We start from the raw sequence: 57,208 nt of genomic DNA, 5'->3' as shown, positions 1-57,208 counted from the left end.
CTCGGCGCCGTCACCCGCCCCCGCGCCCCGGCCCAGCGCCCCCGAGCCGCCCTCCGTCTCCCTGGAGGACGACATCCCGGAGGACGACGACCCCGACCTCAACGAGTCGGCGCTGTCCGGCCGCGAGCTGATCGTGCGGGAGCTGGGCGCGACGGTGGTCGAGGAGATCACGAACGAGTAGGCGGCCGGGACAACGAGCAGGCGGCCGGGGCCGGGCCCGTCCTCGCGAGCCGCTCCGGCGCTCCCGCACCCGGCCGGTTTTGGAGGAACGCACAGGTCCCCCGCCCCCGGCCCCTCGGCATCCCGCACAAGAAGGCCGTTAGGCTGACCCCCGTGAAGGTCCTCGTCATCGGTAGCGGCGCCCGCGAACACGCCCTGTGCCGCTCCCTGTCCCTCGACCCCGATGTCACCGCGCTGCACTGCGCGCCCGGCAACGCCGGCATCGCCGAGGTCGCCGAACTGCACCAGGTCGACGCCCTCGACGGCGAGGCCGTCTCCGCGCTGGCCGAACGGCTCGGCGCCGAGCTCGTGGTCGTCGGACCGGAGGCACCCCTCGTCGCGGGGGTCGCCGACGCCGTGCGCGAGGCGGGCATCCCGGTGTTCGGCCCCTCCAAGGAGGCCGCGCAGCTCGAGGGCTCCAAGGCGTTCGCCAAGGACGTCATGGCCTCGGCCGGCGTCCCCACGGCCCGCTCCTACGTCTGCACCACCCCCGCCGAGGTCGACGAGGCCCTGGACGCCTTCGGCGCCCCCTACGTCGTCAAGGACGACGGTCTGGCGGCCGGCAAGGGCGTCGTCGTGACCGCCGACCTCGACGCGGCCCGCGCGCACGCCAACGCCTGCGAGCGCGTCGTCATCGAGGAGTTCCTGGACGGCCCGAGGTCTCCCTCTTCGCCATCACCGACGGACAGGCGGTGCTGCCGCTCCAGCCCGCGCAGGACTTCAAGCGCGCGCTCGACGGCGACGAGGGCCCGAACACCGGCGGCATGGGCGCGTACTCGCCGCTGCCGTGGGCGGACCCGAAGCTGGTCGAGGAGGTCCTGGAGACGGTCCTCCGGCCGACCGTCGACGAGATGCGCCGCCGCGGCACCCCGTTCTCCGGGCTCCTCTACGCCGGTCTCGCGATCACCTCGCGGGGCGTGCGCGTGATCGAGTTCAACGCCCGCTTCGGCGACCCGGAGACCCAGGTCGTCCTCGCCCGGCTGAAGACCCCGCTGGCCGGAGTCCTGCTGGCCGCCGCCAAGGGCCACCTCGCCGACCTGGAGCCGCTGCGCTGGAGCGACGACTCCGCGGTCACCGTGGTCGTCGCCTCGCACAACTACCCCGGCACCCCCCGCACCGGCGACCCGATCAGCGGCCTCGACGAGGTGGCCGCCCAGGACGCCCCGCACGCCTACGTGCTGCACGCCGGCACCCGCCGCAACGGCGACGCGGTCGTCAGCGCCGGTGGCCGTGTGCTGTCCGTCACCGCGACCGGCGGCGACCTCACCGAGGCCCGCGGCCGCGCCTACCGGGCCGTGGCCCGCATCGGCCTGGACGGCTCCCAGCACCGTACGGACATCGCCGCGAAGGCCGCCGCCGACGCGTAGCCGCCCCCGCCGGCCAACCCGCCGGGCCCCGGATCCGTCTCAGGATCCGGGGCCCGACGTATGCCGGGACCAGAGGTCCGACCCTCGCCGTCCGTCATCCACCTTTCCCCAAAGCCATTCCATCGAGTGACCGATGGCCCAACCGGCTGACGTGGGTCGACGCCCCAACTACTGTGCCGCGCAGGCGTTCCGGCACTTGGCCCACCGGCATTGCGATGTCGGTGGCGGGTGCCACAGTGGGGGAGTGAGCAGAGCCAGGACAGTTCCGACGACCAGGGCAGCGCGGAGGGGGTGAGGTCCGGCCGTGACCGGAATGGGGATGGAAGCGGGGGCTCAGGGCGCGCGTGCCCGGGCGCTGGCGGTGCTGCGCGTCCGCAGCCGCGCGCTCGCCGTCGCCCTGCTGCCCGCCGCCTTCGCGGTGGTGCTGCTCGCCGGACCGTCCACCGGGCATCTCACCGGCCCCGGCTGGGACGCCGTGCGCTGGGTGCTCACCCCGTTCGCCGCCCTCGTCCTCCTCGCCGCCGCGGTGGTGGCGCTGGTCGTCGCCCGGGCCCGGCCCGCCGTCACACCCACGGTGACGATCGGCGAGGAGCAGGCCCCCGACCTCTACCGGCTGGTGCGCGACCTCGCCGACCGGCTGGACGTCCCGGCCCCGTCCGCGATAGCGCTCACCCCCGACTGCGACAGCTGGCTGGAGGACCGCACCCATCGGTCCCACGGCCCGCCCCCGCCCGAGGAGCCCGCGGACGACGGGCTCAACGGCCTGCGCGGCGGCGGGCGCGGCCCCCATCGCCGTACGCCGGCCGCGCCGGTCCTCGTCATCGGCTCGCCGTTCCTGTGGTGGATGCGGGTCGGGGAGCTGCGTGCCGTCCTCGCCCCGGTCGTCGCCGGCACCGGGCCCTCCGCGCACCCCGACATAGCCCAGGCCCGGCGCTTCGTCCGGGGACTGGACGCCGCCGTGGCCGTCGCCGCCACGGGCGGCCGCTGTCCCGGGTCGCGGGCGGTGTGCGCGGGCCTCGGCCGGGTGGCGCGTCTGCTGCTGCGCGGCTGCCGGGAGCACGCCGCCGAGATGGAGCGCGGAGTGGCCGCGGCGGCCGCCGAGCGTGCACAGGCTGTGGACTACGGCCTGCGGATCGTCGCCCAGGAGCAGGTCGGTCTGGCCTACGCGGGCTGGGACCGGCTGCTGACGCGGGTCGCGCTGCCGGCCTGGCGGATGGGCCGCTGGCCGTCCCGGCTGGACGCGGGTGTGGTCGCCGCCCTCACCGAGCTGTCACGGCGGGACCGCCTGGCGGAGGGCTTCGCCTCCCGGCTCGGCGAACGCCCCGCCTGCGACCTCCTCGAGGAGCCCGGCGCGATCGACGAGGCCGCGTCCCTGCTGGCCGCCCGGCTGTTCCACGGCGGCCCGGCCGAGACCGGCCCGGACTGGTCGCCGGTGGGCTGGCAGGAGTACCCGGAGGAGGTCGTCGACCGCACCTGGCGCACGGACGCGGCCCGCCTCCACCGCGTCCTCGACGCCCTCGGCGTCCGCCGCCACCCCGGGGACGCGCCCCCCGGCTCCGACGGCCCCACCCTCTCCCGGGTCCTCGACCACCTCACGGCACCCCCGGACGAAGCCCACCTCACGGCTCCTCAGGACGAAGCCCACCTTCCGGCCCCTCTGCCCACCCCGACCCCCGAGCTCCCGGACGACCTCTCCCCCTACGAGGACCAGGAGACCGAGCGGAGTTCCGCTCTCGCCGCGGGGCTCACCGCCGAGCTGGCCCGCGAGGAGGCCGCCGCCCCCGCCGGGCCGCCGACGGCCCTCACCCCCGACACCACGCTGCTGGACATCGGGACGCTCCCGCTCTTCCCGCTCCAGCCGCCCCGCAGCTCCCGCGAGCTGCTCACCGACCATGTGACCGCGATGGTCTGCTGCGCGGCCATGGACACCGCGGGCGCCACCCCGGGCCTGGACTGGCTCGACGGACCCACGCTGCTCATCAACGGCGAACGCGCCACCGACCTGGCCCCCCGGGTCCTCCGCCTCATCGAGGACGGCGATCCGGCGCCCCTGCGGGCCTGGCTCGTGGAGTCCGGGATACGCCCCGAGAAGCCGGTACGCCTGGTCTGACAGGCGAGGACGCGACGGAGACGGCGGACAGGCCTCCCGGGGAACGCCGAATTCAGTCGGAGCCCCCGGTTCCACTTTCGGCCAATTCGCAACGAATAGTGACAGGAAGCGAGCGCAATGTGATGTGCTGGGGTCGAAGCGCATATGGCAAGGGCTTACGCCACGCCGACCGGTGAGGTCCAGCCGCACGGCAGCACCACCGGGCAAGCGCATCAGGCGTACGACAGGCACCACCGGCACCGGAAGCACGACGGGCACCACCCGGCACCGTGAGCACGACGTGCACCACCGCAGCACCGGTCGGCCCGGCGTGCCCGCCACGCCAGGGCCACGGCACGACGCTCGATGTGCGACCACCGGGGACAAGGGAGGGGTACGGCCATGGGGTCGGAGCAGATCCGCCGCTGGGAGTCGGGAGCTCTCGCGCACGCCGTGACGGACCCCTTCGGCCAGGGCCCGGTCCCCTGGCTGCGCGGCAACGTGACGTACTTCGACGACACGGGCCAGGTCGTCCCCTGGTACGTGGACGGACAGGCCCACCCGCCGACGGCCGGCACCCCCCGGGTCCCCGCGCCCCGCAGCGCCGGACCCCGCTCGGCGGACGACGTCCACCGCCAGATCAAGGGGTTCACCTCCACCGGCGCGGTCGCGCCCGGCGAGGCGGTCGACTTCCACATCACGGTCGACCCGCCCCAGGAGTTCGCCGTCGACATCTACCGCATCGGCCACTACGGCGGGGACGGCGCCGCCAAGATCACCACCAGCCCCCGGCTGTCCGGCATCGTGCAGCCCGCCCCGCTCACCGCCGACCGCACGGTCTCCTGCCACCACTGGTGGCTGTCCTGGCGCCTGCAGATCCCCAGCTACTGGAGCAACGGCGCCTATGTCGCCGTCCTCACCACCCACGACGGCTACCGCTCCCACATCCCGTTCACCGTCCGCGACAACCACCCGGCGGACCTGCTCCTGCTCCTGCCCGATGTGACCTGGCAGGCGTACAACCTCTACCCGGAGGACGGCCGCCTCGGCGCCAGCCTGTACCACGCCTGGGACGAGGACGGCCGGCTGCTCGGCGAGGACGACGCCGCCACGACGGTCTCCTTCGACCGCCCGTACGCGGGCGCCGGCCTGCCCCTGCACGTCGGCCACGCCTACGACTTCATCCGCTGGGCCGAGCGCTACGGCTACGACATCGCCTACGCCGACGCCCGCGACCTGCACGGCGGCCACGTCGACCCGACCCGGTACCGGGGCCTGGTCTTCCCCGGCCACGACGAGTACTGGTCGGTGAACATGCGCCGCACGGTCGAACTCGCCCGGGAGAACGGCACGTCCCTGGTGTTCCTCTCCGCCAACTCCATGTACTGGCAGGTCGAGTTGGGTCCCTCGCCGTCCGGTGTCCCGGACCGCCTGCTCACCTGCCGCAAGCGCAGGGGCCCCGGCCGCCCGGTGCTCTGGCGGGAGATCGACCGCCCGGAGCAGGAGCTCATCGGCATCCAGTACGCCGGGCAGGTCCCCGAGCCGCACCCACTGATCGTCCGCAACGCCGACCACTGGCTGTGGGAGGCCACCGGCGCCCATGAGGGCGACGAGATCCCGGGCCTGGTGGCGGGCGAGGCCGACCGCTACTTCCCGCGCACCCCGCTGCCCGGCCACGAGGAGCGCATCCTGCTGGCGCACTCCCCGTACGCCGACCGGCACGGGGTGCTGCGCCACCAGGAGACGTCGCTGTACCGCGCGCACTCCGGCGCCCTGGTCTTCGCCTCGGGCACCTTCGCCTGGTCCCCGGCGCTGGACCGGCCGGGCCATGTCGACCCGCGCGTCCAGCGCGCCACCGCCAACCTCCTGGACCGCATCTGCAAGCGTGACTGAGCTCACGCGGCACGGCCCCGGCCCCGCTCCGGGCCCACCCCCGGTCCGCGGTCGGCGCCCCGTACGGGACAATCGACGCATTGGACAGACTTACGGGGAGGAACCGTGTCCGGATTCGTAGAAAAGCCCGAACCGCTTCAGGTTCCGGGCCTGGTGCACCTGCACACCGGCAAGGTGCGCGAGCTGTACCAGAACGAGGCCGGTGACCTCGTGATGGTCGCCAGCGATCGCCTGTCCGCCTACGACTGGGTGCTGCCCACAGAGATCCCGGACAAGGGCCGCATCCTCACCCAGCTCTCCCTGTGGTGGTTCGACCAGCTCGCCGACCTGGTCCCCAACCATGTGCTGAGCACCGAGGTGCCCGCCGGCGCCCCCGCCGACTGGGCGGGCCGCACCCTCGTCTGCAAGTCGCTGCGGATGATCCCGGTCGAGGCCGTGGCCCGCGGCTACCTCACCGGCTCCGGCCTCACCGAGTACAACGACACCCGCACGGTCTGCGGTCTGGCCCTCCCCGAGGGTCTGGTCGACGGCTCGGAGCTGCCCGCGCCGATCTTCACCCCGGCCACCAAGGCCGCCGTCGGCGAGCACGACGAGAACGTCTCCTACGAGGAGGTCGCCCGCCAGGTCGGCGCGGACACCGCCGCCCAGCTGCGGCAGACGACGCTCGCCGTGTACGCGCGGGGCCGGGACATCGCCCGGGAGCGCGGCATCATCCTCGCGGACACCAAGTTCGAGTTCGGCTTCGACGGGGACACCCTGGTCATCGCCGACGAGGTCCTCACCCCGGACTCCTCCCGCTTCTGGCCGGCCGAGCAGTGGGAGCCGGGCCGCCCGCAGCCGTCGTACGACAAGCAGTTCGTACGGGACTGGCTGACCTCGCCGGCCTCCGGCTGGGACCGCGCGAGCGAGCAGCCCCCGCCGCCCCTGCCCCAAGACGTCGTGGACGCGACCCGCGCCAAGTACGTCGAGGCCTACGAACGCCTGACCGGCACGACCTGGAGCTGAGCGCCCCTCAGCCGCGGCCCGGCAGGGCGAGCCACTCGCGCACCCGGCGCGGGTCCGGATTGGTGTGCGGCCGCCCGGCGACGACGACCGTCGGCACGGTCTCGTCGCCGCCGTTGGCCGCCCTGACCTCCGCCGCCCCGGCCGGGTCACGCCAGATGTCCACCCAGTGCGCCCGGCGGCCCCGAAGGCCCAGCCGGAAGCGCAGCCGCAGACAGTAGGCGCAGCCCGGCCGCCAGTAGACGACGGGGCGGCCGTCGGCGTCACTGCGCCGCCGCGCCTCCTCGGCCCCCACGGACCGGGGGAAGACCAGCGGGGAGTGCACCGCCGCGATCAGCAGGGACACCGCTGCCGCGGTCAGCGCCCCGGTCCGGTCTCCGCCCAGGAGCAGCGCGGCCGTCAGGACGGCGCCGCCGAGCGCGAACCGGGCCGCCGGGGTCCACCTGCGTGTCATGGTCACGCACGCTAGCCGCTGCCCCGGCACATGCCAAAGGCCCCGGTCGATGACCGGGGCCTTTGCTGTGGAGCGAACGACGAGGTTCGAACTCGCGACCTCAACCTTGGCAAGGTTGCGCTCTACCAACTGAGCTACGTTCGCATGCGCCGTGGCGCGGGAACCACTATACCCAACCGCGGGAGCGTGCGAGGCGCACCGCCGCGTGCCGGTTCTCCGCCCCGAGTTTCGAGACGGCGGAGGACAGATAGTTCCGCACGGTCCCCTGGGACAGCGCGGCGCGCTCCGCGATCTCCGCCACGGGCGCCCCGTCGGCCGCGAGTTCCAGCACCTCGGCCTCCCGCGCGGTCAGCGGGGAGTCCCCGGCGGCGATGGCGTCGGCCGCCAACTCCGGGTCGACGTACCGGTTTCCGCGGTGCACGGTCCGGATGATCTCCGCGAGCCGCTGGGCGCTGACCGTCTTCGGGACGAATCCGCGCACACCCGCCTCAAGGGCCCGCTTCAGATGCCCGGGCCGCCCGTGACTGGTCACGATCAGCACCTGGCACCCGGGCAGTTCGGTCCGCAGCGCTGTGGCGACCTTCACACCGTCGGCCCCCGGCATCTGCAGATCCAGGACGGCGACATCGGGCCGGTGGGCCCGCGCCATGGCGAGCGCCTCTGGTCCGTCGGCCGCCTCGGCGACGATCACGAGGTCGTCCTCCAGGGACAGCAGCGTGGCGAGCGCGCCGCGGATCAGATGCTCGTCGTCGGCCAGCAGCAGCCGTACCGGCTCGCTCATACGACGGCCTCCCGGACACCCGCTCCGGCCAACGGCACCTCCGCCACCAGCCGGAACACCCCCTCCTCGACCCGGCCGGCCTCCAGCGTGCCGTCCACCGCGGCCAGCCGCTCGCGGAGCCCGGCGAGCCCGGAGCCCCCACCCCCGTCGGAGGCTCCGGCAGCCCCGTCGTTCTCCACCTTCAGCACCACGCGTCCCTCACTCACCCCTACATCCACCGTGCACCGCTCGGCGTTCCCGTGCCGCAGTACATTCGTGGTCGCCTCCCGCACCACCCAGGCCAGCGCCGACTGCACGTCGACCGGCAGCCCGGCCGCCTCCCCCGTCACCTCGCACGCGATCCCGGCCGCCGTCAACACGCCCTGCGCACCGGCGATCTCGACCTCCAGGTCGGCCTCCCGATAACCCCGTACGACGTCCCGCACCTCGCGCTGCGACTCCTGCGCGATCCGCTGCACCTCGATCATCTGCTCGACGGCCTCGGGCCGCCCGCGCCGCGCCAGCTGCACGGCGGGCTCGCTCTTCAACGCGATGACGGCGAGGTTGCGCCCCATCACGTCGTGCAGATCGCGCCCGAACCGCAGCCGCTCCTCGGCCACGGCGAGCCGCGCCCGGGTCTCGCGGGCCTCGTCGAGCTCGTAGACGGCCTTGAGCAGCCAGACGGAGAAGACGGCCGTGAAGGTGATGAAGCCGCAGCAGACCAGCACGAGCAGCGCGATGGTCAGCGCGCCGAGGACGGGCATCCCCGTCAGGACCGCGACGACGCCCGCGCCGCCCGCGAAACCGGCCAGCAGGGTGTACACGTGCCGGCGGCTGTCCAGGCCGAGCGCGATGATGCCCACGCCGAAGACGATCACGACGCCGATGACGCTGCCCGCCGCGGACCGGGCCTCCTCACCGCCCGGACCGTGCAGGGCGAGGGCGAGGGCCACGACGGAGATCAGCGCGGTGGCGGCACCGAGCGTCCACAGCGTCCGGACGGGCTGTTCCCGCCGCCCGCACACCCAGTCCACGGCCCGTGACACGGTCAGGGCGCTGATCGCCGCGTGCACGCAGACCAGGAGCAACAGCACGGCGCCCGGCCCGCCCTCGGTCCCGCGGACCACCGGCACCCCGGCCGAGAGGACCTCCATCACCGCGAAGAAGTGGAACGACCCTCGCGTGTACGCCTCCACCTTCGCCGGGGTGCTCTTGCCCCGCCACCACGTTCCCGGCCCGCGCATCCGCCGCTCTCCTAGGTCAACGCCGAGGTTCCCAGCGGAACCGTCGCCGTACAGCAAACACGGCCCCGACCGTCCAGACCAGCGCGACGAGGACCGCGCCCAGCGTCTCGGACGCCGACAGGTCACCGGTCCAGCCACCGCGTATCAGGGTGATCACCGGGGTCAGCGGCAGCAGTTCGCACGCCGACGCCACCCGGTCGGGCAGGACCTCCAGGGGCACCAGCATCCCGGAGAAGATCATGGAGAGGAACACCACGGGCAACGTCGTGACCTGCGCACTCTCCACGCTGCGGGTGAAGGAGGAGGTCACCGCGGCGAGCGTCGCGCACAGCACGAACCCCGACAGCAGGCCCAGCACGGCGAGATGGGGAGCGCGGGGCGCGCCCACATCGAGCAGGACGGTGCAGCCGATCGCCAGCACCACACTCTGCGCGAGGCCGGTGGCCACGGCCGGCAGCGCGGCCCCGGCGAGGATCTCGGTGTCGCGCGGCTCGCCGGTGCGCAGCCGCTTGAGGACGAGTTCCTCGCGCCGGGCGGTGTAGACGCTGACGAGCGTCGCGTACACCGCGTAGAGCAGTGAGAAGCCGATGGAGGCGGGCAGGATCACCGTGCCGAGGGTGAGACCCGCCTCCGCCAGGTCCATCTGCTTCGCCGCCTCGCGTGCGCTCAGCGGCAGGATCAGCGGCACGAACAGCGCCGCGAAGAGGGTGCCCCTGCTGCGTCCGAGCAGGGTCAGCTCGGCCCGGGCCAACGACGTCATACGCCCCATCGGGGTGGTGGTCGCCGTGCTCATGCCGCGTACTCCTTCGTCCCGGCGGTCCCCGCCGCCTCCCGCGCGATGCCGAGGAACGCCTCCTCCAGCGACGCCGATCGCACGTCCAGCCGCCGCAGCTCCACCCCGGCCTGCTCGGCCCACATCAGCAGCCGGGTCGCCGCCCACTGCAGCCGGTGGGTGCGCAGCCGTACGGACCGCCCCTCGACCTCGTGTCCGCTCACGCCCAGCTCGCCGAGCGGCGGCAGGTCGCCGAGGAAGTAGCCGTCGGGCAGTTCGAAGGTGATCCGTGAGGGCTGGGCCGCGGTCACCTCGGCGGGCGTCCCGGCCGCTGCGATCCGCCCCTCGTGCAGGATCGCGAGCCGGTCGGCGAGGTCCTCCGCCTCCTCCAGGTAGTGCGTGGTCAGCACCACGGTGGTGCCGTTGTCGCGCAGCGCCCGCACCAACTCCCAGGTGTCCCGGCGTCCTTCGGCGTCGAGCCCGGTCGTCGGTTCGTCGAGGAAGAGCACCTCGGGATCCCCGAGCAGGGCGAGCGCCAGGTCGAGGCGCCGCCGCTCCCCGCCGGACAGCTGCTTGACCCGTACGCGGGTCTTCCCGGCCAGCCCGACGAGGCCGAGCACCTCCAGCGGCGAGCGGGCCCCGCTCACACACCCCGCCCACATCCGCGCGGTCTCGGCGACGGTCAGCTCGGACGGGAAGCCGCCCTCCTGCAGCATCACGCCGGTGCGCGGCCGTACGGCGGCCCGCTCGGCGAAGGGGTCGTGCCCCAGCACCCGCACCCGGCCCCCGGCGGGCTCGGCCAGCCCTTCGAGGAGTTCCACGGTCGACGTCTTTCCGGCGCCGTTGGTGCCGAGCAGGGCGAAGACCTCTCCGCGCCGCACGGAGAACGAGACCCCGCGCACCGCCTCGAACCCGCCCCCGTAGACACGCCGGAGGTCGGTGACCTCGATCACGTGCTCGTGTTCTTTGATGTTCATGACATCAGCGTCTCCGCCCCGGAGACCAGGCAGCAGTGCGCGCTGTCACCGATCGGCATGACAAATGTCAGAAGGACGTGCGGAAACACGCGCATACGAAGAAACCCCGGTCCACCGGACCGGGGTCTTCATCAAGAGCGGACGACGAGGCTCGAACTCGCGACCTCAACCTTGGCAAGGTTGCGCTCTACCAACTGAGCTACGTCCGCATTGCCTCCGACCGGCTCTCACCGATCGGCGCGGGCACCAGCCTACCTGATCCACAAGGATGGTCGGTACGGCGGTGCAGAGCGGGTGACAGGAATTGCACACTGCGCCTTCCCCCTGGAAGGGGGATGTTCTACTACTGAACTACACCCGCATGCTCGGCGAGCTGGACTTTTTCGGCCCCGCCCGCTGGCGTGCTCCAGACATTAGCTGATCAGCAGGGGGGTAGCGCAAGTCGGTTGTCGCACCGGCCCGCCCGCACCGCCCCGAGGGTCCGCCGGCGGGCCCTGGGGACCCGTCCCGCGGACCGGCTCACTGCGCCGAGGCGAACGCCTCGTAGACCTTCTTGGGGATACGGCCGCGGGCCGGCACCTCCATCTTGTTGGCCTGGGCCCAGGCGCGTACGGCCGCGGGGTCGGGGGCGACCTCCGTCTGCCTGTACGCCTTGCCCGACCTCGACCGCTTGCGGCCGGCCTCCACGTAGGGCGCGAGCGCCTTGCGCAGTTTCTTGGCATTGGCTTCATTCAGGTCGATCTCGTACGACTTGCCGTCGAGTCCGAAGGCGATCGTTTCCGCCGCTTCTGAGCCGTCGATGTCGTCAAAGAGAGTGACCACGACCTTCTGCGCCACGAATATCGGTCCCTTCGTACGGCACGCTGACAATTCATTTGTACCGTGCCCGACAATGCAATGTGAAGCTCGACTAAATCCTTCCGCGTGTCCAAAAGCAAGAAGGAGCGGAGCGACTTCGAAGGAAGGGTGGTCGGGGGAGAGGGTCGGGCGCAATAGGCATCGGGTGTCGATCCGGGATCTTTTCCGGAACTTTTCACCGGCCGGCCCGGCGGGTGCCCGTCGTGACTGCGGTCACGTAGCTTCCTACAAGTCGACGCGCGTAGAAATTTTGTGCGGGTAGTCTGAAAGCACCTTGCAGGAACCTGCTCAGCACCACACCACCGGGAGTGCACGTGGCACGCGTCGTAGTCGACGTCATGCTCAAGCCGGAGATCCTCGACCCCCAGGGCCAGGCGGTGCAGCGCGCACTGCCGCGACTGGGTTTCGAAGGCATCTCCGACGTACGTCAGGGAAAGCGTTTCGAACTGGAAGTTGACGGACCGGTCGACGATGCCGCGCTCGCCCGCATCCACGATCTTGCGGAATCCTTCCTCGCCAACACCGTGATCGAGGACTTCACCGTCCGCGTCGAGGAAGTCGCGGAGGCGGCCAAGTGACCGCTCGTATTGGCGTCGTCACTTTCCCGGGTTCTCTCGACGACCGGGACACACAGCGCGCGATCCGCCTCGCGGGCGCCGAACCGGTCGCCCTGTGGCACAAGGACAAAGACCTCAAGCAGGTCGACGCCGTGGTGCTGTGCGGTGGTTTCTCCTACGGCGACTATCTGCGCGCCGGAGCCATCGCCCGCTTCTCGCCGGTGATGGACACCGTCATCGAGCAGGCGAAGGCCGGACTTCCGGTCCTCGGCATCTGCAACGGCTTCCAGATCCTCACCGAGGCCCATCTGCTGCCCGGCGGCATGCTCGGCAACGACCATCTGCACTTCATCTGCCGTGACCAGAAGCTGCGCGTGGAGAACGCCGGGACGGCCTGGACGACCGACTACACGGCCGGCCAGGAGATCCACATCCCGCTGAAGAACATGGACGGCCGCTATGTGGCCGACCAGTACACGCTGGACAAGCTGGAGGCCGAGGGCCGTGTCGCCTTCCGGTACCTCGACTTCAACCCCAACGGCTCGCTCAACGACATCGCCGGCATCACCAACGAGGCGGGCAACGTCGTGGGCCTGATGCCGCACCCGGAGCACGCCGTGGAGCCGCTCATCGGCAGCGGCCGCACCGACGGCCTCCCGTTCTTCACCTCGATCCTCAAGAAGCTGGTCAACGCATGAGCCGGACGCCTCTGGACACGGTCGAGCACGCGGCCGCGACCCCCGACGTCGAGCTGCCCTGGGCCGAACTGGGCCTGAAGAAGGACGAGTACGAGCGGATCGTCGAGATCCTGGGCCGCCGCCCCACCGGCGCGGAGCTGGCCATGTACTCCGTCATGTGGTCCGAGCACTGCTCGTACAAGTCCTCCAAGGTGCACCTGCGCCAGTTCGGCGAGAAGGCCCCCGAGTCCGACGCCCTGCTCGTCGGCATCGGCGAGAACGCCGGTGTCGTCGACGTCGGCCAGGGCTACGCGGTCACCTTCAAGGTCGAGTCGCACAACCACCCGTCGTACGTCGAGCCCTACCAGGGCGCGGCCACCGGCGTCGGCGGCATCGTGCGCGACATCATCGCGATGGGCGCGCGCCCGGTCGCGGTCGTGGACCCGCTGCGCTTCGGCGCGGCCGACCACCCCGACACCAAGCGCGTCCTGCCCGGCGTCGTCGCCGGCATCGGCGGCTACGGCAACTGCCTGGGCCTGCCCAACATCGGCGGCGAGGTCGTCTTCGACGCCTGCTACCAGGGCAACCCGCTGGTCAACGCCGGTGCCATCGGCGTGATGCGGCACGAGGACATCCACCTCGCCAAGGCGTCCGGCGCCGGCAACAAGGTCATCCTGTACGGGGCCCGGACCGGCGGCGACGGCATCGGCGGCGCCTCCATCCTCGCCTCCGAGACCTTCGACGACGCCAAGCCGTCGAAGCGCCCGGCGGTCCAGGTCGGCGACCCCTTCCAGGAGAAGCTCCTCATCGAGTGCACCCTGGAGGCGTTCGCCGAGAAGCTGGTCGTCGGCATCCAGGACCTGGGCGCGGCCGGCCTGTCCTGCGCGACCAGCGAGCTGGCGTCGAACGGATCCGGCGGTATGCGCGTCACCCTGGACGACGTGCCGCTGCGCGACTCGACCCTCTCGCCCGAGGAAATCCTCATGAGCGAGTCGCAGGAACGCATGTGCGCGGTCGTGGAGCCCGGCAAGGTCGAGCGCTTCCTCGAGATCTGCGACAAGTGGGACGTCATCGCCACCGTCATCGGTGAGGTCACCGACGGCGACCGCCTGGAGATCTACTGGCACGGCGGCAAGATCGTCGACGTCGACCCGCGCACCGTCGCGCACGAGGGCCCGGTCTACGAGCGCCCCTACGCCCGTCCGTCCTGGCAGGACGCCCTCCAGGCCGACGACGCGAACAAGCTGCCCCGGCCGGCGACGTCGGACGAGCTGAAGGACCAGGTCCTGAAGCTGGTCGGCTCCCCGAACCAGGCCAGCAAGAAGTGGATCACCTCGCAGTACGACCACTTCGTGCAGGGCAACACCGTCCTCGCCCAGCCCGAGGACTCCGGCATGATCCGCATCGACGAGGAGACCGGCCTCGGCGTCGCCATCGCGACCGACGGCAACGGCCGGTACGCCAAGCTGGACCCGTACCACGGCGCCCAGCTGGCCCTCGCCGAGGCGTACCGCAACGTCGCCACCACCGGCGCCAAGCCGCTCGCCGTCTCCGACTGCCTGAACTTCGGCTCGCCCGAGGACCCGGCCGTCATGTGGCAGTTCGCGGAGGCCATCCGCGGTCTCGCCGACGCCTGCCAGCAGCTCGGCACCCCGGTGACCGGCGGCAACGTCTCGCTCTACAACCAGACGGGCGAGGCCGCCATCCACCCGACGCCGGTCGTCGCCGTCCTCGGCGTGATCGACGACGTGGCCCGGCGCACCCCGGTCGCCTTCCAGGAGGAGGGCCAGCTCCTCTACCTGCTCGGCGACACCCACGAGGAGTTCGGCGGCTCGGCCTGGTCGCAGGTCGTCCACGACCACCTCGGCGGACTGCCCCCGAAGGTCGACCTGGAGCGTGAGCGGCTGCTGGCCGAGATCCTGATCTCCGCCTCCCGCGACGGCATGATCGACTCCGCGCACGACCTGTCCGACGGCGGTCTGATCCAGGCGGTCGTCGAGTCGGCGCTGCTCGGCGGCAAGGGCGCCCGCCTGATCGTCCCGGACGGTCTGGACGCCTTCACGTTCCTCTTCTCGGAGTCGGCGGGCCGCGCGGTCGTCGCCGTGCCCCGCTCGGAGGAGCTCCGCTTCAACGACATGTGCGGCGCCCGCGGCCTGCCCGCCACCCGCATCGGTGTCGTGGACGGCGACGCGGTCGAGGTCCAGGGCGAGTTCTCCCTCCCCCTGACCACTCTGCGCGAGACGCACGAGGCCACGATCCCGGCCCTGCTGGCGTAGCCGGGGGGTACAACAGGAAGGTCCCGTCCGGCCCACGGACGGGACCTTCTCGTCTCACCGCACGTAGTTCTTGAGGATCTCCGTGTCGAGCTCGATGCCGACGGGGTCGGGGAGGAGCACTTTGTCGCCGAACTTGGCGACGTGAACTTCGCTGTAGCCCCCGACTCGCCGGTCAGGGGAGCTGTGCAGTGTGACCGTGCAACTGTCCCGGTCGATCAGGAGATACAGCGGGATGCCGGACTGGCCGTAGGCGGCCGGTTTCTCGTGCCGGTCCCGTCGGTCCGTGTCCGAGTCGTACGAGGTGACCTCCACGACCATGAGGGTTCCGCTGGGGTCGGCCCACTCGCCGTGCCCGGCGACGACCTGGACCTGTATCAGGGTCAGGGACTCCGGGTCGAGGCGTACCGGGAGGGCCTGGTCTGCATACACCGCCGGGCCAGCCAGGACACGATGGTGCCGTGGTCCCCGTCCGTCGCCGCTTTGACCCCGATCCGTTCGTCGACGAACTCCAACGTGACGGTCTCGGGAGCGGCGGCGGCGATCGTTTCGAACTCCTCCACCGACATCTGAGACGTGCGCTCGGCCATAACCGTCATGTTGCACCTCCTCCTGGGCGGACCAGTGTCGTCCGGGGCAGCCGACGCGGGATGTCTTCCGCAGTCGATCACCCGCACGAGTTGTCGAACGCCGATCCGGTCCGCGATCTCCCGCAATAGGCTGCTCCTCATGCCCCCGGCCAAGAAGCGCGCGCGCACCTACGACCCCGTCAAGATCCGCACCGCCGTGCTCGCCCAGTTCGGGCACGTCCGGCAGGCCGTCCGCGGGCTCACCGCCGAGCAGCTCGCCCTGCCGACCCGCCTGGACGCCTGGACCGTACGGGACCTGGCCGCCCACGTGACCATGGCCCTGGAGACCGTCAGCCGGAACCTCGACCGGGACGAGCCGCGCAAGGCCGGACTCACCCTCCTGGACTGGCCCTCGGCCACCGCCGCCCGCGCCGGGGACATCGCCGACGACACCCGCGAACTCGCCGCCGCCCACCCCGACCTCGACGCGCTGTACGCCCGTACCGAGGAACGCCTCACCGAGCGCCTGGCCACCGCGCCCGGCGACCGGTTCCTCGACACCCGCACCGGCGTCCTGTCCCTCGCCGACCACCTGGTCACCCGTACCGTCGAACTCGTCGTCCACACCGACGACCTGAACGCCGCCGTCCCCGGCCTGGACATCCCGTACGAGCGGCAGGCGCTCGCCGCCTGCACCCGGCTGCTCGCCGACGCGCTCGCGGCGAAGGCGCCCGGCGGTTCGACCGAGGTCCGCGTCCCGCCCTACGCCGTCGTGCAGTGCGTGGAGGGCCCGCGGCACACCCGGGGCACCCCGCCCAACGTCGTCGAGACCGACCCGCTGACCTGGATCCGGCTCGCCACCGGTCGTCTGACCTGGCAGGACGCCCTCGCGGAGGCCAAGGTCAGCGCGAGCGGCGAGCGCGCCGACCTGAGCGGACTGCTGCCGCTCATGGGCTGAGCCCTTCGCGGCGGAGGGGGCGGCAGGGCACGGCCCGCTCGGTGGCCCCGCCCTCCCCGTCCGGCTCGACCCGGTACAGCCCCGCCCCGGGCGCCCGCGTCACCGCCTCCGTCAGCCGGCCCTCGGTGAAGAGCGCGCCTACGCCGTCCTCCACCGCCCAGCCCGGCGGCAGCGCCCCGTCCGCCACCGCCGCCCGGTAGGACGGCCGGCGTCCCGGCTCACCGTCGTAGTGCGGGCAGACCGAGCCGGGCAGCAGGCCCAGCCCGTCGGCGAGGTGGGTCAGCGGGCCGAAGGAGTCGGTGTGCGAGCCCTCGGCCCAGCAGTTGGCCCCGGCGCTGATGCCGCACAGCAGCACACCCCGGTCGTACGCCTCGCGCAGCAGCAGGTCCACGCCGTGCGCACGCCAGACGGCCAGCAGGTTCGCGGTGTTGCCGCCGCCGACGTACACGATCTCCTGGCTCAGCAGGAAGGTCCGCAGGGCCTCGTCGTCGAGGGTGCGCCGGAACAGGGGCAGGACCTCGGCTTCCACCGGACGGTCGGCGAACGCCGCGAGGAAGCGCTCGATGTAGCCCGGTGCATCGCCGCTCGCCGTCGGCACGAAGCAGACCCTCGGCCGGGCCGCGTCCACCAGCCCGAGCAGCCAGTCGTCCAGCACCCCGTCGTCGTCGGTGGAGAACCCGCCCCCGAGAAGGGCCAGACGGCGGTGCGGGTCGAGTGTCATGAGCGGGTCTCCTTCGGGTCGCGCCACGGACGGCGTCCGACTCTGCCCAGCCAGGAGCGCCGGCCGCAAACGAAGGGGCGGAACCGGTCCCTCGTCCCTCCCGTCCCACCGGCATGGACACTCTCGGCACACCCCGTACGAACAGGCGGCGACTGGCCCTCCTCGCCGCCCTGACCCTCCTGCCCTTCGCCGCCGCCTGCGGCAGCGAGGACGCGGGCAGCGACTCGGTCGGGGCCGGGGCGCGGGCGTCCCTGTCCGACGCCCGCTGGGGCGTCGACCAGGTCACGACGGACGGGAAGAAGGACGCCGCCCCGGACACCGCCTGGCTGCGGGTCTCGGGCGACGGGAAGGTCGAGGGCAACCTCGGCTGCAACCACTTCGGCGCCCGGGCCGACTTCGCCGACGGCCACGTCGCCTTCGAGCAGGTCCAGTCGACGGAGATGGCCTGCGACGGCGTCCCCGCGGACTTCGAGCAGACCCTCGCCCGCACCCTCGCCGACGGCGACCTGACCGCCGAGGCGGACGGCGACAGGCTCACCCTCACCACGAAGGACGGCGACCGCGTGACGCTCAGCAAGCAGGAGGCGGCCCCGCTCAAGGGCACCAAGTGGACCGTGACCAGCCCCGACGCCGACGGCAAGGCCCATCTCACGTTCGACGAGAAGGCCGGCGAGGTCAGCGGAAGCCTCGGCTGCAACCGGGTGAAGGCCACCGCGACGATCCGCGACGGCAGTATCACGCTGGGCTCGGCGTCCACCACCCGAATGATGTGCGACACCTCACTCATGACGGCGGAGAAGAAGCTGCTCGGGCTGTTCGACAGCACGGTGAAGTACCGCGTCGACCACCGCACCCTCACGCTGACCAGCGAAAACGGCGAGACCGTCACGGCTACCGCCAGTAAGTGATCGGTCACGGCGGCGCCCGCCCGGGAGTTCCCCAATTCGGACCAGTGGTCGACCTCGCCTACACTCGGGGACGTGCCACGTGGTGACGGTCGACTCAATCACGATCTGCTCCCCGGCGAGAAAGGCCCCCAGGACGCGTGTGGCGTCTTCGGTGTCTGGGCTCCGGGCGAAGAGGTCGCAAAGCTCACGTACTTCGGGCTCTACGCCCTCCAGCATCGGGGCCAGGAATCCGCGGGAATCGCGGTCAGCAACGGCTCCCAGATCCTCGTCTTCAAGGACATGGGCCTCGTGTCCCAGGTCTTCGACGAGACCTCTCTCGGTTCGCTCCAGGGTCACATCGCGGTCGGACACGCCCGCTACTCGACCACCGGCGCCTCCGTGTGGGAGAACGCCCAGCCGACGTTCCGTGCCACCGGGCACGGCTCCATCGCGCTCGGCCACAACGGCAACCTCGTCAACACCGCCCAGCTCGCCGAGATGGTCGCCGACCTGCCCAAGCAGGAGGGCGGGCGCTCCCCGCGCGTCGCGGCGACCAACGACACCGACCTGCTGACCGCGCTGCTCGCGGCGCAGGTCGACGAGGACGGCAAGCCGCTCACCATCGAGGAGGCGGCCCACGAGGTCCTTCCGCAGGTGCAGGGCGCCTTCAGTCTCGTCTTCATGGACGAGCACACCCTCTACGCCGCCCGTGACCCGCAGGGCATCCGCCCGCTGGTCCTCGGCCGTCTTGAGCGCGGCTGGGTCGCCGCCTCCGAGAGCGCGGCGCTCGACATCGTCGGCGCCAGCTACGTCCGCGAGATCGAGCCGGGCGAGTTCGTCGCCATCGACGAGAACGGCCTGCGCACCTCCCGATTCGCGGAAGCGAAGCCCAAGGGCTGTGTCTTCGAGTACGTGTACCTGGCCCGCCCCGACACCGACATCGCCGGCCGCAACGTGTACCTCTCCCGGGTGGAGATGGGCCGCAAGCTGGCGAAGGAGGCCCCGGTCGAGGCCGACCTGGTCATAGCGACCCCGGAGTCCGGCACCCCGGCCGCCATCGGCTACGCGGAGGCCAGCGGCATCCCGTTCGGCGCGGGCCTGGTGAAGAACGCCTACGTCGGCCGGACCTTCATCCAGCCCTCGCAGACGATCCGCCAGCTCGGCATCCGCCTGAAGCTGAACCCGCTCAAGGAAGTCATCAAGGGCAAGCGCCTGGTCGTCGTCGACGACTCGATCGTGCGCGGCAACACCCAGCGCGCCCTGGTCCGCATGCTCCGCGAGGCGGGCGCCGCCGAGGTCCACATCCGGATCTCCTCGCCGCCCGTGAAGTGGCCGTGCTTCTTCGGCATCGACTTCGCCACCCGCGCCGAGCTGATCGCCAACGGCATGACGATCGAGGAGATCGGCACCTCGCTGGGCGCCGACTCCCTGTCGTACATCTCCATCGACGGCATGATCGAGGCGACCACGATCGCCAAGCCGAATCTGTGCCGCGCCTGCTTCGACGGCGAGTACCCGATGGACCTGCCGGACCCCGAGCTGCTCGGCAAGCAGCTCCTGGAGACCGAGCTCGCGGCCGGTACGGCCGCCACGGCTGCCGCCGACGCGATCCGTCGCCCGTAAGCCCCGTATTTCCAACCGAAAGATCCCAGGCAATGTCTCCTGTGTCAGATCAGTCGGGCACCACCGGTGCCTCCTACGCGGCGGCGGGCGTCGACATCGAGGCGGGCGACCGCGCGGTCGAGCTGATGAAGGAATGGGTGAAGAAGGCCCAGCGCCCCGAGGTCCTCGGCGGCCTCGGCGGCTTCGCCGGGCTCTTCGACGCCTCCGCCCTCAAGCGCTACGAGCGTCCCCTGCTCGCCTCCGCCACGGACGGCGTCGGAACCAAGGTCGACATCGCGCGCCAGATGGGCGTCTACGACACCATCGGCCACGACCTGGTCGCCATGGTCATGGACGACATCGTGGTGTGCGGCGCCGAGCCGCTGTTCATGACCGACTACATCTGCGTCGGCAAGGTCCACCCCGAGCGGGTCGCCTCGATCGTCAAGGGCATCGCCGAGGGCTGTGTGCTGGCCGGGTGTGCCCTGGTCGGCGGTGAGACGGCCGAGCACCCGGGCCTGCTGGGCGAGGACGACTTCGACGTCGCCGGCGCCGGTACGGGCGTCGTGGAGGCCGACCGGCTGCTCGGCGCGGATCGCATCCGTACGGGTGACGCGGTGATCGCCATGGCGGCCTCCGGCCTTCACTCGAACGGGTACTCGCTGGTGCGGCACGTCCTGCTGAACCAGGCCGGTCTGGCGCTGGACGCCCGGATCGAGGAGTTCGGCCGCACCCTCGGCGAGGAGCTGCTGGAGCCCACCAAGATCTACTCGCTGGACTGCCTGGCCCTGACCCGCACCACCGAGGTGCACGCCTTCAGCCACATCACCGGCGGCGGTCTCGCGGCCAACCTGGCGCGCGTGATCCCGGACGGGCTGCACGCGATCGTCGACCGCTCCACCTGGACCCCGGCACCCGTCTTCGACCTCGTCGGCAGGACCGGCCGCGTCGAGCGACTGGAGCTGGAGAAGACGCTGAACATGGGCGTCGGCATGATGGCGATCGTGCCGTCGGAGTCGGCCGACGCGGCCCTGGCCACGCTGGCCGACCGCGGCGTCGACGCCTGGGTCGCCGGCGAGATCACGGACCGCGGCGAGCACACGACCGGCGCGGAGCTGGTCGGCGACTACGCGGTCTGAGCGGTGCGGACCTGAGGACAGCACAGAACCCGGCCGGTGGCAGAGCCACCGACCGGGTGAGTGCTCACTGCATGGTCAAGCGCCGCGACGGTGTTGTGAAGAAGAGGGACCGTCGTCTTCGTCCTCGTCGTCGTCCTCATAGAGGTCGGCGTATCGAGAGTAGAGATCGTCCTCGTCATCCTCATCGTCCTCGAACGGCTCGCCGTTCGGCGGCTGGCTCGAAGTCGATGCGCCCAGTTCACTGGCCAGACGTGAAAGGTCCGTCCCACCGCTGTTGTACTTCAGCTGGCGGGCGACCTTCGTCTGCTTGGCCTTGGCCCGGCCGCGCCCCATGGCTCGACCCCCTCGGTGACGGGGCTCGACGGCCCCAGAGTCTGACACGCGTTCATGATCCGGAACGGACTCTCCATGGAGAGGCCGATCCGTAGGGCTTCCACGGTACCTGAGCCCGCGCCCATACGGTACGTCGCCCGCAGCACGCGCGTCTGCCCAGGACCTTCGAGGTGCCCTGTCCTCGCTGGTCAACCGCGATTTTAACCACTTATGGGCGGTCGACCCGCCGGTAGAAGTGAGAGTTCTCTCCAACCGTCCACCGGCGGGTACCGCCCGGGCCGTGCCGACGAACCACGGGCTGCCCGGGCGCGCCGGATCAGTGGGTCCGGCGCGCCTCCGCGATCCGCTGCTCGGCGATCCGGTCGGCCGCGGCGGCCGGCGGAATCCCGTCCGCCTTCGCACGAGCGAATATCGCCAGCGTGGTGTCGAAGATCTTCGCCGCCTTCTCCTTGCAGCGTCCGAAGTCGAACCCGTGCAGCTCGTCGGCGACCTGGATGACACCGCCGGCGTTCACCACGTAGTCGGGCGCGTAGAGGATCCCGCGGTCGGCGAGGTCCTTCTCGACACCCGGATGGGCGAGCTGGTTGTTGGCCGCGCCGCAGACGATGCCGGCGGTCAGTACCGGCACGGTGTCGTCGTTCAGGGCACCGCCGAGCGCGCAGGGGGCGTAGATGTCCAGGCCCTGGACGCGGATCAGGGTCGCGGTGTCCGCGACGGCCGTCACCGAGTCCAGGTGGGCCGCGACGATCCGGCCGACGGCGTCCTCGCGGACGTCCGTGATCACGACCTTGGCGCCCTCGGCCACCAGGTGCTCGACCAGGATGTGGCCCACCTTGCCGACGCCCGCGACACCGACCGTGCGGTCCCGCAGCGACGGGTCGCCCCAGCGGTGCTGCGCGGAGGCGCGCATGCCCTGGTAGACGCCGAAGGCGGTGAGCACCGACGAGTCGCCCGCGCCGCCGTTCTCCGGGGAGCGGCCGGTCGTCCAGCGGTTCTCGCGCGCCACCACGTCCATGTCGGCGACATAGGTGCCGACGTCGCACGCGGTGACGTAGCGGCCGCCGAGGGAGGCCACGAACCGGCCGTAGGCCAGCAGCAGCTCCTCGGTCTTGATCTGCGCCGGATCACCGATGATCACGGCCTTGCCGCCGCCGTGGTCGAGCCCGGCCATGGCGTTCTTGTACGACATCCCGCGCGCGAGGTTGAGGGCGTCGGCGACGGCCTCCTCCTCGGTCGCGTACGGGTAGAAGCGCGTACCGCCGAGGGCGGGGCCCAGAGCGGTCGAGTGGATGGCGATGACGGCCTTGAGGCCGCTGGCGCGGTCCTGGCAGAGCACGACCTGCTCATGTCCCCCCTGGTCCGAGTGGAACAGGGTGTGCAGGACGCCGTGTGTTACGTCGGTCACTGTGGTGACTCCTGAGTACGGGCGGCGATCGGAGCTGAGCTCCCGGGGGACCCCCGCGCTTGTGGCAGTGGGGAGCCCGCGGGTGCTCGAGCATGAGATTAGACCTCCGGACACCCGGTGAACCCGCAGTGCTCGGGATCACCTCCTCCCGGAGTACAGCCGTGCGACGATTTGCATGGATTTCCCGCTCTTTCATCAGCGAGTTTCCAGCCGGTTCCCGGTGGCTCCACACCGGCTTCCCGGCCGGTGCCGAGCGGGTTCCGGAGGTTTTCCCGGCGGACGGAGGGGGAGGGAGCAGGCGTGCCCAAGGTGTCCTCGGTGATCGTCCCGTACGCGACGTACCTGCGGGTGTACGAGCCCCTGGCCGCCTTCCCCGAGCCGGAACGCGGCCACTGGACCCGGTACGCCCGCCGCCCCGACCGCCCCTCGTACCAGGACGAACTGCGCCGCTCCCTGGCCGACTTGCTGCCCACGCCGCCCGTGCCCGTGCCGGTGCACGAGAGCAGCGACGCCTTCGTGCTGGAGGTGGACGGGGTGGTGTGCGTGTGCCCCTGGCGGACCCGGCTGCGCGGCTGGCAGGCGCTCGGGGAGCTGGGCGACGAGCTGCCGGCGCCGGTCCTGGACGCGGTCCTGCCCGAGGTCGTACGGCGGCAGGCGGCGCAGGACTACGAGCGCTGGCTGGCCCGCAACCCCGACGCGCGGCCGTGGATCCGCACGTCGACCTGGCAGGTGCCGCTGCACTGGTTCGTGCTGGTGTCGGACCGTGAGCGGCGCTTCGACAAGGGCTCCGGCGACGTGCCGCCGATGCTGCGGTACCAGACGCCGATGGTGGAGGCCCGGCGCCGGGTGGCGCGGGCTCTGCGGACGCTGAAGGAGACCATCGACGAGGGTCCGCTCATCGACGGGCTGCTGGACGTGGGCCGCTGGCTGGAGGAGTTCCATCCGCGTTCGCTGGTGGAACTGGACTACGGCGGCCTGGTGCACGCCCTGCCGGCCGGCGACCTGGAGGGCGACCACTCGGCCGCCGACGTGGCCGAGGGCATCGAGGCGCTGCGGCGGGGAGACGGCGCGGCGGCCGGGGAGGCGTACGGGCGGCTCGTGGAGCGCTGGCGGTCGGTGCGGGAGCGGCGGTCCGCGAACTGAACGGCCCCCGCAGCGCGGGCCGGTGTGACGTAGCACACTACTGAGGCCATCGCGGGCCAGGTGGCATCCCCTTTGTAACGAACTGGCGTTTGACGATCCGCCCGTTTTGGGGTTTCGTGCTCGCTCTGGGTACCTGATGTCTCGTCAACATGGGGCGTAGGGCGCGATCCGGGCGTATGTCGCTGGATCCCGCCAATTCGTCCAAGCGTGATGGACCGCACGTACACGGCTCTTGCGTCCCTAACCCCCCTCGTGCCAAAATAGGACAAGGAGTCCGGGGAGGACTCCATCTCGACATTGCACGCTTTGGGGGGTCTTGGGACTCCTGCACGCCACTGTGACTGATCGTCACAGTGGCGTGACTGTCCGCTATGGCATGGTCCATCGGCTTCCGTCGCTGATGAACACCTGGAGGGGCAATTCCATCGGTTTGGCCGACGCGGCTGGACAGATGGTGTAGTTGTAGTGCCGAGGACAAGCCGTTCGTCCTATAACCGACTCGACTCGCGTCCGCCATTTCGGGCAACGCGGGTCAAGGTGCAGAATTTAGAGGAAAGAACCGAGAAGGTTCGGTTCTCCCGAGGAGGCCGCTCATGACCGCTCGCACCCCTGATGCCGAGCCGCTGCTGACCCCGGCTGAGGTCGCCACGATGTTCCGCGTCGACCCCAAGACGGTCACGCGGTGGGCGAAGGCCGGGAAGCTCACTTCCATCCGTACGCTCGGCGGTCACCGCCGTTACCGCGAGGCTGAGGTCCGCGCTCTGCTCGCGGGCATTCCGCAGCAGCGCAGCGAGGCCTGAGCTCTCGCAGAACCGGGCAAACCGGCGGTTCCCCCAACTCGCCGCGGCGCCCGGACCTAGCTCCAAGCGACGCGGGTTCTGCCCCAACAGAGCCCTCGCCCAAGCCGTCAGAGCACTTCAGGCACGCAACAAGGGTGCGTCGTAGATCGCGCTGGACTCCGCCGGGTCCAGCGCGATCTTTTTTGTGCGCCCGCGCGGGACCGCCCCGTGAGCCTGTGGGTGGCCTTGTCGAAGTCTGGGGAGCGGTGTCGGATCGTCTGTGCGGCCGGCCCCGGACGGTCGCTCGGAGTGGTCGGGGCGATCGTTGAAGCTGGTGCAATTGCACATATTAAATTGACCCGTTGTAGGCGGGGCGTAAGCGCCGGGCTTCCAGAAACTCATTCGGTGACACCCGTCACATGCCGGGGTGCTTGTTGCCTCTGGCCTATGTGCGCTAAAGGGAGCGACGGGTTCCAGAAGCCCCTGGTGCGGCCCGAGTTGACGACGGCGGTGGTCAGGCGGGGGACGGTGTCTCCTCCGGGGCCGCCTCGTCCGCGGCAGGCCGGGCGGCGCCGGGCGTGTCGGACGTCCCTGAGGCGCCGGGAGCGTCGGCAACGCCGGGCCCGCTGTCGAGGGCCAGCCGCAGCAGCCGGTGGCAGATCGGACAGTGCCGGGTCAGATGCCGGTAGGAGGTGGCGGCCGACAGGTGCGCGCGGAGCAGGGCTCGCGTCTCGTGCCTGGTCGATGCCGCCATACGCCACCTCCGCCGGGGGCCAGCCGAAAAGGGCCCTGAGTTCTGGGTACCGAGCGAATGTGACTCCGTCAAGGCGGCGTGGACGGCCCGCGGCGCGGGCGTCGCCCCAGAAGCCCCCTGGGCCCCTTTGGGCCCTCCACGGCGGCCCAGAGGCCCGAAAGCGCGCCGCGCGGACTTGTACGCGCCCATGCGAAAGGCCCGCCCCCTCGACGGGGACGGGCCTTCACTTGCGGTCCTGACGGGATTTGAACCCGCGGCCTCCACCTTGACAGGGTGGCGAGCACTCCAAACTGCTCCACAGGACCAGGCTTTGCGGCGCCATTCGTGCGTTGCGCTGCGAGAAGAGACTGTACAGGAGGGTGAGCCCCGGGTCGAACTCACCCTGTGTGCAGCGTCCGTCACGGCGCCAGCGCGTCGATCGCCTTCACGATCCGCTTGTCGGAGATCGGATACGCCGTCCCCAGCGCGTGCGCGAAATAGCTGACCCGCAGCTCCTCCAGCATCCACCGGACGTCGAGCACCGCCTGCGGCACCGGACGGCCCTGCGGCATCTGCTCCAGCAGCCAGGCGTACTCGTCCCGCATCTCGTGGACCTTCTCCATGCGTGTCGTGTCGCGCTGGACGTTCGTCGGCATCTGCTGCAGCCGGCGGTCCACCGCGATCAGGTAGCGCATCAGGTCGGGCAGCCGGCGCAGGCCCGCCTCGGTCACGAAGCCGGGTTTCACGAGGGCGTCCAGCTGGGCCCGCACATCCGCGAGGTTCGGCAGCAGGGCCGGGCTGCGCACACCCTTCAGACGGCGCTCCGCGGCCTGCCAGGCGGCCAGCACCTGCTGCACCTGCCCCACCGCGCGCACCGTCGTGTCGACGATCTCCGCGCGCACCTTGTCGTACAGCTTCCGGTACGACTCCTCGTCCCAGGCCGGGCCGCCGAAGTCGGCGATCAGCCGGTCCGCCGCCGCCATGGCGCAGTCGTCGAACAGCGCCTGGATCGACCCGTGCGGATTCGCCGACAGACCGAGCTTCTGAGCGTTGGTCAGCTTTTCGGACGCGAACTTCGCCGGATTCACCGGGATGTTGCGCAGGATGAGGCGGCGGGTGCCCTTCCACATCGCCTGCTGCTGCTCCGCCTCCGTGTCGAACAGCCGCACGGAGACCGTGTCGCCGTCGTCCACGAGCGCCGGGTAGGCCTTCACCGGCTGACCGGCCCGCCGGGTCTCGAAGACCCGGGTGAGGGTGCCGATCGTCCAGTCCGTCAGACCCGAGCGTTCCAGCGACTCCCCGCCCTGCCGGGAGGCGGTCGCCGCGGCGGCCTGGGAGAGCGCCTTGCGCGCCTTCGGCTTCAGACGCAGCTGCAGCGCCTCCAGGTCCTTGTCCTCGGCCAGCTTGCGGCGCCGCTCGTCGACGATGCGGAACGTGACGCGCAGATGCTCGGGGACCTTCGCCCAGTCGAAGTCGTCCGCGGTGAACGGCACGCCGACCATCCGCTTCAGCTCCCGGGCCATCGTCACCGTCAGCGGCTCCTGACCGGGGACGGCCACCTCGAGGAACCGCTTCGCGAAGTTCGGCGCCGGCACGTAGTTGCGGCGGATCGGCTTCGGCAGGGAACGGATCAGCTCCGTCACCAACTCCTCCCGCAGCCCCGGGATCTGCCAGTCGAAGCCCTCGGCGGTGACCTGGTTCAGCACCTGGAGCGGGATGTGGACGGTCACACCGTCCGCGTCAGCGCCCGGCTCGAACTGGTAGGTCACCCGGAACTTCAGCTGCCCCTGCCGCCAGGAGTCCGGATAGTCGGCCTTGGTGACCGCCTCGGCCGACTCCCGGATGAGCATCTCGCGCTCGAAGTCCAGGAAGTCGGGTTGCTCCTGCCGCTTGCGCTTCCACCACGAGTCGAAGTGCGCCCCCGACACGACGTGCTCGGGGATCTTCTGGTCGTAGAAGTCGAACAGCGTCTCGTCGTCGACGACGATGTCCCGGCGCCGGGCGCGGTGCTCCAGCTCCTCGACCTCGCTGAGCAGCCGGCGGTTGTCGGCGAAGAACTTGTGGTGCGTGCGCCAGTCGCCCTCGACCAGGGCGTTGCGGATGAACAGCTCCCGGCTGACCTCCGGGTCGATCCGGCCGTAGTTCACCTTGCGCTGGGCGACGATCGGGACGCCGTACAGCGTCACCTTCTCGTACGCCATCACGGCCGCCTGGTCCTTCTCCCAGTGCGGTTCGGAGTACGTCCGTTTCAGCAGATGCCCGGCGAGCGGCTCGACCCACTCCGGCTCGATCTTCGCGTTGACGCGCGCCCACAGCCGGGACGTCTCCACCAGCTCCGCCGACATCACGAAGCGCGGCGGCTTCTTGAAGAGCGCCGACCCCGGGAAGATCGCGAACTTGGCGTTGCGGGCGCCCAGGTACTCGTTGCGCCCGCCCTCCTTGCGCGCCCCCGGACCGGAGTCCTTGGACTCCTTCACGTCCTTCATGCCGATGTGCGACAGCAGACCGGCGAGGAGCGAGACATGGATGCGGTCGGCGGGCGCGTCGTTCTCGTCGAGATGGATGCCCATCTGCTTCGCCACGGTCCGCAGCTGGCTGTAGATGTCCTGCCACTCGCGGATCCGCAGGAAGTTCAGATACTCCTGCTTGCACATCCGGCGGAACGACGACGAGCCGCGCTCGCGCTGCTGCTCTCGGATGTAGCGCCACAGGTTCAGATAGGCGAGGAAATCGCTCGTCTCGTCCTTGAACCGGGCGTGCTGCTGGTCGGCCTGGGCCTGCTTGTCCGCCGGACGCTCGCGCGGGTCCTGGATGGACAGCGCGGCCGCTATGACCATGACCTCCCGGACACAGCCGTTGCGGTCGGCCTCCAGGACCATCCGGGCCAGCCGCGGGTCCACGGGCAGCTGCGCCAGCTTGCGGCCGGTCTCGGTGAGCCGCTTGCGGGGGTCCTTCTGCGCCGGGTCCAGCGCGCCCAGCTCCTGCAGGAGCTGCACACCGTCACGGATGTTGCGGTGGTCCGGCGGGTCGATGAAGGGGAACTTCTCGATGTCGCCGAGACCGGCCGCGGTCATCTGCAGGATGACGGAGGCGAGGTTGGTGCGCAGGATCTCCGCGTCGGTGAACTCCGGCCGGGCGAGGAAGTCGTCCTCGGAGTACAGCCGGATGCAGATGCCGTCGGACGTACGGCCGCAGCGGCCCTTGCGCTGGTTGGCGCTGGCCTGCGAGATCGGCTCGATCGGCAGCCGCTGCACCTTGGTGCGGTGGCTGTACCGGCTGATCCGGGCGAACCCGGGATCGATGACGTACTTGATGCCCGGCACGGTCAGCGACGTCTCGGCGACGTTGGTCGCCAGAACGATCCTGCGGCCGGTGTGCGGCTGGAACACCCGGTGCTGCTCGGCGTGCGACAGCCGGGCGTACAGCGGCAGCACCTCGGTTCGCTGCCAATCAGCGCCTCCGGCGCGGGGGTACTTCTTCTTCTCCAGCGCGTCCGCCGTGTCCCGGATCTCGCGCTCACCGGAGAGGAAGACGAGGATGTCGCCGTTGCCCTCGCCCATCAGCTCCTCGACCGCGTCCGTGATCGCCGTGATCTGGTCGCGGTCGGCGTCCTCGGAGTCCTCCTCCAGCAGCGGGCGGTAGCGCACCTCCACCGGATAGGTCCGGCCGCTGACCTCGACGATCGGGGCGTCGCCGAAGTGCCGCGAGAACCGCTCCGGGTCGATGGTCGCCGAGGTGATGACGACCTTCAGATCCGGCCGCTTCGGCAGCAGCTGCGCCAGGTACCCCAGCAGGAAGTCGATGTTGAGGGACCGCTCGTGGGCCTCGTCGATGATGATCGTGTCGTAGGCGCGCAGCTCGCGGTCCGTCTGGATCTCGGCGAGCAGGATGCCGTCCGTCATCAGCTTGACGAAGGTGGCCTCCGGGTTCACCTGGTCGGTGAACCGCACCTTCCAGCCGACCGCCTCGCCCAACGGGGTGTCCAGCTCCTCCGCCACCCGCTCGGCGACCGTGCGCGCGGCGATCCGGCGGGGCTGGGTGTGCCCGATCATGCCCCGGACGCCCCGGCCCAGCTCCATGCAGATCTTCGGGATCTGCGTCGTCTTCCCGGAGCCGGTCTCACCGGCGACGATCACGACCTGGTGATCGCGGATCGCGGCGGCGATCGTGTCCTTCTTCTGGCTGACCGGCAGCTGCTCCGGGTAGCCGATCGCGGGCACGCGCGCGCGGCGGGCGGCGACTCGCTCCTCGCCCTTGGCGATCTCCGCCTCGATCTCGGCGAGCACGGCGGCCCGGGCCTCGGGCTTACGGATCTTGCGCGCGCCCTCCAGCCGCCGGCCGAGGCGCTGCGCGTCACGCAGCGACAACTCGGTCAGACGGGGGGCGAGGGCGCCGAGGGCGGGGGCAGGGTGCGTAGACATACGCGTTCCAGGATCTCATCCCGTCGAAAACCATGGCGAATGCTTTTGTCCCGGCGGGGCACGTCGAAGCCCCCGTCGATCACTCGACGGGGGCTTCACCTGTGGCTGGGGCCGGGGTCGAACCGGCGACCTATCGCTTTTCAGGCGATCGCTCGTACCAACTGAGCTACCCAGCCGTGAGGGTCTTGCGACCTTCACTGCGGTCCTGACGGGATTTGAACCCGCGGCCTCCACCTTGACAGGGTGGCGAGCACTCCAAACTGCTCCACAGGACCTTGCGATGCGTGCAACAGTGTCGCACACCGTACTGCGTGCCCCCAACGGGATTCGAACCCGTGCTACCGCCTTGAAAGGGCGGCGTCCTAGGCCGCTAGACGATGAGGGCTATCGGCCCGCCTGGGCGCTTCTCAGCGCGTCGGGGACGTGAGAAGCATATGGGATGCCGGGAGGTATCGCCAAAACGGTTTACGGGCTCGCGCTGGGCGACGCGCTCTCGCCGTCCGGGGCGCCCGGCTGGTTCTCCTCCACCAGGTGCCGCCGCACCTCGGCGGTGGTCAGCCCGAGGCCGCCGAGTTCGATCTCGTCCCACGCCTGCAGCCGCCGGGTGTCGCGGTCGAAGTACAGGATCGAGGTCTGGATCGGGTCGGGGTGCTTTCCCTCGACCGCGCGCAGCCCGCTGCCGCCGGTGGAGCCCTCGGTCCGCAGCCTCGTGCCGTACGGCAGCACCTCGGTCGTCTGCTGGTGGATGTGCCCCGCGAGGGCCAGCGGGACCTCGCCGTCCGTCTTGCGGGCCGCGATCGGCTCGTGCGCCACCGCCACGTCCACGGGGGTGCCGGCGGCCTTCTGGTCGCGCAGGGCGCTGGCGAGCCGGGCGCCCGCCAGCTCGTTGGCCGCGTCGCCGCCGGGCGCCTGGGAGCGGTCGGGGGTGAACTGGGGGTCGCCCATCCCGGCGAAGCGCAGCCCCCTGATGGTCACGGCCTCGCCGTCGTCGAGGACGTGGACGTTCTTCAGGTCCTCCAGATAGCTCTGGGTGACCCGGGAGTCGTGGTTGCCGCGCACCCAGACATAGGGGGCGCCGAGGTCCTCGATCGGGTCGAGGAAGCCGTTCTCGGCGGCCGTGCCGTGGTCCATGGTGTCGCCCGAGTCGACGATCACGTCGACCTTGTACTGCGCCACCAGCGAGGCGATGATCTTCCAGCTCGCCGGGTTGAGATGGACGTCCGAGACGTGCAGGACGCGGATCGTGCTCGGGTCCGGGGCGTAGGCGGGGAGCGTCGAGGTGGCGTCGTAGAGCTTGGTCACATTGGTGACCAGACGGGCCAACTCCTTCTGGTAGACGTCGAATTCGGTGACGATGCTGCGCGCGTTGCCGACCAGGGACGGGGCGGAGGACAGGAGCCCCGAGAACTTCGGCTCCAGGACGGACTCCGGGTTCCAGGTCGCGTACGCCGTCCCGCCGGACGCGGCCAGCAGGGTGAGGGCGAGCCCGCCGGCGGCCAGGGCGCGGCGAGGGCGCCGGTACACCACCAGGCCGAGCGCGGTGGCGCCGGTGACGACGGCGACGACGCTGCGCAGGGCGAGGTCGAGGGTGCCGTCGGTGACGTCCTGAGTCACTTCCTCCTGGAGGCCGGAGAGGCGCTCGGGGTGGTCGACGAGGGCCTGGGCGCGCTCGGGGTCGAGCTGGTCGACGTTGACGTCCAGCCGGACGGGCGCGATGTGGCTGGCGAACTGGAGCGCGCCGAGCGGTGAGACGTTGATCTTGGTGCCGCCGGTGAGGGAGGGCCGCAGCGTCATCGTGGTGTTCATCGGGCCGACCGGGACGCGCACGTTGCCGACGACGAGCAGACCGAGCCAGGCGCCGACGAGGACGACGGCGACCAGACCGAGGGCGCGCGTCCAGGGGTGGGGCTGGGTGACGAGCTCGGGCTCGGGGTGCGGTCGGCGGGTGGCGTAGCGGTCGGCGAGGGCGCGTGGTGCCCTGGGGAGATGTCCGAGAACTTTCATGATCGCGACGGGGACGCGGGGCATTGGTGCCGTATGCCCATGTCCGGCCCCGGATATGCGGGGCCGCCGGCGGCTCCTCGGGAGCGGCGCCGTGCCTGACAATGGGGCTGTGCTGGAGATGACGCGCGAGGAGTTCGAGGAACTGGTCGCCGAGGCGCTGGACCGGATCCCGCCGGAGCTGACGCGGCTGATGGACAACGTCGCGGTGTTCGTCGAGGACGAACCGCCCGCCGACGACCCGGAGCTCCTCGGGCTGTACGAGGGGACGCCGCTGACCGAGCGAGGCGAGTGGTACGCCGGGGTGCTCCCGGACCGCATCACCATCTACCGGGGGCCGACGCTGCGGATGTGCGCGTCGCGGGAAGAGGTGGTCGAGGAAACCGAGGTGACGGTGGTGCATGAGATCGCCCACCACTTCGGGATCGACGACGAGCGGCTGCACGCCCTCGGATACGGGTGAGACACGGGCCCGTGGGGCCCCGCGCGGCGCGTGTCCTCTTGTGGGCGGCGGGAGTTGGGCAGGGCGACTTCTTCGCCCGCCCTTGGAGGTGGCTCGCGTGCGCCCTCTGTACGTACCTGTCCGACTGGCCGCGACGGCCGTGGCCGTGGCCGCCGTCGCCGGCTGTATGAGCGTCGGTGACGACGGCGGCGGAGGGAGTGCCAAGCCGTCGCACTCCGCCGGGCAGCGCGGCGGCGCGGCGCCGGACGGCGGGCCCGCGGGGACGGGCGGCGGGTCGGGGTTCGGCGCGCACGCGGACGTCGACGGCGAGCGGGGCAAGAAGAAGGGCAAGGACGCCGGGAAGAAGTCCCGGAAGTCCGCCGATCCCTCGGACTCGCCGTCCGCGCGGGCGAGCGCGTCGCGGCCGGCCGGTCCCGCGCAGCCCGGCGGGACGGAGGGGCCGGGGCCCACCCGGACGGCCGAGCCGGAGCCCACCCGGCCGGCGGAGCCCGAGCCCACGCCGACCCAGGAACCGGTGACCCCGACGCCGACGCCCCCGCCGGCGGAGCCGTCGTCGTCGGCGCACGAGGACACGGCACCGCAGCTGGTGCAGCGCGAGCCCGCTCCGGAGGCACAGGCGCCCGCGTGATCCAGAGGGGGAGGGGTGCGAGGGGGACCGGCCGGGGGCCGGTGGGGGTGGTCGGCGAGTGACGTTGCCTACATGGTTGACGGTCGGTTTGCCTTGGGGGGTGAGGGGTGCGTATGGTGGTAGATCGTTTGATCCCATTTGCCCGGCGCCACCACAGAGCGCGCCGTGTGGCGCGTACTCTCCCTTGCCGTGGCTGACCGCATTGAGGCGGTCTTATTGCGAATCACGGAGTTGACGGGCGCGTGCCGACGAGACTCCGGAAGGTTTCGCATACGCATGTCCATTTCCAGTACTGATCACGTCGTCGTGCCCGAGAACGACGAGAACGAGCCCGTCGTCGAGGCGGCCCCCGAGGTCACCTTCGCCACGCTCGGTCTCCCCGAGGGCGTCGTGCGCAAGCTCGCGCAGAACGGCGTGACCACCCCCTTCCCGATCCAGGCCGCGACCATCCCGGACGCCCTGGCCGGCAAGGACATCCTCGGCCGCGGCCGCACCGGCTCCGGCAAGACCCTCTCCTTCGGCCTGCCGACGCTCGCGCGTCTGTCCGGCGGCCGCACCGAGAAGCACAAGCCGCGTGCGGTCATCCTCACCCCGACCCGTGAGCTCGCCATGCAGGTGGCGGACGCCCTCCAGCCGTACGGCGACGTCCTCGGCCTGAAGATGAAGGTCGTCTGCGGCGGCACGTCGATGGGCAACCAGATCTACGCCCTCGAGCGCGGCGTCGACGTCCTCGTCGCCACCCCGGGCCGGCTGCGCGACATCATCAACCGCGGCGCCTGCTCCCTGGAGAACGTCGAGGTCGCCGTCCTCGACGAGGCCGACCAGATGTCCGACCTGGGCTTCCTGCCCGAGGTCACCGAGCTGCTCGACCAGGTCCCGGCGGGCGGCCAGCGGATGCTGTTCTCCGCCACGATGGAGAACGAGATCTCCACGCTGGTCAAGCGCTACCTGAGCAACCCGGTCACGCACGAGGTCGACAGCGCCCAGGGCAACGTCACGACCATGTCGCACCACATCCTGATCGTGAAGCCCAAGGACAAGGCGCCGGTCACCGCCGCGATCGCCTCCCGCAAGGGCCGCACGATCATCTTCGTCCGCACCCAGCTGGGCGCCGACCGTATCGCCGAGCAGCTCGTCGAGGCCGGTGTGAAGGCCGACGCGCTGCACGGCGGCATGACGCAGGGCGCCCGTACCCGGGTGCTGGCGGACTTCAAGGACGGCTACGTCAACGCGCTCGTCGCCACCGACGTCGCCGCGCGCGGCATCCACGTCGACGGCATCGACCTGGTGCTGAACGTCGACCCGGCCGGCGACCACAAGGACTACCTGCACCGTGCGGGCCGCACCGCGCGTGCCGGCCGCACCGGCACGGTGGTCTCGCTCTCGCTGCCGCACCAGCGCCGTCAGATCTTCCGTCTGATGGAGGACGCGGGCGTGGACGCCTCGCGCCACATCATCCAGGGCGGTGCCGCCTTCGACCCGGAGGTCGCCGAGATCACCGGCGCCCGCTCGATGACCGAGGTCCAGGCCGAGTCCGCGGGCAACGCCGCGCAGCAGGCCGAGCGCGAGGTCGCCCAGCTCACCAAGCAGCTGGAGCGGGCGCAGCGCCGTGCCACCGAGCTGCGCGAGGAGGCCGACCGTCTGGTCGCCCGGGTCGCCCGTGAGCGCGGGGAGGACCCCGAGGCCGCGGTGGCCGAGGCGCAGGCGGCGGTCGCCGAGGCCGTCGAGGTGTCGGTCCCCGAGCAGCCGGCCGCGCAGGACGTGGACCGCACGGAGCGCACCGAGGCTCCGGCGCCGTACGAGCGCCGGGACCGTGGCGGCGACCGCGGTGGTTTCCGTCGTGACGACCGCGGTGACCGTGGCGGCCGTTCGTTCGAGCGCCGCGACGACCGTGGCGGCTTCAACCGTGACCGTGGCGACCGCGGTGGCGACCGTGGCGGTTTCCGCCGGGACGACCGCGGTGACCGCGGTGGTGACCGTGGCGGCCGTTCGTTCGAGCGCCGTGACGACCGCGGCGGCTTCAACCGTGACCGTGGCGACCGTGGCTTCGAGCGCCGTGACGACCGGGGCGGTGACCGTGGCGGTTTCCGCCGGGACGACCGCGGTGACCGCGGTGGTGACCGTGGTGGCCGTTCGTTCGAGCGCCGTGACGACCGTGGTGGCCGTTCCTTCGAGCGCCGTGACGACCGTGGCGGCTTCCGCCGGGACGACCGCGGTGCCGGCCGCTCCTTCGAGCGCCGTGACGACCGTGGCGGCCACCGGGGCAGCGACCGCCCGTTCAACCGCGACCGCCGCGACGACCGTCCGGGCTTCCGCTCCGGCGGCCACGAGCGTCCGTACGGCCGCCGTGACGACCACCGGGGCACCGGCTCCTCGTTCGGCCGCCGCGACGACAAGCCGCGCTGGAAGCGCAACGGCTGACGCCCACTGATCGCCGAAGGGCCCGCACGACTCACGTCGTGCGGGCCCTTCGGCGTTCCCGGCGGCCAGGACCGGACACCGACGGCGAGGACCGATGCGCCTGCGGAACGGCGAGTTGCGCCGCTGCGCCGGCAAGTGCGGTGCCCCGTACTGAAGGACCGCGTGACGGTTTTCAGCGACTGGCGCACCCGCCGACAGGCCCGTCACCCCGATACCCGATCGGCTCGACGGCCACGTGCGGCTATGCTCGGGGTGGCACCATCGCCTGGGCCCTTAGCTCAATTGGCAGAGCAGTGGACTTTTAATCCATTGGTTGTGGGTTCGAGTCCCACAGGGCCTACGGCCACGCGGCGTCCGGGCCGGCTTCGGCCGGCCGGGGCGCCGCGTCCTTTTCGTCCCGGTGGACGGTCCAAGTCGCCCACAGGGCGCACGGGTTAAACTCCTGGCCACGAAACGGCCTGGCTCCGGGGCGGGACCGACCATCCCGTCCTTCGCGCGCCGGCCGGTCGGAGCGGCGTAACGGGGGCGACGCGATGGGATCGGACATGTCGGGGCTGGGGCTCTCCGCCCCCGAAGAGGCCGTGTACCGGCACTTCCTGCGGAATCCGGACACCTCCGACGACGAGATCCACACCCTGCTGGGACTGGACCGGCGCGACGTCGACACGAGCGTGCGCCGGCTGTGCACGCTGGGGGTGCTGCACCGGACCGGGCCGGGCGCGCTCGCGTCCGCCGACCCGGAGACCGCCGTGGAGCGCCTCACCGACCTGTGTCTGCGGGAGCTCCACCGGGAGCTCGCCCGGGTCACACAGGCCCGGCACCTGGTGTCCGAGCTGCGCCAGGAGCAGCCCCGGGAGGCCGCCTCCGCGCCGCGCGTCGAACGGCTGGCGGACGTCGAGCGCATCCGGGCCCGGATCGACGACCTCGCCTTCTTCGCGCGCGAGGAGATCCTCTCCGTCGAGCCGTACGTCGAGCTGACGCCGGAGAACATCGCCCACGCCCGCCCGCTCGACCAGCGGTGCCTGCGGCGCGGGGTGCGTATCCGCAGCGTCGTGCCGGGCACGGCGCTCGGCCATCCGCCCACCGCCGGGTATCTGCGCGAACTGTCCTCGCGGGGCGCGCAGATCCGGGTCGCGCGGACCGTCACCGAGCGCGTCCTCGTCTACGACCGGAGCACCGCCCTGGTGCCGGTGGACCCGGACGACACCGCGCGCGGCGCGCTGCTCGTCCGGGAGGAGGGGCTGGTCGCCCAGTTGCTCGCCCTGTTCGACAAGATCTGGAGCGACGCGGACCCCCTCCCGCGCCTCGACGAGAACGGCGACGACCGCGACCGTCCGACCGAGCTGGAGCAGCGGGTGCTGGAGTCGATGTGCCGGGTCAGCAAGGACGAGGTCGGTGCCCGCGAACTCGGCATCTCCGTGCGCACCTACCGGCGCCATGTGGCCGACCTGATGCAGGTGCTCGGCGCGGCCGGACGCCCGCAGGCCGCTCTGCTGGCCCGTGAGCGCGGCTGGATCTGAGCCCCGCCGGCCACGGGACGGCCGTACCCCTCTTTCATGACGCCGGTGTGAGTGCCGGGGCCGTGCGGATGCCGAACTCGTGCCGCAGCGCGGAACGGGCCGCCCAGTAGCCGGACATGCCGTGCACGCCGGGCCCGGGCGGGGTGGACGCCGAGCAGAGGTACACGCCGGGCAGCGGGGTGCGGTAGGGGTCGAAGCGGGGGACGGGGCGCAGCAGCGACTGGGGGAGCGTCATGGCTCCGGCCAGGATGTCGCCGCCGACGTAGTTCGGGTTGTACGTCTCGAGGTCCGCGGCGGTGACGGCCCGTTCGGCGAGGATCGTGTCCGTGAAGCCGGGGGCGTGCCGTTCGATCGCGGCCCGGATCATCGGCAGCGGATCACGGGTGTCGCCGTTGGGCACATGGGCGTACGCCCAGACCGGCCGTCGGCCCCGGACCTCGCGCGAGGGGTCGGTGACGGCGGGGTCGACGAGCATGACGAACGGTTCGGCGGTGGGGACACCGCGGGCCGCGAGGGTCTCCTGCCGCAGCATCGTGGCCCGGGTGCCGCCGAGGTGCACGGTGCCGGCGCGGCCGGCACCGGGGTCGCGCCAGGGGACCGGCGCCGAGACCAGGAAGTCGGCCTTGGCCGCGCCGGGGCCGTACCGGAAGCGCGCCAGGGCCTTCGCGTAGCGGGGCGGCAGCCCCTCGCGGGCGAGGGAGAGGAACCCCTTCGGTGCCACGTCCAGCAGGACGGCCCGGGCGCCGCGCACCTCGCGGAGGTCGGTGACGGGGGTCGCGGTGTGGATCCGGCCGCCGTGGGCCTCCAGATCGTCGGCGAGCGCGCGGGCGACGACGCCGCTGCCGCCTTTCGGGAGCGGCCACCCCGTGCTGTGGGCGAGGTGGCCGAGCAGCAGGGCCGTGGCCCCGGAGGCCAGGCTGGGCAGCCGTCCGACCGCGTGCGCGGCCACGCCGGTGAGCAGCGCGGCCGCCTCCTCGGTCGCGAACCCGTGGAAGGGCCCGCCGTGCCGCAGGACGCGGGGTGCCAGCAGGGCCGGTGCGGCGAGGTCGGCAGGCAGGGACCGTTGTCCGGACAGCATGAAGTCGACGACGCCGGTGCTGTGCGCGGCCAGCGGCGCCATGAGCCGGCGCCACCGGGCGCCGTCGGCGCCGAGCCCGGCGCAGGTGGCGTCGAGGTCGCGGTGGGCCAGGGCGGCCGGCCGCCCGTCGAGGGGCTGCGCGTAGGCGACCGGGGGGTGGAGGAGGTCCACGCCCCGGTCGGCCAGGCCGAACGCACGGAAGAACGGCGAGGCGGCGGCCATGGGATGGACCGCGGCGCAGAGGTCGTGCACGATCTCGCCGTCGAACAGGGATGCGGTGCGCAACCCGCCGCCGAAGTCCTCGGCGCGTTCGCGGATCTCGACGCGCAGCCCCGCGCGGGCCATGGTGACCGCGGCGGCGAGCCCGTTGGGGCCGCTGCCGACGACCGTGACGTCCACGTCCGTCACAGGGCCGGCCCCTCGGTCCGTTCCCGGCCTTCCGTGGCCTTCTTCGCCTCGGCCAGCAGGTTCAGTCCCACCTTGTCCGTCCGTGCCGGACGGCCGCCGAGCCGGTGCACGACCGCCCAGGTGGTGGTCCCGGGCACGGCCCCGACGAAGGCCGAGGCGTCCCGCGTCGCCCCGTTGTGCCACCGCAGCGCGCCGGCCCGCTGCCAGGACAGCGCGGGCTCGCCGAGCGTCCGGTCCACGAGCAGGCCCTTCACCAGTTCGGCGACGGCCCGGGGTGTGGCCCACAGCCCGCCCGCGGGCAGGATCGGCCCGGTCATGGTCCAGGGGGCGCGAGGTCGCCCGAACAGCCCGCGGGCCGTCAGGGTCCGATCGGCGGGCGGGGCGGCGGTGACCTCGTCGACGCCGAGCGGTGCGAGGACGTGCCGCCGCAGCAGTTCCTCGTACGGGCCGCCGCCGGCCGCCTCCAGGGCGGCCCCGAGGACCGCGTAGCCGAGGTTGGAGTACTCCTCGCCCACGCCGGGCGCCCGCACGGCGATCGTGTCCAGCCGCCGGAGCACATCGCCCAACTCCTCCGCGCCGAAGGCCGCGTACGGGTCACGGGGGTCGGCCGACGGTGACCGAGGGGGCAGCCGGGGCAGCCCGGAGGTGTGGTCCGCGAGCTGCCTCAGCGTGATCTCCGATCCGGTGGGAACGGCCGGAAGCCATACGGTCAGCCGGTCGTCCACGGACAGCAGTCCCGCGTCGGCCAGGCGGGCCAGCAGGGTGCCGGTGAGCGCCTTGGTGACGGAGCCGATCTCCACGTACGCGTCGAGGGCGTGGCCGCGCTCGGTCCGGACACGGCCGGTGCCGGAGATCGCGCACAGGGGGGCGGGGCGGGTGAAGGGGCTCATCCGTCCAGCCACTTCCGCAGCAGTGCCTGCCGCTCGGCCGGCTTCGGGGCGGGGTCGCCGGCACCCCGCCGCCATTCCATGAGCGTCCGGGGGGACGCGCCACCGTCGACGAACCGGGCCAGGAGCCGCTGGGAGAGGTCGAACTCCTCCTGCTCGTACGCGCCGGCGGCCGCGGCGTACACCCCCAACTCCTCCGCACCGGTGGCGGTTTCGAGGCGGAGAAGCATCGGTTCCGGGTCGCCCGTGCCGCCCATGGCCGCCGTGAGCACGACCTCCACGGCCAGCGCCAGGCGCCGGCGGGAGGCGCTGCGCACGAGGGCGCCCTCGACGGTGGCCGAGCGCAGGTCCTCCCAGGCCCATGTCCGGTGGTCCCCGGCTCCGTCCGTCTCCACGCCCTTCTCGGTCAGCCGGACGCCGAGGGCGTCGGTGCCCGGCGGGGCACCCACGTACACCTCGTCGGTGGTGATCCAGAACAGCCCGACCATGGTCACGGGCGACTCCCCTTCGCGTCGTACGTCCTGTGCGGACGGTCAGCCTGCATTCTTGGCGGCGGTCGTCCGCGCCGCCGTCACGGCGGAATGTTCCGGCCATCCGGTGCGCCTGCGTACGGACGCCGTGATCCGGTCGCCGACCCGGCCCGTCAGCCGGATCGCCGCGGCGAGCGGCCGGCTGAGGAAGATCAGGTCGCAGGCCACCATCGTCAGCGCGAAGCCGGTCAGCCCCATGAAGAAGGCGATCGACAGATGGAAGCCGATGGACGCCACCGCCGCCCAGGGGCGCAGCCTCGGCACGAGCACACCCAGCGGGAAGTAGACCAGGAACAGGGTGGTGGCGTAGGTACCGACGATCACCAGCAGGTCGTTCCCGTACACCAGCCGCGAGAATCCCGGGAGTTCGAACTCGGGGATGCGCATGATGTAGAAGAGCGCCGTGCCGTCCTGCCACAGCTTGCCCTGCACCTTGTAGAGGCCGCTGGTGACGTACACGAGGCAGATCTGCGTGGCGATGGCGAGGACGCCCAGGTTGTGCAGCGGGGTCTGGGCGGCGCGCAGGCCGCCTGGCAGCCGCTCCCGCACCCGCCCGGCCAGGCCGCTCGGGAAGGAGAGCCGGTCGTAGCAGCGGGTCAGCATCAGCAGGGGGATGACGAGGTACGCCAGGTTGTCGCCGCCGTCGAGCAGGAACTGGTTCCGCTGGTACACCGACCACAGGAACACCCAGTGCAGGGCGAGCACCGGCCGGCCGCCTACCCCCAGCGTGACCGCGAGCGCCAGCAGCATGCCGAGGTGGAAGACCAGTTCGAACCACGCCGTCGACGTGCTGACCGCGTAGAGGCTGAAGGTGCCGGTCTCGTCGAGGACGTCCGTGAAGCGGCTCCACGACTCGACGCCCGAGGGGCCGAAGAGATAGTGCCGGTCGGCGTACTGCGAGGCGTAGAACATGAAGCCGACGAAGCCGAGCAGGGCCCGGGTGCCGGAGACGCCGAGGACGGCGAACGGCGTGGCGCCGAACCGGTCGAGCGAGGCCAGGGAACGGTCCGCCCGGGCCCGCAGCCGCGCGCGGAGCGAGGCCGTCATCGTAGTTCACCCGCCTTCAGCCAGTCGAAGTCCTGCACCCGCACGGTGTCCTTGCCCGCCTTCGCCGGAGCGTTGCGCTTCGACCAGGGCGGAAGCTCGCGCACGTACATACGGATCTGGACGCGTTCCGGATCACCGCCGCAGACGCCGGGCATCTGGGTCAGCGAGTAACGGGCCAGGAAACGGACCGCGTTGTGCTGTGCCGCCCGCTCCTCCGGCATGAGACGAACCTTCTCGGTTCCGTCCTTGCCTCCGTCCTTGTGCTTCTCGCGCAGCCGGTCGAGCAGCGGGTCCGTCGCGTTGATGGACTGCATGGGCGCGGAGACGAGCCGGGACATACGGGAGGGGAAGAACCTGCTCTCCTGCGCCTCGCGCACGTAGGCGGTGGTGACGTCGTGGTACTCGGTGACGCTCCCGTCCCGGCAGCGGGCCCGGGCCAGCACACCGCGGTCGTCGGCGAGCGGATCCGGTGCGAAGAGCATCCAGTTCTGGACGAAGTAGGGGTTCAGATAGCCCTTCACCTTGTCGAAGTGCTGGACCTTCAACGGGGTGGCGGGGGCCTGGGAGAAGGCGGCGAGAGCGAAGTGAAGGCCCAGAAGGGCGGCGCCGCCGAGCAGCACCGCCCTCCTGGTCATGAGATGACGCGTCACTTGTCGAAGACCTCTTCGACGGACGCGCCGTTGCTGGTGGTGTCCGCCGGGGCGGAGCCGAGGCTCGCGATCCGGACCACGTTGCCGACCTGGCTGCGGATGGCCTGCGTGCCGGCCAGCGCCCGCCCGTGGACGACCGCGGCACGGGCCACGGAGCCGACCCACCGCGGCTGCTTGGCGTCGGTCTTGTGCTCGGCCGCCTGGGCGGCGGAGGTGGTCACCGAGGGCGCCGCGGCCTGGGCGGGAGCCTGGGTGGCGAGCAGGGCGGCCACGCCGCCGAGAACCACACCGGCACCGGCGATTGCCTTCTTCACTTTTGTTCTCCCGTTTTCGTTCTTCCGGCCCATCAGGTCCCTCAGGTCACTGCCACCCGTTGACCGGCCTGCACGGCCGGGCGAAGGGAGGCAGCTGGAGACGGGTGCCGGAGTGCCTTCTGCAGAGGCGCTCCACCGCCCGCTCCACCAGGTCGTGCGAGGCGTGTCCATGGAGCGGCACCGACAGCACGGGCCGCTGCTCCGCGGCGGCAGTGGCCGTACCCGTCGACCCCCAGCCCATGGTCGCGGCCGCGACCAGGACGACGATCGACCTGACGCGCACCGGATGACGCCTGGACCGCGCGTTCACTTGCTTCCCCCTTGACCTGACGGGTCGTTCTGACGAGAAAGACGATGCCATTGGAACAGCAGCGTCAGGCTGGTCGCTCATGTCAGCTTCCTGCAGGAAGGGCGGCACTTTCCTGCCGCGCGGCCGCCTCTCGCCGGGGCCGGGCCTACGCCAGATGCGCCCCCGCCAACTCCCCCAGCGGGAGTGTGTGCTGGGTGCGGATGACCTTGGCTCGGAGGTAGCGGACGTTGGCCGGGGTGGCGAAGACGCCGGTGGGGACGCGGTCGTGGACCGTGATGCCGAGGTCGCGCAACTGGTCGGCCTTGTCGGGGTTGTTGGAGAGCAGGTCGAGTTCGCCGATGCCGAGGGCGGTGAGCATCTGGGCGGCCGCCGTGTAGTCGCGGGCGTCCTCGGGCAGGCCGAGGGCCGCGTTGGCGGCGTAGGTGTCGAGGCCCTCGTCCTGGAGGGCGTACGCGTCCAGCTTGTTGTAGAGGCCGATGCCGCGGCCCTCCTGGCGCAGGTACAGCAGCACGCCGCCGCGCCGCGCGATGCGCTCGACGGCCTCGCGGAGCTGGGGGCCGCAGTCGCAGCGGACCGAGCCGAAGACGTCGCCGGTCAGGCACTCGGAGTGGAGGCGGACCAGGGGGGTGGTGCCGGGCTCGGGGGTGCCGAGGACGACGGCCACGTGTTCGAGGCCGTCGGCCAGGCCGTGGAAGGTGACCAGTTCGGCGTCGGCGGTGTAGCCGTCGGGGAAGCGCAGCGGGACCCGGACACGGGCGCGCTGGGTGGCGGCTGCGAGGGAGTCGGGCATGCGGGTCTCCGGGTTCCGTGCGGGCTCTGCTTCAGATTTGAAGCAGCTTCTCGGAACGCGACCCTACCTCGTGCTTTAACTTTGAAGCAATGACTCCGGGTCACGCCGTCCTGCGGTGTGCGTCACGAACACGGCTTCGACGCACGCCGGCGCCAGGGCACCTCGTCCCCTGTGGTCTGGCCGCAGCCCCCCTCCACGCCCGAGCCGATCGCCGTGAAGATGTCCTCCAGCTGCCCCACCTGCTCCGGGGACAGCCGGTCGAAGATCAGCGACCGTACGGTGTCCACATGGCCGGGGGCCGCGCGCTCCAGGAGCCGCATCCCCTCGTCGGTGAGGGCGGCGACGCTGCCCCGCTTGTCCACGAGGCAGTCCTCGCGGGCCACCAGGCCGTCCTTCTCCAGACGCGAGACGCCGTACGTCAGCCGGCTGCGGGTGATCTTCAGCCGCTCCGCGAGGTCGGTCATGCGCAGCCGGCGCTCCGGGGCGTCGGACAGGGTGGCGAGAATGGAGTAATGCAGATGAGGCATGCCGGCCCCCTGCTGGAGCTGCCGGTCGAGCGCGTCCTCCACGAGCGCGACGGCGGCGATGTAGGCGCGCCAGGCGCGCTGCTCCTCGGGGGTGAGCCAGCGAGTCGTCATGTGTCCAGTGTAGGTTTGTTTCAAACTTGAACCAAGCCGATCGGTCGAGTTCCGATCGACCAACCCCGATCAGCCAAGCACCGATCGACCAAGCCCCGATCGCCGAGCGGGAGAGCGTGCCGATGCCGTCCTACCCCTACGTCCTGCTGTCCGCCGCCGTCTCCCTCGACGGCTACCTCGACGACACCGGCCCCGACCGGCTGCTGCTGTCCAGCCCGGCCGACTTCGACCGGGTCGACGAGGTACGGGCCTCCGTGGACGCCATCCTCGTCGGCGCCGGCACCATCCGGGCGGACAACCCCCGCCTGCTCGTGAACTCCGCCGAGCGGCGCGCGGCCCGCACGGCCGCCGGCAGGCCCGAGTACCCGCTGAAGGTCACCGTCAGCGCGTCCGGCGAACTCGACCCGGCGGCCAACTTCTGGCACACCGGTGGCGAGAAGATCGTCTATACGACGGAGAAGGGCGCCGGGCGCCTGCGCGAGGACCCCGTCGCCGCCGACGTCGTCGCGCTCGGCGACGACCTGGACTGGCGGGACCTGCTGGTCCACCTCCGCCAGGTCCGCGGCGTCGAGCGGCTGATGGTCGAGGGCGGCGGCACCGTCCACACCCAGCTCCTGCGGCAGGGGCTCGCCGACGAGCTGCAGCTGGTGCTGGCCCCGCTGTTCGTGGGCGACCCCCGGGCGCCCCGCCTCTTCGGGCCCGGCGGCTACCAGGAGGGCCGCCTCCGGCTGGTCGAGACCCGGCGCATCGAGGACGTCGTCCTGACCCGCTACGAGCCGACCGCGCCCGGTACCGGCGTCCTGCCGGCCGCCGCGGACCGGCACTGGCTGGCCCTCGCGTGCGACCTGGCCGCCGAGTGCCCGCCCTCGCCGACCGCCTTCAGCGTCGGGGCGGTCGTCGTGGCGGCCGACGGCACCGAGCTGGCGCGCGGGCACTCCCGGGAGGGCGGCGACCCGGTCGTGCACGCCGAGGAGGCGGCCCTCGCCAAGATCGCGCCCGGCGACCCGAGGCTGGCCGGCGCCACCGTCTACACCAGCCTGGAGCCCTGCACGCACCGCTCCTCACGGCCCATGCCCTGCGCCCGGCTGATCCTGGCCGCCGGGGTGCGGCGGGTCGTGACGGCCTGGCGCGAGCCGGACACCTTCGTCACGGACGCCGACGGCAGCGGGATGCTGACCGCCGCGGGGGTGGACGTCGTGGTGCTGCCCGAGTACGCGGGACGGGCCGCGGCGCCCAACGCCCACCTGGTGCCCTGATGCGCGCCCTGCCTTGCGCCCTGGTGCCCGATCTGATGTGACACGTCCCGCACCACGGCGACAAAAGCCCTGGTCAGAGGGGGGTCGTAGGCGCGGGCAGGGCGGGTGCGGCGGTAAGGCGTGTGCGGTGGGTCCCGAGAATGGCGTACAGTAGAGACATCGCCGCGGGGTGGAGCAGCTCGGTAGCTCGCTGGGCTCATAACCCAGAGGTCGCAGGTTCAAATCCTGTCCCCGCTACTGAAGACTCAGGGCCGGAACTTTCGAGTTCCGGCCCTGAGTGTTTTTCCCTCCTCTGTCGCGCCCCCGACTCGCTGTCACGGAACGTGAGGGAGCGAACCCCCTCCGCATAACAACTGACGAACCGTCAGCTGTATTGAAGGGGGTACGCGCGAGTCAACTCGCCCGATTTAGGCCGCTGATGACCCGTAAGTCCAGCCGGAAAACGTTAATGATCAAGCGGAACAGCTTGGAATACGCACCCCGCGTCTATTAACGTTCGATAACGCAGCGCGGTCGTCCCAGCCGTCACAAGAGTCGGCTCCGTGCGCACACGCTTAATCCTGTAGAGGAACCGGGGAACCACCACCTTGGGGTGAATCTCGCGGATACCGCCGTGGCAACACGGCACGTATACGCGCGTAGGAGACCTTCCTGCTCCGAACCCGTCAGCTAACCCGGTAGGCGAGAAGGAAGGAAAGGAGTACGCCCACGTGGCGTCGAACCGTCCTGCCCCGCAAGCCCCCTTCGTGCCGGGCCAGCGCACCGCCGACACCTTCGGCTACGACCTGCACCGCACCGACGAGGGCCCCTTCGAGGAGTGGAACCCCACCGCGGAGTCCCTCCGTCCCGTTCGCGGCAGGCACCGCGTCTCCAAGCAGCGCGGCGGGGGACTCGCCCGCAGCTCCACGGTTCTCGGCGTCGGCGTCATAGCGGCCGTCGGCGCGGGCGGCATGGCCACCGCGCAGAGCGGCAAGCCGCCGGTCGCCATCACGATGCCGGACCTGCCCCTGATCTCCGACGACGACTCCGCCGCGGACGACAGTGCCACCGCCCTCAGCACGATGGGCGAGACCGCCGACGAGACCGCCCAGAGCGGTTCCGACGCCGGTGAGGCGCTGCGCAGCCGGATCATCGCGCAGGCCGAGCTCCAGCAGGACCAGGTCGACAGCAAGGCCGCCGCGGCCGCCGTCGCCGCCGCCGAGAAGGAGGTCGCCGAGGCGGCCGCCAAGGCGGAGAAGGAGGCCAAGGAGCAGGCCGCCGCCGCCAAGGCCGCCGCCGAGGAGGAGGCCGCCAAGAAGGCCGAGGCCGAGCGCCTCGCCGAGCTGGCCAAGCAGTACACGCTGCCGACCTCCTCGTACACGCTCACCTCGGTGTTCGGTGAGGCCGGCGCCTACTGGTCGTCCGGTCACCACACGGGCCTCGACTTCGCCGCGCCGACCGGCACCCTGATCAAGGCCGTGCACTCCGGCACGATCACGTTCGCCGGCTGGGACGGCTCGTACGGCTACAAGACCGAGCTCACCCTCGACGACGGCACCGAGGTGTGGTTCGCGCACCAGTCCTCGATCAGCGTCAGCGTCGGCCAGAAGGTCGCCACGGGTGACGTCATCGGCCGCGTCGGCGCCACCGGCAATGTGACCGGCGCCCACCTCCACATGGAGGTGCATCCCGAGGGCAGCAGCGGCGGCATCGACCCGCTGGCCTGGCTGCGGAGCAAGGGCCTCACTCCCTGAGCGCCTTCCCCGTCTGAACCCCGGCAGTCCTGACGACGACCCCCCGACGTCAGGGCTGCCGGTTCTTCGTCCGTGCCGCGCCGCCCTCCCCGACCCGTCTACCCGAGGTAGGGGTTCCAAACCGGGGCTTGCGGTCCGCCGTGGGCGTGCCCGTTCGGGGCGTACGGCTGCTGCCACCAAGTGCCGTGCGCCGCGGGCACGTACGCGGGGACGGGCCGGGTCCGCGCTGTGACCGCGTACTGCAGGGCCGGGCGGGCCCACGCGCGGCGCAGCCACAACTCGTTCAGCAACTCGCCCTCGCGGGCCACGTAGTCCGCGCCGGCCCGGCCCCGGCGGCCCCGGCGCCTGAGGAACGCGAGCGAGGTGGCGTACGCCTCGTACTGGGCGACCGCCCGGGCCGCCGGACGTCCGCCGTGGTGGCGGGCGTACTGCCGGGCCACCCGGCGGTCCCGCATCGAACCCAGCGCGAACGGCTCGGCGGGGGACAGCCATCCGGCGACGGCGTAGGCCGGCAGCTCCTCGCGGACGGTCCTCAGTTCGCGGTACCGGGTCCACAGCATCAGCCAGACCAGCAGCCCGAACGCGGGCACCATGAAGGCCGCGTACACGGCGAAGAATCCGAACTCGCCGAACGTGGAGGAGCCGTTCCACAGGGCGTGCATGCCCATCGCGAGGAGCAGCCCGGACAGCGGCAGCAGCACCCGGCGCACCCGCTGGCGTTCCCCGGCCAGCGCGGCTGCGCCGAAGCCGATGCCGGTGAGCACGGTGAACAGGGGGTGCGCGAAGGGCGACATGACGACGCGGACGAAGAAGGTCGCCGCGGTCACCGAGGCGATGCCGCTGCCGCCGGACAGCTGGTCGGTGCCGAAGGCGGTGCCCAGATAGAGGATGTTCTCGGTGAAGGCGAAGCCGGTGGCGGTGACACCGGCGATCACCACGCCGTCGAGGATGCCGCTGAAGTCCCGGCGCCGGAAGAGGAAGACCAGCAGGACGGCCGCCGCCTTGGCCGTCTCCTCCACGACGGGCGCTATGACCGTCGCGCCCAGGGTGTCCGCGTGGGACGGGTCGGCGGTCGCGGTCGCTATCCAGCGGGTCGCGAAACTGTTCGCCACGATCGCTATGAGCGCCGCCGCGCAGGCCCCCCAGGCGAACGAGAACACCAGGTTCCGCCAGGGGCCCGGCTCGACGCGGTCCAGCCAGCGGAAGGACGCGACGAGCAGCGGCACGGGCAGCACCGCGAGACCCAGCCCGACCAGGAAGCCCTCCGTGCCGGTCTGTTCGCGCACCAGGGCCAGGATGACGAGCCCGGACAGCGCCAGCAGGGTGCTGAGCGCGGCGTAGGGCACCCATCGGCGCTGCCACCAGTGCGCGTGCCGCAGCGCCCCGCCGGCGGGGGCGGGGGGATGCGTCGGGTACGGGGGGCTGGTGGCCACGGCATCGACCCTAACGAGACGGGGGCGCCGCCCGCAGCGGCGCGAGGGCCGGGGCGCCGGTGAGGGGGTGGTGTCGGTGGTGCTGTGTGCTCTCGCAAGTGCTGTTACGCCCGCTGCTCCTACCGCTGTACGCGGCGGAAGAGCAGGTCGTTCACCACATGACCCTTGTCCAGTCCCTGGCCTTCGAAACGGGTCAGCGGCCGGTGCGCGGGACGGGGCGCGAAACCGCCCCCGGGCTGGGTGTTCTCGAACTCCGGATGGGCCGTCAGCACCTCCAGCATCTGCTCGGCGTACGGCTCCCAGTCGGTGGCGCAGTGCACCAGCGCGCCCGGCTTCAGCCGGGTGGCGGCCAGGTCCAGGAACGCGGGCTGGATGAGCCGCCGCTTGTGGTGCCGCTTCTTCGGCCAGGGGTCCGGGAAGTAGACGCGCAGCCCGTCGAGGGAGTCCGGCGCGAGCATCTCGCGCAGCAGGATGATGGCGTCGCCGTTGCCGACGCGGACGTTGCGCAGGCCGTGGTGCTCGGCGAGGTTGAGCAGATTGCCCTGGCCGGGGGTGTGCACGTCGACGGCGAGGATGTCGGTGTCCGGGTCGGCGGCGGCCATCTGCGCGGTGGCCTCGCCCATGCCGAACCCGATCTCCAGCACGACCGGGTGGTCGTTGCCGAACAGTTCGGCCAGGTCGATGACGCGCTGCCCGTCGATGTCCAGGCCCCACTGGGGCCACAGCCGCCGCAGCGCGTCCGCCTGGCCGGTGGTGACCCGGCTGCGGCGCGGCTGGAAGCTGCGGATCCGCCGCTCGAAGTGCGACCCGGCCGGATCGGGCTTCGGCCCCTCGGGGAACCGCGGCTCCCCCTTGGCCCGAGCGGGCGGGACGGGGTCGCCGGGGGTGCGGGGGCCCTGCTCGCCGGGGGTGCCGGCGGAGACGGGCGCACGGGGCGGGGCGGCTTCGGGGGCGTTGCGGGAATCAGACACAGTGGCATCGATTTTACGTGCTTCCCGGTGCCGCCACTTTGGGCTGCGGGCCCGGGCTGGACGGCCTGGACGGCCTGAGGGTGCCGGCATTGGGCTGCGGGTCCGGCTCGGCGGCTCGAGCGGCCTGAGGGTGCCGGCGTTGGGCTGCGGGTCCGGCTCGGGCGGCCCGAGCGGCCTGGACGGCCCGGACGGCTGAGGGTGCCGCCCTTGCGCCGTGGGCCCGGGCCTGAGCGGTTCGAAGGACCCGTGGGCCCGAAGGCCTCGTGGGCCCGAGCGGTCCGAAGGCCCCGTGGGCCCGAGCGGCCCGAAGGCCTCGTCGGCCCGAACCGCCCGAGGATGCCGCCCTTGTGTCGCGGGCCCGGCCCGAACGCCCTGGACGGCCCCGGACGCCCGGATCAGGCGGTCGCCAGCGCCGCCAGCGCCCGGCGGGCCACCTCGCGGCCGATCGGGAGGGACGCCGTCGCCGCCGGGCTCGGTGCGTTCAGTACATGGACGGCGCGCGGGCCCTCGCGGATCAGGAAGTCGTCCACCAGCGAGCCGTCCCGCAGGACCGCCTGGGCCCGGACCCCGGCCGCCGCCGGCTCCAGGTCCTCGGGCTCCACGGCGGGCAGCAGCCGGCGCACCGCGTCCGTGAACGCCGCCTTGGACAGCGACCGGCGCAGCTCGCCCGCCCCGTACCTCCAGTGCCGCCGGGCCATGCGCCACGCCCCCGGCCAGGCCAGCGTGGTGCCGAGCTCCCGGGGCCGTACGACGCCCCAGCCGTAGCCCTCGCGGGCCAGCGCCGGCACCGCGTTCGGGCCGATGTGAACGCCGTCGTCGATGCCCCGCGTGAGGTGCACGCCGAGGAAGGGGAACGCCGGGTCCGGCACCGGGTAGACCAGGCCGCGCACCAGCTCGGGCCGCCTCAGCGTGTAGTACTCGCCCCGGAACGGCACGATCCGCGCCTCGGGGTCGTCGCCGGTCAGCCGGGCCAGCTCGTCGCAGTGCAGCCCGGCGCAGTTGACCAGGACGCGGCCACGGACGACGTCCCCGCGCGTGGTGCGCACGGCCACCCCGAGGGACGGTCTGCGGTCGACGCGCTCGACGCGGGCGCCGTAGCGGATCTCGGCGCCGGACGCCTCCGCCAGCCGGCGGGCCACCCCGGTGAAGTCGCAGACGCCGGTCGTCGGCACATGCAGGGCGGCCAGGCCCCGTACCTCCGGCTCGTGCTCCGCGATCTGCGCGGCGCCCAGCTCCCGTACCGCGATGCCGTTCTCCCGGCCGCGCTGGGCCAGGGCGTGCAGCCGGGGCAGCTCCTCGCGGCCGGTGGCGACGATCAGCTTGCCGGTCACGGCGTGCGCGACGCCGTACTCCGCGCAGAACTTGACCATCTCGGCGGCGCCGCCCACCGCGTACCGGGCCTTGAGGGACCCCGGGCGGTAGTAGACGCCGCTGTGGATCACCCCGCTGTTGCGTCCCGTCTGGTGGCGGGCGGGGCCGGGCTCCTTCTCCAGCACGGTCACCCGGGTGCCCGGCGCCGCACGCGTGACCGCGTACGCCGTGGCCAGCCCGACGATCCCGCCGCCCACCACGAGCACGTCACAGTCGAGCCCGAGCGCCCGCACCCGCACCACCTCCCGGCTTCGATGATGCCCTGCCCCACTGACAGCGCGGTCGAACCCGGGAGGCGCGCCCAGTGGGTGTCATGAGCCGCTCAGGCCGGCGTCATGAGCAGCGGGCGGGCCCGCTCCCGCAACTCCACGACCCGCGGCTCGTCGCCGTACGGCTCCAGGCGGTGCAGCAGGTCCTTCACGTACTCGGTGGTGCGCGCGGACGATATCCGCCCGGCGACCTCCACGGCCCGCACGCCCTGCTCGCACGCCGCGTCGAGGTTGCCCGACTCCAGCTCGGCGACCGCCGACACGACGAGCCGCAGCCCGTGCGAGCGCACGAACTCCTCCGTCGGCTTCGACAGCGCCTGCTCGGTGAACCGCCGCACCTGCCGGGGCGCCTTCAGGTCCCGGTAGCACTCGGCGGCGTCCGCGCAGAAGCGGTCGTAGGAGTAGAAGCCGAGCCACGACGGGTCGTGGTCGCCCTCGCGGGAGCGCTCCAGCCAGCCCTCGGCCGCCTTGAGCGCGGCGCCGGCCGCCTGGGCGTCGCCCGCGCGCGCGTGGGCCCTCGCCTCCACCAGGCGGAAGAAGCTCATGGTGCGGGCCGTGGCGAGGCCGCGGTTGCGCTCCAGGGCGGCCTGCGCGAGGTCGACGCCCTCGTCGCCGAAGCCCCGGTAGGTGGCCTGGAGGGACATCGAGGCCAGCACATAGCCGCCGAGCGGCACGTCGGCCGCCGCGCGGGCGAGCCGCAGCGCCTGGATGTAGTACCGCTGCGCGGCCTCCTGCTGACCGGTGTCGAAGGCCATCCAGCCCGCGAGCCGGGTCAGCTCGGCCGAGGCCCCGAACAGGGCGCGGCCCACTTCGTCGGAGTACGAGCCGAGCAGCAGCGGCGCGGCCTCCACCCGTAAGCACTCGGGGACCATGGAGGAACGCCAGTCGCCGCCCCCGTACTTGGAGTCCCAGCGTCTGGCGTCCTCGGCGGCCTCGCGCAGCTTCTGCACATCGCTGTGGCCGACTTTGAGCGGTGCCCCGGAGCCCTCGGACGGGCCCACCTCGCGGGCGACCGACGAGTCGGCCGGTGTTATCAGCCACCGGGACGCGGGGGTCGCGTACGCGCTCACCGCGAACGAGCCGGCCAGGGACTGCCAGATGCCGCCGGAACCGGCGCGGCGCCCGGCCAGGTCGAGACGGTAGAGCTCCGTCGCCGACTTCACCGCCTGTCCTACGTCCCGGGGGAAGGCGAGGCCCACCTCCGGCGCGGGGTCCGCGTCCGCCAGGCCGATCTCGTGGAGCGGCACCGGGCGGCCGAGTTTCTGGCCGATCGCGGCGGCGATCAGGTGCGGCGCGGCACCCTGCGGCACCATGCCCTTCGACACCCAGCGCGCCACCGACGTCTTGTCGTAGCGAAGTGTCAGTCCCCGCTGGGCGCCAAGGTCGTTGACGCGCCGCGCGAGGCCGGCGTTGCTGATTCCCGCGAGGGCGAGAACGGCGCCGAGTTTTTCGTTCGGCCCGCGTTGCTCCCTGGACATGCGCCACCCCTCGACACAGACGGCTGCCGCTCTGGCATAACCGCGCGGCATTCGTAAACCCAGCGTAGTTCGCCGCATCCCAAGCGTTAAGGGGCATTCTTCCGGATGGCGGGATTGTGGTCCGCACTCAAGTGCGCACCCCCTACGCACAGTTGTGCCGTGCTCCCGCTGTGTGGCCGTGCGCCCGCATGTGCGCTCTTCTCCGGCCACCGGGGGAGCGGTTCCATGGATCTCGCGTGGGTCGGCCCGCTGTACTGGATCCAGTGGGCTGGGGGATTCCGCCGCCTCCATCCCCGCGGGCGGCGGAACGGTCCGGGGGGCGCACTCCGTTCCCCGGACTGCGCGCGCGACGAGCACGGCGCGTAGTCCGCAGGGCTTGCACGGAGTGTGCGTAAGCCTGTCCCTACAGCGCCGATTTGGCCGAAAACCGACCCCGCCCCGTACGGGTGATTTCCGCTCTCACCATGGAAGTTGAGGGCGCATAAGGCGTTTTCAGGGAGCGTACCGGGGGCGCATTCAGGTCGCGGATGTTGGCCGATCCACCCCTGCCACCAGCCCGATCGCCCCCGCCCGTACGGCAGTCGGGGTCGCGCGCGACCTGGGCGGGGGGCGCGGATACGGGCGCATTCAACGACGCCGAGCGGCTCCGTCGCCGCTCCGGCGCGCCTCCTTCATGGCAGCATGGTGACCCGGTTCATACCGTGCACCTGGTTGTCCACAGCCTGTGGAGGCGTCGATGCGGTGGTTGGTGGGATGGAGCAGCACCGCCGCGGTGGCCGCCGGAATCGGCTCCGCCGGCGCCACCGGGCCCGACGGCGAGACCGTGCACCCGGTGGGCTCCCAGCTTCTGTGGGGCGACCCGGACCCGCTGTGGGCGGTCGGCGACTGGCGTCCCGACGAGGTGCGCGTGGTCAAGGCCGACGCACAGAACCGCATCGCCGTCCTCGGTACCTGCGGGGCCAGCGACGAGCAGCTGCGCCTCGGGCTGTTCGCCGCGCGCGGGGGCGCACTGCGCCATCTGACGGCCTGGCCCGGCAGCTACACCGCCGTCGTGCAGGTCGGCCGCCGGGTCACGGTGTGCGGCGACCTCGCGGGCGCCCGGCCCGTCTTCTACACCCCCTGGGCCGGTGGCACCGCCTACGCGACCGCCGCCCTCCCGCTCGCCGACCTCATCGAGGCCAACCTCGACTTCGGGCACCTGGCGGCGCTGCTCGCCGCCCCCGACGTACCGGCCGCGGTGCACGACTCCACGCCGTACGACGGCGTACGGCGCATCCCGCCCGGGCATGCGCTGATCCTGCGCGCCGGGGCGCGTGAGATCGCCGGGTACGAACCCGTCGCCTCGCTGGCCGTGGCGGCACCGCCGGCCGACCCCGACAGCGCGGTGGACGCCGTACGCGACGCGCTGGTGGACGCCGTACGCGCGCGTCTGTCCGCGCCCCGCCATGTGCCGGACATCGACCCGGGACCGGTACCCGGAATGGGCCCCGCCGAGCGGCGCGCCGCGCGCGGGATGCCCGTCCCCGGCATCGGCGCCGACCTGTCCGGCGGACCCGCCTCGGGCACCCTGGCCCTGCTCGCCGCCGGCCTGCCCGGGATGCCGGGCACCGTCCTGGGCCACGGCACCGGCGCGGGCGAGCGGCTGCTCGCGGTCACCTTCAACGACCTCGCCGTCGGCGGCCGCGAGGCGGAGCTGGAGCGGGCCGGCGCCCTGGCGGCCAACCCCCGTCTCCACCACGTCGTGGTGGCGGGCGGCGACGACACCCTGCCCTACGCCGACCTGGACGGCCCGCTCACGGACGAGCCGGGGCCCAGCCTGGTGACGGCGGCACGGCACCGCGCCCGCCTCGCGTCCGGCAGCGCCGACCACTTCACCGGCTACGGCGCCCGGCAGGTCCTGGACGCCCACCCGGCCCGCCTCGCCGACCTGCTGATGGACCGCAAGCGCCGGCATCTGGTGCGCCCGGTCGCCGCGCTGACCAAGGCGGACGGCTCGGTGCTGGTCCCCGCGCGCGTGTACGGCGCGGCCCGCAAGCTCGCCCGCACCCCGTACGGCGCGGGCCTGGAGACGCTGGCCGCCCGGCTGATGGACCACCGCTTCGAGGAGCCGGGCGGTGCGGTGGGGGCCTCGCTCGCCGCGCTCACCTGGGCCAGACCCGGCCCGGCGGCCCGCTGGCTGACCGGGGAGGCACTGGCTGAAGTATCGGTTCGCCTGCAGTCGGCGACGCATCGCAACGGCGTCGGCCCCGGCCAGCGCCCCGGCGACTACCGCGCGCGGGCGGCCCTCGCCCGGCACGCCGCCGACATCCGTGTCCTGGAGCAGGCCGCCGAGATCCGCTCCCAGCGTCTGCACACCCCGTTCCTCGACAACCAGGTCGTCCGCGCCTGCCGGGCCCTCCCTGAGGCCCTGCGCGTCCAGCCCGGCGCCCGTGCCTCGATCCTGCGCCGGGTCCTGGAGGGCGCCGGTGTGGCCGACCTCCCGCCCGGCTGGGGCGCCACCTCGCACGCCCCGGCGGCGGTGGCGGCCCGCACCGGCCTCAGGGTGGCGGCCGAACCCCTCATGGACCTCTTCGGCAGCCCGCTGCTCGCCCAGGCCGGCCTGGTGGAGGCCCGGGTGGTCCGCAAGGCCCTGCGGTCCGCCGCCGAGGGCGAACCGCTCCCCCTGGACGGCCTCGCCGACCTGGTCTCCCTCGAACTCTGGCTGGGCCGCCTGCTGTCCCGCCGGGGCACCTGCTGGACCGGCACCCCGGCCCGCGCCCGTGCCGTACCGGCCGGTATCCGGCCGCAGCGCGGCGCCCTGGGGGCGGGGGCGGCGGGTCGGTAGACCCCGGCCGACCCACCCCGGCCCGCGCCCGTGCCGTACCGGCCGGTATCCGGCCGCAGCGCGGAGCCCTGGGAGCCGGCGCGGCGGGCCGGTAGGCGGACCGGCCAGGACTCGTCAGGACACGGCCCTGGGAGCCGGTCAGGGCACGCCCAGCTCGAAGAGCACATAGCCCGCGTACGACCCGGACGCCACCGCCGCCATGCCGAGCAGGCCGCACAGCAACGGCACGCTCAGGGTGCGCAGTTTCAGGGCGAGCGGCACGAACAGCGGGAACGCCGGGAGCAGATAGCGGGAGACGTTCCCGAAGATCTGCTGACTGCCGAGGACCAGGGCGAAGGTCAGCACCGTGTAGACGACCAGCACGGACGGCGGGCGCAGCCGGATCAGCAGCGCGATCAGCGCCAGGCCCAGCAGGACGACGATCACCCCGATCAGGTCGGGGACGGGGAACGCGAAGAGGTAGTCGCGCCGGCCCACGGCCACGTTCGCGAAGACGTCGAGGGTCTGCTCGCCGTAGTCGAAGGTGTGGGCCCAGGCGCCCTTCTGCAGCACGAAATAGCCGTCGAGCCGGCCCATCCGGTCGCCGACGTACAGCAGATAGGTGCCCAGCCCGAGGGGGGCGAGGAGGATCGCGGTGAGCGGGCGGGACAGGTCGCCGTCGTGGCGGCGGTGCAGGGTCCGCAGCGCGGCCACGGTGAGCGCGGCGATCAGGGCCACCGAGGTCGGGCGGCTCAGTCCGGCGGTGAAGGTGAGGACGCCCGCGGTGAGCCAGCGGTCGTTCATCACGGCGTGGCAGACCCACACCGCGAGGGCGACGTACAGGGACTCCGAGTAGCCCGACCATTCGGTGCCCGAGCCGGGCCAGACGGCCCACAGCCCGGCCGCGGCGAGCCCGGCGCGACGGCCGCCGAAGCGGGCGGCGACGGCGTAGATGCCGAGCGCCGCGACGAACGACGACACGATCGACACCAGCAGACCGGCGCCGTACAGGCCGAGACCGGTGACGTCGGAGACCAGCCGCATGGTGGCCGGGTACAGCGGGAAGAACGCCGCGGAGTTGCCCTCCAGGGTGATCAGGCCCTTGGCGTCGGGGATCCCGACCAGCGCCGGGTCGTACCCGTGGGCGGCGATCTGCTGGTACCACCAGCCGTCCCAGCTGGCCAGGACGTCCCACGCGTGTTCGCCGCCGCCGAAGCGCGGGTGCTTGCGCCGGAAGTCCCCCGTGGAGTCGAGCAGATGCAGGAAGACCAGGAAGCCGATCAGCTTCAGGCCGCCGTACATGATGATGACCGGCAGATGCTCGCGGGCGAGCTCCGCGGCTCTGCGCCGCACGTCGTCCAGCCGGTCCCGGCCGGTGCGGTCGGAGGGTACGGCGGCGGGCTGGTCGACGGGGGTCAGGGTGGCGTTCACGCGCGCGCCTCCGTGCCGCGCCGGCCCGCCCGGAACACCCAGGCGCGCAGCAGCAGGAACCGCAGCAAGGTAGCCCCGAGATTGGCGGCGACGAGCACCACGAGTTCCGTGGCGCGCGCGGCGTCCGGCGCGACGCCGTGCAGGACGGCCAGCGAACCGCTGGTCAGCGTCAGACCGACGAGGAACACCAGCAGACCCTTCGCCTGGTGGCGCAGCGCCCCGTCCCGGCCGCGCACCCCGAACGTCAACCGCCGGTTCGCGGCGGTGTTGGCCAGCGCGCACAGCAGCAGCGCGACCGCGTTGGCCGCCTGCGGTCCCGCGGCCGGCCGCAGCAGCGCGTACAGCAGGACGTACCCCAGGGTACTGACGGCCCCGACGGCCCCGAATCGCAGCAACTGCCCCGCCAGTCCGTCGGGTTGCCCGTCGTCGCGCCGGCGCAGCCGGGCCGTGGGGAGGGTGCCCCGGGCCAGCGCCGCGCCGATCCGGGCGATGCCGCGCAGGTCGGCCAGCGCCGTCGCCCAGATGTCGACCCGGCTGTCGGGGTCGTCGACCCAGTCCACCGGCACCTCGTGGATCCGCAGGCCGGCCCGCTCGGCGATCACCAGCATCTCGGTGTCGAAGAACCACCCCGAGTCCTCGACCAGCGGCAGCAGCCGCTCGGCGACGTCCCGCCGCACCGCCTTGAACCCGCACTGCGCGTCGCTGAAGCCGACCGCGAGCGTGGAACGCAACAGGGCGTTGTAGCAGCGGGAGATGACCTCCCGGCGTGGCCCGCGCACCACCCGCGAGCCACGCGCCAGCCGGGTGCCGATCGCGATGTCGGAGTGCCCCGATATCAACGGGGCGACCAGCGGCAGCAGCGCGGCGAGATCCGTCGACAGATCCACGTCCAGATACGCCAGGACCGGCGCCTCGGACCGCGACCACGCCGTGTGCAGCGCCCGGC

Annotated in this window: 47 protein-coding genes, 9 tRNA genes, 2 pseudogenes and 1 riboswitch (2 of these 59 only partly in view); of the genes and pseudogenes, 23 read left to right on the top strand and 35 right to left on the bottom strand. The window is 72.2% G+C overall.

The window, feature by feature from the left end:
* The 5 genes and pseudogenes from DC008_RS16555 to DC008_RS16535 all read left to right on the top strand — a co-directional run.
* Positions 1-181: the end of a DNA polymerase III subunit gamma and tau gene (locus tag DC008_RS16555; RefSeq protein ID WP_108707643.1), read on the top strand. Its footprint begins 2,039 nt before the window's first position; only the last 181 of its 2,220 coding nucleotides appear in the window; its start codon lies off the left edge, out of view; it ends in the stop codon at positions 179-181.
* 152 nt (positions 182-333) lie between these two features.
* Positions 334-1,586 (top strand): annotated as a pseudogene (gene purD, locus DC008_RS16550) (phosphoribosylamine--glycine ligase).
* A 313-nt stretch (positions 1,587-1,899) separates the two neighbouring features.
* Positions 1,900-3,696: a M48 family metalloprotease gene (locus DC008_RS16545; protein ID WP_244221495.1), complete on the top strand. Its 1,797-nt coding sequence runs from the start codon at positions 1,900-1,902 to the stop codon at positions 3,694-3,696.
* Positions 3,697-4,077: 381 nt separating this feature from the next.
* Positions 4,078-5,568 (top strand): N,N-dimethylformamidase beta subunit family domain-containing protein, encoded by a 1,491-nt coding sequence (locus DC008_RS16540; RefSeq protein ID WP_108707641.1) that lies wholly within the window; start codon positions 4,078-4,080, stop codon positions 5,566-5,568.
* 105 nt (positions 5,569-5,673) lie between these two features.
* Entirely contained in the window at positions 5,674-6,573 is a 900-nt protein-coding gene (locus DC008_RS16535) for a phosphoribosylaminoimidazolesuccinocarboxamide synthase (RefSeq protein ID WP_108707640.1), read from the top strand.
* Positions 6,574-6,580: 7 nt separating this feature from the next.
* Here DC008_RS16535 and DC008_RS16530 read toward each other — a convergent pair whose 3' ends face one another.
* From DC008_RS16530 to DC008_RS16490, 9 genes are all read right to left on the bottom strand, one after another.
* Positions 6,581-7,024, bottom strand: coding sequence for a glutaredoxin domain-containing protein (locus DC008_RS16530; RefSeq protein WP_108707639.1), 444 nt, complete (start codon positions 7,022-7,024; stop codon positions 6,581-6,583).
* Between the two features lie 68 nt (positions 7,025-7,092).
* A tRNA-Gly gene (locus tag DC008_RS16525) sits at positions 7,093-7,168 on the bottom strand.
* Between the two features lie 22 nt (positions 7,169-7,190).
* Positions 7,191-7,805, bottom strand: a complete 615-nt coding sequence (locus DC008_RS16520) for a response regulator transcription factor (RefSeq protein ID WP_108707638.1) — start codon at positions 7,803-7,805, stop codon at positions 7,191-7,193.
* Positions 7,802-9,028 carry a sensor histidine kinase gene (locus DC008_RS16515; protein WP_108707637.1) on the bottom strand — a complete coding sequence of 409 codons (1,227 nt, stop codon included), beginning with the start codon at positions 9,026-9,028 and terminating at the stop codon, positions 7,802-7,804. Before DC008_RS16515 ends, DC008_RS16520 begins: the two co-directional genes overlap by 4 nt.
* Positions 9,029-9,044: 16 nt before the next feature.
* Positions 9,045-9,821, bottom strand: coding sequence for an ABC transporter permease (locus DC008_RS16510; protein WP_108707636.1), 777 nt, complete (start codon positions 9,819-9,821; stop codon positions 9,045-9,047).
* Positions 9,818-10,777, bottom strand: a complete 960-nt coding sequence (locus DC008_RS16505; RefSeq protein ID WP_108707635.1) for an ABC transporter ATP-binding protein — start codon at positions 10,775-10,777, stop codon at positions 9,818-9,820. Before DC008_RS16505 ends, DC008_RS16510 begins: the two co-directional genes overlap by 4 nt.
* 136 nt (positions 10,778-10,913) lie before the next feature.
* Positions 10,914-10,986, bottom strand: a tRNA-Gly gene (locus DC008_RS16500).
* Between the two features lie 80 nt (positions 10,987-11,066).
* A tRNA-Gly gene (locus DC008_RS16495) sits at positions 11,067-11,138 on the bottom strand.
* A 158-nt stretch (positions 11,139-11,296) separates the two neighbouring features.
* Entirely contained in the window at positions 11,297-11,614 is a 318-nt protein-coding gene (locus DC008_RS16490; RefSeq protein ID WP_108707634.1) for a histone-like nucleoid-structuring protein Lsr2, read from the bottom strand.
* Between the two features lie 335 nt (positions 11,615-11,949).
* Here DC008_RS16490 and purS point away from each other — a divergent pair, with 335 nt between their 5' ends.
* Genes purS through purL form a run of 3 tightly spaced genes read left to right on the top strand, consistent with a single transcriptional unit; the run spans position 11,950 to position 15,145 of the window.
* On the top strand, positions 11,950-12,213 hold the full coding sequence (gene purS / locus DC008_RS16485) for a phosphoribosylformylglycinamidine synthase subunit PurS (RefSeq protein WP_055624957.1): 264 nt from the start codon (positions 11,950-11,952) through the stop codon (positions 12,211-12,213).
* Entirely contained in the window at positions 12,210-12,890 is a 681-nt protein-coding gene (gene purQ / locus DC008_RS16480) for a phosphoribosylformylglycinamidine synthase subunit PurQ (protein WP_055624917.1), read from the top strand. Before purS ends, purQ begins: the two co-directional genes overlap by 4 nt.
* A complete protein-coding gene (gene purL, locus DC008_RS16475) occupies positions 12,887-15,145 on the top strand; it encodes a phosphoribosylformylglycinamidine synthase subunit PurL (protein ID WP_108707633.1) in 2,259 nt (752 codons plus the stop codon). The genes purQ and purL overlap by 4 nt, the downstream gene beginning before the upstream one ends.
* A 54-nt stretch (positions 15,146-15,199) precedes the next feature.
* Here the strand turns inward: purL and DC008_RS16470 are convergent.
* A pseudogene (locus tag DC008_RS16470) lies at positions 15,200-15,741 on the bottom strand (Uma2 family endonuclease).
* Between the two features lie 130 nt (positions 15,742-15,871).
* Here DC008_RS16470 and DC008_RS16465 point away from each other — a divergent pair.
* On the top strand, positions 15,872-16,669 hold the full coding sequence (locus tag DC008_RS16465) for a maleylpyruvate isomerase family mycothiol-dependent enzyme (RefSeq protein WP_108707632.1): 798 nt from the start codon (positions 15,872-15,874) through the stop codon (positions 16,667-16,669).
* On the opposite strand, the gene DC008_RS16460 is transcribed toward DC008_RS16465, so the two are convergent.
* Positions 16,659-17,390, bottom strand: a complete 732-nt coding sequence (locus DC008_RS16460) for a Type 1 glutamine amidotransferase-like domain-containing protein (RefSeq protein ID WP_108707631.1) — start codon at positions 17,388-17,390, stop codon at positions 16,659-16,661. The genes DC008_RS16465 and DC008_RS16460 overlap by 11 nt on opposite strands.
* A gap of 113 nt (positions 17,391-17,503) precedes the next feature.
* Here DC008_RS16460 and DC008_RS16455 point away from each other — a divergent pair, with 113 nt between their 5' ends.
* The 3 genes from DC008_RS16455 to purM all read left to right on the top strand — a co-directional run bounded on the left by DC008_RS16455 (position 17,504) and on the right by purM (position 21,018).
* Positions 17,504-18,298 carry an META domain-containing protein gene (locus tag DC008_RS16455; RefSeq protein ID WP_108707630.1) on the top strand — a complete coding sequence of 265 codons (795 nt, stop codon included), beginning with the start codon at positions 17,504-17,506 and terminating at the stop codon, positions 18,296-18,298.
* 72 nt (positions 18,299-18,370) lie between these two features.
* Positions 18,371-19,900: an amidophosphoribosyltransferase gene (gene purF / locus DC008_RS16450; RefSeq protein WP_055624923.1), complete on the top strand. Its 1,530-nt coding sequence runs from the start codon at positions 18,371-18,373 to the stop codon at positions 19,898-19,900.
* A gap of 32 nt (positions 19,901-19,932) precedes the next feature.
* Positions 19,933-21,018 carry a phosphoribosylformylglycinamidine cyclo-ligase gene (gene purM / locus DC008_RS16445; RefSeq protein ID WP_055624924.1) on the top strand — a complete coding sequence of 362 codons (1,086 nt, stop codon included), beginning with the start codon at positions 19,933-19,935 and terminating at the stop codon, positions 21,016-21,018.
* Positions 21,019-21,093: 75 nt separating this feature from the next.
* Here the strand turns inward: purM and DC008_RS16440 are convergent, their stop codons facing one another.
* Complete coding sequence (locus tag DC008_RS16440; RefSeq protein WP_055624925.1) at positions 21,094-21,351, bottom strand: DUF3073 domain-containing protein; 258 nt, start codon at positions 21,349-21,351, stop codon at positions 21,094-21,096.
* A gap of 316 nt (positions 21,352-21,667) precedes the next feature.
* Entirely contained in the window at positions 21,668-22,756 is a 1,089-nt protein-coding gene (locus DC008_RS16435; RefSeq protein ID WP_108707629.1) for a Leu/Phe/Val dehydrogenase, read from the bottom strand.
* 300 nt (positions 22,757-23,056) lie between these two features.
* On the opposite strand from DC008_RS16435, the gene DC008_RS16430 reads away from it, so the two are divergent.
* Complete coding sequence (locus tag DC008_RS16430) at positions 23,057-23,899, top strand: DUF8083 family protein (protein WP_108707628.1); 843 nt, start codon at positions 23,057-23,059, stop codon at positions 23,897-23,899.
* A gap of 593 nt (positions 23,900-24,492) precedes the next feature.
* A complete protein-coding gene (gene bldC / locus DC008_RS16425) occupies positions 24,493-24,699 on the top strand; it encodes a developmental transcriptional regulator BldC (protein ID WP_003949541.1) in 207 nt (68 codons plus the stop codon).
* A 493-nt stretch (positions 24,700-25,192) separates the two neighbouring features.
* Here bldC and DC008_RS16420 read toward each other — a convergent pair whose 3' ends face one another.
* The 7 genes from DC008_RS16420 to DC008_RS16390 form a co-directional block, all read right to left on the bottom strand.
* On the bottom strand, positions 25,193-25,432 hold the full coding sequence (locus DC008_RS16420) for a DUF6274 family protein (RefSeq protein ID WP_108707627.1): 240 nt from the start codon (positions 25,430-25,432) through the stop codon (positions 25,193-25,195).
* 230 nt (positions 25,433-25,662) lie between these two features.
* Positions 25,663-25,737 (bottom strand) — tRNA-Asp (locus tag DC008_RS16415).
* A 93-nt stretch (positions 25,738-25,830) separates the two neighbouring features.
* Positions 25,831-29,832 carry an ATP-dependent RNA helicase HrpA gene (gene hrpA, locus DC008_RS16410; RefSeq protein WP_108707626.1) on the bottom strand — a complete coding sequence of 1,334 codons (4,002 nt, stop codon included), beginning with the start codon at positions 29,830-29,832 and terminating at the stop codon, positions 25,831-25,833.
* Positions 29,833-29,934: 102 nt separating this feature from the next.
* Positions 29,935-30,008: transfer RNA gene (locus tag DC008_RS16405), tRNA-Phe, on the bottom strand.
* A 24-nt stretch (positions 30,009-30,032) separates the two neighbouring features.
* Positions 30,033-30,107: transfer RNA gene (locus DC008_RS16400), tRNA-Asp, on the bottom strand.
* 37 nt (positions 30,108-30,144) lie between these two features.
* Positions 30,145-30,217 (bottom strand) — tRNA-Glu (locus DC008_RS16395).
* A gap of 80 nt (positions 30,218-30,297) precedes the next feature.
* Complete coding sequence (locus DC008_RS16390; RefSeq protein ID WP_108707625.1) at positions 30,298-31,860, bottom strand: metallophosphoesterase family protein; 1,563 nt, start codon at positions 31,858-31,860, stop codon at positions 30,298-30,300.
* 85 nt (positions 31,861-31,945) lie between these two features.
* Here DC008_RS16390 and DC008_RS16385 point away from each other — a divergent pair, with 85 nt between their 5' ends.
* The 5 genes from DC008_RS16385 to DC008_RS16365 all read left to right on the top strand — a co-directional run bounded on the left by DC008_RS16385 (position 31,946) and on the right by DC008_RS16365 (position 36,865).
* Positions 31,946-32,296, top strand: coding sequence for a metallopeptidase family protein (locus DC008_RS16385; protein ID WP_062673344.1), 351 nt, complete (start codon positions 31,946-31,948; stop codon positions 32,294-32,296).
* Positions 32,297-32,393: 97 nt separating this feature from the next.
* Positions 32,394-32,924, top strand: coding sequence for a hypothetical protein (locus DC008_RS16380; RefSeq protein ID WP_108707623.1), 531 nt, complete (start codon positions 32,394-32,396; stop codon positions 32,922-32,924).
* A 276-nt stretch (positions 32,925-33,200) separates the two neighbouring features.
* Positions 33,201-35,345, top strand: coding sequence for a DEAD/DEAH box helicase (locus DC008_RS16375; protein WP_055624932.1), 2,145 nt, complete (start codon positions 33,201-33,203; stop codon positions 35,343-35,345).
* Between the two features lie 267 nt (positions 35,346-35,612).
* Positions 35,613-35,685 (top strand) — tRNA-Lys (locus DC008_RS16370).
* Between the two features lie 205 nt (positions 35,686-35,890).
* On the top strand, positions 35,891-36,865 hold the full coding sequence (locus DC008_RS16365; protein ID WP_374207464.1) for a helix-turn-helix transcriptional regulator: 975 nt from the start codon (positions 35,891-35,893) through the stop codon (positions 36,863-36,865).
* Between the two features lie 34 nt (positions 36,866-36,899).
* Here DC008_RS16365 and DC008_RS16360 read toward each other — a convergent pair whose 3' ends face one another.
* The 9 genes from DC008_RS16360 to DC008_RS16320 form a co-directional block, all read right to left on the bottom strand.
* Positions 36,900-38,351, bottom strand: a complete 1,452-nt coding sequence (locus DC008_RS16360) for a phytoene desaturase family protein (protein ID WP_108707621.1) — start codon at positions 38,349-38,351, stop codon at positions 36,900-36,902.
* Entirely contained in the window at positions 38,348-39,241 is an 894-nt protein-coding gene (locus tag DC008_RS16355; RefSeq protein WP_108707620.1) for a serine hydrolase domain-containing protein, read from the bottom strand. The genes DC008_RS16360 and DC008_RS16355 overlap by 4 nt, the downstream gene beginning before the upstream one ends.
* The gene (locus tag DC008_RS16350; RefSeq protein WP_108707619.1) at positions 39,238-39,732 is read right to left on the bottom strand and encodes a hypothetical protein; all 495 of its coding nucleotides are present in this window, start codon (positions 39,730-39,732) and stop codon (positions 39,238-39,240) included. The genes DC008_RS16355 and DC008_RS16350 overlap by 4 nt, the downstream gene beginning before the upstream one ends.
* A 39-nt stretch (positions 39,733-39,771) precedes the next feature.
* Entirely contained in the window at positions 39,772-40,815 is a 1,044-nt protein-coding gene (locus DC008_RS16345) for an HTTM domain-containing protein (RefSeq protein ID WP_108707618.1), read from the bottom strand.
* Positions 40,812-41,450, bottom strand: a complete 639-nt coding sequence (locus DC008_RS16340) for a DUF5819 family protein (RefSeq protein ID WP_123954007.1) — start codon at positions 41,448-41,450, stop codon at positions 40,812-40,814. Before DC008_RS16340 ends, DC008_RS16345 begins: the two co-directional genes overlap by 4 nt.
* A gap of 11 nt (positions 41,451-41,461) precedes the next feature.
* Positions 41,462-41,779: a hypothetical protein gene (locus tag DC008_RS16335; protein WP_055624938.1), complete on the bottom strand. Its 318-nt coding sequence runs from the start codon at positions 41,777-41,779 to the stop codon at positions 41,462-41,464.
* A 46-nt stretch (positions 41,780-41,825) separates the two neighbouring features.
* Positions 41,826-42,062, bottom strand: coding sequence for a hypothetical protein (locus DC008_RS16330; RefSeq protein ID WP_108707616.1), 237 nt, complete (start codon positions 42,060-42,062; stop codon positions 41,826-41,828).
* A 172-nt stretch (positions 42,063-42,234) separates the two neighbouring features.
* Positions 42,235-42,879 (bottom strand): GTP cyclohydrolase II, encoded by a 645-nt coding sequence (locus tag DC008_RS16325; protein WP_108707615.1) that lies wholly within the window; start codon positions 42,877-42,879, stop codon positions 42,235-42,237.
* A gap of 122 nt (positions 42,880-43,001) precedes the next feature.
* Positions 43,002-43,517: a MarR family winged helix-turn-helix transcriptional regulator gene (locus DC008_RS16320; protein ID WP_108707614.1), complete on the bottom strand. Its 516-nt coding sequence runs from the start codon at positions 43,515-43,517 to the stop codon at positions 43,002-43,004.
* 122 nt (positions 43,518-43,639) lie between these two features.
* Between DC008_RS16320 and DC008_RS16315 the strand changes: the two genes are divergently transcribed.
* The 3 genes from DC008_RS16315 to DC008_RS16305 all read left to right on the top strand — a co-directional run bounded on the left by DC008_RS16315 (position 43,640) and on the right by DC008_RS16305 (position 46,506).
* A complete protein-coding gene (locus DC008_RS16315; protein WP_108707613.1) occupies positions 43,640-44,773 on the top strand; it encodes a dihydrofolate reductase family protein in 1,134 nt (377 codons plus the stop codon).
* A 163-nt stretch (positions 44,774-44,936) separates the two neighbouring features.
* Positions 44,937-45,010, top strand: a tRNA-Met gene (locus tag DC008_RS16310).
* 304 nt (positions 45,011-45,314) lie between these two features.
* Positions 45,315-45,472, top strand: a riboswitch (cyclic di-AMP (ydaO/yuaA leader).
* A gap of 11 nt (positions 45,473-45,483) precedes the next feature.
* The gene (locus DC008_RS16305) at positions 45,484-46,506 is read left to right on the top strand and encodes a M23 family metallopeptidase (RefSeq protein WP_108707612.1); all 1,023 of its coding nucleotides are present in this window, start codon (positions 45,484-45,486) and stop codon (positions 46,504-46,506) included.
* 98 nt (positions 46,507-46,604) lie between these two features.
* Here DC008_RS16305 and DC008_RS16300 read toward each other — a convergent pair whose 3' ends face one another.
* The 4 genes from DC008_RS16300 to DC008_RS16285 all read right to left on the bottom strand — a co-directional run bounded on the left by DC008_RS16300 (position 46,605) and on the right by DC008_RS16285 (position 52,028).
* The gene (locus tag DC008_RS16300) at positions 46,605-47,939 is read right to left on the bottom strand and encodes a PrsW family intramembrane metalloprotease (protein ID WP_244221363.1); all 1,335 of its coding nucleotides are present in this window, start codon (positions 47,937-47,939) and stop codon (positions 46,605-46,607) included.
* Between the two features lie 119 nt (positions 47,940-48,058).
* The gene (trmB, locus tag DC008_RS16295; RefSeq protein WP_108707611.1) at positions 48,059-48,910 is read right to left on the bottom strand and encodes a tRNA (guanosine(46)-N7)-methyltransferase TrmB; all 852 of its coding nucleotides are present in this window, start codon (positions 48,908-48,910) and stop codon (positions 48,059-48,061) included.
* Positions 48,911-49,305: 395 nt separating this feature from the next.
* Entirely contained in the window at positions 49,306-50,514 is a 1,209-nt protein-coding gene (gene lhgO, locus DC008_RS16290; protein WP_108710725.1) for an L-2-hydroxyglutarate oxidase, read from the bottom strand.
* 89 nt (positions 50,515-50,603) lie between these two features.
* On the bottom strand, positions 50,604-52,028 hold the full coding sequence (locus DC008_RS16285) for an NsdA family TPR-like regulatory protein (protein WP_055624946.1): 1,425 nt from the start codon (positions 52,026-52,028) through the stop codon (positions 50,604-50,606).
* 736 nt (positions 52,029-52,764) lie between these two features.
* Here DC008_RS16285 and DC008_RS16280 point away from each other — a divergent pair.
* Complete coding sequence (locus DC008_RS16280) at positions 52,765-54,852, top strand: asparagine synthase-related protein (protein ID WP_108707610.1); 2,088 nt, start codon at positions 52,765-52,767, stop codon at positions 54,850-54,852.
* 138 nt (positions 54,853-54,990) lie between these two features.
* Here DC008_RS16280 and DC008_RS16275 read toward each other — a convergent pair whose 3' ends face one another.
* Together DC008_RS16275 and DC008_RS16270 are read right to left on the bottom strand one after the other, a co-directional pair.
* Positions 54,991-56,262: a hypothetical protein gene (locus tag DC008_RS16275; RefSeq protein WP_208645900.1), complete on the bottom strand. Its 1,272-nt coding sequence runs from the start codon at positions 56,260-56,262 to the stop codon at positions 54,991-54,993.
* Positions 56,259-57,208, bottom strand: partial view of a bifunctional glycosyltransferase family 2/GtrA family protein gene (locus DC008_RS16270; protein ID WP_108707609.1) — the 3' portion only. 265 nt of this gene lie beyond the right edge of the window; 950 of the gene's 1,215 nt are visible here — the last part of the coding sequence; its start codon lies beyond the right edge, outside the window; the stop codon is at positions 56,259-56,261. Before DC008_RS16270 ends, DC008_RS16275 begins: the two co-directional genes overlap by 4 nt.

Source organism: Streptomyces nigra (assembly GCF_003074055.1).
Classification (GTDB): domain Bacteria; phylum Actinomycetota; class Actinomycetes; order Streptomycetales; family Streptomycetaceae; genus Streptomyces; species Streptomyces nigra.
Note: the sequence above shows the minus strand (reverse complement) of the source record. Positions and strands in the feature narration are given on the sequence as shown.

What these genes read in the sequence shown, in the direction of transcription:
- DC008_RS16545 (WP_244221495.1), top strand. Translation starts at nt 1,900, where the DNA reads ATGGGGATGGAAGCGGGGGCTCAGGGCGCGCGTGCCCGGGCGCTGGCG.
- DC008_RS16540 (WP_108707641.1), top strand. Translation starts at nt 4,078, where the DNA reads ATGGGGTCGGAGCAGATCCGCCGCTGGGAGTCGGGAGCTCTCGCGCAC.
- DC008_RS16530 (WP_108707639.1), bottom strand. Translation starts at nt 7,024, where the DNA reads ATGACACGCAGGTGGACCCCGGCGGCCCGGTTCGCGCTCGGCGGCGCC.
- DC008_RS16520 (WP_108707638.1), bottom strand. Translation starts at nt 7,805, where the DNA reads ATGAGCGAGCCGGTACGGCTGCTGCTGGCCGACGACGAGCATCTGATC.
- DC008_RS16515 (WP_108707637.1), bottom strand. Translation starts at nt 9,028, where the DNA reads ATGCGCGGGCCGGGAACGTGGTGGCGGGGCAAGAGCACCCCGGCGAAG.
- DC008_RS16510 (WP_108707636.1), bottom strand. Translation starts at nt 9,821, where the DNA reads ATGAGCACGGCGACCACCACCCCGATGGGGCGTATGACGTCGTTGGCC.
- DC008_RS16505 (WP_108707635.1), bottom strand. Translation starts at nt 10,777, where the DNA reads ATGAACATCAAAGAACACGAGCACGTGATCGAGGTCACCGACCTCCGG.
- purL (WP_108707633.1), top strand. Translation starts at nt 12,887, where the DNA reads ATGAGCCGGACGCCTCTGGACACGGTCGAGCACGCGGCCGCGACCCCC.
- DC008_RS16465 (WP_108707632.1), top strand. Translation starts at nt 15,872, where the DNA reads ATGCCCCCGGCCAAGAAGCGCGCGCGCACCTACGACCCCGTCAAGATC.
- DC008_RS16460 (WP_108707631.1), bottom strand. Translation starts at nt 17,390, where the DNA reads ATGACACTCGACCCGCACCGCCGTCTGGCCCTTCTCGGGGGCGGGTTC.
- DC008_RS16455 (WP_108707630.1), top strand. Translation starts at nt 17,504, where the DNA reads ATGGACACTCTCGGCACACCCCGTACGAACAGGCGGCGACTGGCCCTC.
- purM (WP_055624924.1), top strand. Translation starts at nt 19,933, where the DNA reads ATGTCTCCTGTGTCAGATCAGTCGGGCACCACCGGTGCCTCCTACGCG.
- DC008_RS16440 (WP_055624925.1), bottom strand. Translation starts at nt 21,351, where the DNA reads ATGGGGCGCGGCCGGGCCAAGGCCAAGCAGACGAAGGTCGCCCGCCAG.
- bldC (WP_003949541.1), top strand. Translation starts at nt 24,493, where the DNA reads ATGACCGCTCGCACCCCTGATGCCGAGCCGCTGCTGACCCCGGCTGAG.
- DC008_RS16420 (WP_108707627.1), bottom strand. Translation starts at nt 25,432, where the DNA reads ATGGCGGCATCGACCAGGCACGAGACGCGAGCCCTGCTCCGCGCGCAC.
- hrpA (WP_108707626.1), bottom strand. Translation starts at nt 29,832, where the DNA reads ATGTCTACGCACCCTGCCCCCGCCCTCGGCGCCCTCGCCCCCCGTCTG.
- DC008_RS16390 (WP_108707625.1), bottom strand. Translation starts at nt 31,860, where the DNA reads ATGCCCCGCGTCCCCGTCGCGATCATGAAAGTTCTCGGACATCTCCCC.
- DC008_RS16375 (WP_055624932.1), top strand. Translation starts at nt 33,201, where the DNA reads ATGTCCATTTCCAGTACTGATCACGTCGTCGTGCCCGAGAACGACGAG.
- DC008_RS16365 (WP_374207464.1), top strand. Translation starts at nt 35,891, where the DNA reads ATGTCGGGGCTGGGGCTCTCCGCCCCCGAAGAGGCCGTGTACCGGCAC.
- DC008_RS16355 (WP_108707620.1), bottom strand. Translation starts at nt 39,241, where the DNA reads ATGAGCCCCTTCACCCGCCCCGCCCCCCTGTGCGCGATCTCCGGCACC.
- DC008_RS16345 (WP_108707618.1), bottom strand. Translation starts at nt 40,815, where the DNA reads ATGACGGCCTCGCTCCGCGCGCGGCTGCGGGCCCGGGCGGACCGTTCC.
- DC008_RS16340 (WP_123954007.1), bottom strand. Translation starts at nt 41,450, where the DNA reads ATGACCAGGAGGGCGGTGCTGCTCGGCGGCGCCGCCCTTCTGGGCCTT.
- DC008_RS16325 (WP_108707615.1), bottom strand. Translation starts at nt 42,879, where the DNA reads ATGCCCGACTCCCTCGCAGCCGCCACCCAGCGCGCCCGTGTCCGGGTC.
- DC008_RS16320 (WP_108707614.1), bottom strand. Translation starts at nt 43,517, where the DNA reads ATGACGACTCGCTGGCTCACCCCCGAGGAGCAGCGCGCCTGGCGCGCC.
- DC008_RS16315 (WP_108707613.1), top strand. Translation starts at nt 43,640, where the DNA reads ATGCCGTCCTACCCCTACGTCCTGCTGTCCGCCGCCGTCTCCCTCGAC.
- DC008_RS16285 (WP_055624946.1), bottom strand. Translation starts at nt 52,028, where the DNA reads ATGTCCAGGGAGCAACGCGGGCCGAACGAAAAACTCGGCGCCGTTCTC.
- DC008_RS16280 (WP_108707610.1), top strand. Translation starts at nt 52,765, where the DNA reads ATGCGGTGGTTGGTGGGATGGAGCAGCACCGCCGCGGTGGCCGCCGGA.